This is a genomic window from Brucella sp. IR068 (assembly GCF_049065885.1).
GTDB classification, from domain to species: domain Bacteria; phylum Pseudomonadota; class Alphaproteobacteria; order Rhizobiales; family Rhizobiaceae; genus Brucella; species Brucella intermedia.
Genome location: NZ_JBAKHE010000012.1, coordinates 1 through 54671, shown reverse-complemented (window position 1 = coordinate 54671; position 54671 = coordinate 1). Strand labels below are relative to the sequence as shown.

Here is a 54671-nt window from a genome sequence, read left to right as displayed (position 1 = left end):
GCCGGTGTGGGCGGAGCTTGCGTCGCATTATGATTGTGCGCTCTGTTTTTTCGATGCCGCGCGACTGGAGCAGGAAACACCGCGTCTCAAAAACCCGTCGGACGCTGTTTTCCGGGCAGTCGGTTGTCATGGCGTTGCCGAAGCGGCAGCGCTTGCTGCTGCCGGTCCGCACGGTATTCTCGCGGTCGAGAAAACCGCGTCCGTCCGGACAACTGCCGCCTTGGCGATTGCTGGTTCCGACGCCGCTCCGCAGTTCAGGAAGGTAAAATTGTGACTGTTCATTTCATTGGCGCCGGTCCTGGCGCGGCGGATCTTATCACCGTTCGTGGCCTGCGCCTGATCGAGCGATGCCCCGTCTGCATCTATGCGGGATCACTGGTGCCGATTGAACTTGTTGCCGGAGCACCAAAGGATGCACGTCTGGTCGACAGTTCATCCCTAACTTTGGATGAGATCATCGCCGAAATGGAAGTCGCCCACGCTAACGGCCTCGATGTCGCGCGGGTGCATTCCGGTGATCCATCGATCTACGGCGCGATGGCCGAACAGATGCGCCGGCTGGACAGTCTCGGCATTCCCTATGATGTGACGCCGGGCGTGCCAGCCTTTGCGGCCGCTGCCGCCGCCATGAAGCAGGAATTGACCATTCCAGAGGTCAACCAGACCATCATTCTGACCCGCACCTCGATGAAATCGTCCGCCATGCCCGAAGGCGAAGACCTCGCCACGCTTGGCCGGTCAGGCGCGACGCTGGTGATTCACCTCTCCATTCGCAACCTCACGAAGATCAAGGCCGAGCTGATGCCCCTTTATGGCGCTGATTGCCCTGTTGTCGTTGCCTATCGCATAGGATGGCCGGACGAGCAGATATTGCGCGGTACTTTGGCGGATATAGCGGAGAAGGTGGCGGCATCCGGGTTGATACGCACGGCGATGATTTTTGTCGGGCGCGGGCTGGACCCAAAGAGCTTTCGCGATTCAGCGCTCTATCATGAGGCGCATAACCACGCGGCACGTTCAAAAGCCTAAGCTTGTGCGGGCAAATGCGATTGCATCTTCCGGCGAGGTGACGATGTTCCTGGCCGCAACCGGCGGGCGGGAAATTATCATGACCGGAAGCCTGAGCGCGCGAGCGGCTTCGATCTTGGCATAGGAAATGGTGCCACCCGAATTGCGGCTGACGATCAGTCCGATCTTGTGTTTCTCCAGAAATTGCTTTTCCGCAGCGAAATCGCCGGGCCTTGCGAGGATAAGCTCGCAATCCGGCGGCAGCGCCGCGTCCGGCGGGTCGATCATGCGCATGACGAAATGAACATCAGCGCGCTTGGCAAAAGGGGCGATGTGCTGGCGACCGAGCGCCAGAAAGACGCGCGCGTGGGGAGGAATGGCGTTCGCAGCTTCGGCTTCGCCGGAAATATCGATCCAGTTGTCATCTGGCTGCTTTTCCCAGGCGGTGCGCTCCAGCCGAACGAGTGGGGTTTTCGTCGCCTCTGTGGCGATGACGGCATTTTGCGATATACGCGCCGCGTAAGGATGGGTGGCGTCGATCACGAGGTGGATTTTTTCGGCCCTGATATAGTCTGCAAGGCCCTCCGGTCCACCGAAGCCACCGATGCGAACCGTTCCAGTGAGTCTGGCTGGATTGCTGGTGCGTCCGGCAAGCGAGGTGATGGCTTTGACAGGGAGTTCCGCAAAAGCCGTTGCGAGCGCTGCCGCCTCGGCGGTTCCGCCCAGAATGAGTATCTTCGGCTCAGACCCGCGCAAGGATATTTCCACTGCGGTCAGTCACGATAATCTCAACCTCCACAGGTGCGCCGCGAAGGGTTTCCAGCGCAGTTTCCTTCGCTTTGAGCGCAATCGGTGTGGCCATGTCGATGCCGATTGATTGAGTCAGTTCAAGTACTTCCAGCGCAGTGTTCGCAAAGAGAATCTGATCCTTCATACTTGTCGGGGCGCCCGCCTTATCGGCAATGGCCCAGAGGAAGCCCTTGTCCACTTGCGAGCGCGACGAATGAAGATCGAGCGCGCCTTGCGCAAGCTTGGTCAGCTTGGCGAAGCCACCTGCGATCGTCAACTTGTCGATGGGATGGTCTCGCAGATATTTAAGCACGCCGCCTGCGAAATCGCCCATGTCGAGAATGGCAAAATCCGGCAGATCATAGAGCGCCTGCGCTGCGTCTTCGGACGTGGAACCGGTTGCGCCGAGCACATGTTTTTGCCCGGCAGCACGCGCAACGTCGATGCCGCGATGGATCGAGTGAATCCAGGCCGAGCAGGAAAACGGGTGAACCACACCAGTGGTGCCGAGAATGGAAATGCCGCCGATAATGCCGAGGCGCGGGTTCCATGTTTTCGTGGCAATCTCTTCCCCGCCTGGCACTGATATCGTGATCACGAGGTCGGCGGGCAGGCCATATTCGGCGCAAATCTGCTCGCAGATTTCCGTCATCATGCGGCGTGGAACCGGGTTGATCGCTGCTTCGCCGGGTGGAATTTGCAAGCCGGGACGCGTGACCGTGCCAACCCCTTCACCGGCGCGAAAGACGACGCCGGTCCCCGGCGGGGCCGGGTATACCGTCGAGATGATGGTTGCGCCGTGGGTTACGTCGGGATCGTCGCCCGCATCCTTGACGATGCCCGCCATCGCATAGCCGTCGCCCAGTCCTTCATAGGCAAGCTGGAAGTACGGCACTTCGCCCTTGGGTAGAATTATGCCGACAGGATCGGGAAATTCCCCGGTGATGAGCGCCGTCAAAGCCGCTTTGGTGGCAGCCGTCGCGCAGGCGCCAGTGGTCCAGCCGCGGCGAAGCTCGACCTTTTCCTGACTTTTATTCGTTGGAGCAGTTTCGTCATTCATGGACGCCTTATAATGTATCTGCTAGCTGTGTCGCCAGATAGAATAATGGTTGACGAGAATGAACAAGGCTGAAGAAACAGCGGCATGTGTCATTGCTAAAAGCAAAATGACGTTGCCCGTCATGGAGCCCGGCCACGTCTGGCTCGTGGGGGCTGGGCCGGGGGATCCCGGCCTTTTGACGCTTCATGCCGTCAACGCCCTGCAACAGGCGGATGTTATCGTTTATGACGCACTGGTGGATGATGCCTGCCTCTCTCTGAAACATGCAGATGCTGTTCTGGAATATGCAGGCAAGCGCGGCGGCAAGCCTTCGCCGAAACAGCGCGATATTTCTCTGCGGCTTGTCGAACTTGCGAAACAAGGCAATAAGGTGCTGCGGTTGAAAGGTGGCGATCCGTTTGTTTTCGGACGCGGAGCAGAAGAGGCGCTGACGCTAGTGGAACACGGGGTTCCGTTTCGCGTCGTTCCCGGAGTGACTGCCGGAATTGGCGGCCTCGCCTATGCAGGCATCGCCGCTACGCATCGCGACATCAATCAGTCCGTGACGTTTCTGACTGGCCACGACGCCAGCGGTCTGGTGCCCGACGGAGTAGACTGGACCGGTATCGCCAGAACCTCTCCGGTGATCGTCATGTATATGGCGATGAAACATATTGATCTTATTGCCAGGCGGCTGATCGATGCCGGACGCTCGCCCGACGAGCCTGTCGCCTTTGTGTGCAATGCGAGCCTGCCTAGCCAGACCGTGCTCGAAACGACATTGGCGCAGGCTGCAAAAGACGTGGAAGCGGCGGGGCTGAACCCGCCTGCGATCGTGGTTGTGGGGCAAGTGGTTCGCCTGCGGGATGGATTGGACTGGATGGGCGCTTTGAGCGGCAAGATCCTGTTCAGCGACCCGCTTGGCAGAAAGAACCAAAATGAGGGAGCGCAAACCGCATGAAGGGTTTCATGATCGCTGCACCGGCTTCCGGGTCGGGCAAGACAACGGTAACGCTGGGTTTGTTGAGGGTTTTGAAACGCAGGGGCGTAGCGCTTGCACCGGCGAAAGCCGGGCCGGATTATATCGACCCTGCCTATCACAAGGCTGCGAGCGGCGCGGATTGCTTCAATCTCGACCCTTGGGCGATGCGTCCTGAACTTATCAGCGCGCTTTCCTCGCGCATGACCGAAAGCAGCGCCAAGCTGCTGGTCGCCGAGGGCATGATGGGGCTCTTTGACGGAGCGATGGACGGGAAGGGTTCTTCCGCCGATCTGGCCCGGGTTCTCGAGCTGCCGGTGGTGCTGGTGGTGGATTGTGCACGGCAATCACACTCGGTCGCGGCGCTTGTGTGGGGCTTCAGCCAGTTTCGCAAGGATGTGCTGATTGCCGGAATTATCCTCAACCGGGTTGGCAGCCCGCGGCACGAAGCGATGCTGCGTGGCGCGTTGGAGCCACTCGGCATTCCGGTTCTCGGCGCCTTGCCTCGCGATACCGATCTTTCGCTGCCAGAAAGGCATCTGGGACTGGTGCAGGCGGGCGAGCATTCCGACCTCGAAACTTTTCTGGATCATGCCGCTGATGTGATTGAAGCGCATATCGATCTGGATACGTTGCAGTCGATCTGGTCGCGGCCGAAGCGTTACGATGCGATGGCCAATGTTCCACGCCTGAAACCGCTTGGGAACCACATTGCGGTTGCCCGCGACGATGCATTCGCCTTTGCCTATGCGCATCTGTTTGAAGGCTGGCGCAGGCGAGGTGTGGAGATTTCGTTCTTCTCGCCGCTTGCAGATGAGGCTCCGAGACAGGATGCAGACGCAATCTATCTGCCCGGCGGTTATCCGGAACTTTACGCAGGCCGTCTGGCACAAGCCGCACGTTTTCAAACGGCAATACGCGATGCCGCAACGCGTGGTGCGACTGTTTATGGCGAATGCGGCGGCTACATGGTTCTTGGCGAGAGCTTGCAGGATGCGGAGGGTGTTGCGCATCCGATGCTGGGTCTTCTGCCGCTTGAAACGAGCTTCGCGAAAAGAAAGCTGCATCTTGGCTATCGCCTGCTGGAACCGCTTGAGGGCTCACCCTGGAAGGAGCCATTGAAGGCGCACGAGTTTCATTATGCAAGCATCCTGCGCGAAGGAGAGGCGGATCGGCTTTTCCGTGTGCGGGATGCCGCACGAGACGAGCTTGGCGAGGCAGGTCTCAGGGTCGGGTCCGTTTCAGGCTCTTTCATGCATGTGATCGATTTTTGCGGAGACAAAGCTTGAGTGCAGAAATCGAGCATGGCGGCGCGCTGGACAAGGCCGTCGCGCGCTTTGGCGGAAAGCCGGGAGGCTGGCTTGATCTTTCAACGGGCATCAACCCGGAGCCTTTTTCACTTCCCGAACTGACACCGGAAATCTGGAACCGCTTGCCGGATGAACGGCTGATGCTGGAAACGCTGCGGCTGGCCCGCAGCTATTATGGGCTGCGTGAGAATGCGTCCATTGTCGCAGCTCCCGGCACACAGGCTTTGATCCAGCTCGTCCCGACATTAGTTGCTCCGTCGACGGTTGCGGTTCTCGGGCCGACCTATCAGGAACATGTCGCTTCGTTCGTTGCCTGCGGCTGGAAGGTCGTGTCGTGTGCGGCAATCGGTGAAATTCCGGACGAGGCGACGGCGGCAGTTATCGTCAATCCCAATAATCCCGATGGTCGTGTGGTTTCAAAAGACGATCTTCAGCATCTGGCGCGAAAACTTGGTGCGCTGGGCGGCTTTCTGATCGTGGACGAGGCTTTTGCGGACGCGCATGAGGATGTCAGCGTTGCAGCGGATGCGGAAGACATGCCGATGATCGTGCTGAAATCTTTCGGCAAGTTTTTCGGGCTGGCTGGCGTTCGTCTGGGCTTTGCCGTTGCCGGTCAGCCGTTTGTCGAGGCATTGCAGCAGCGGCTTGGGCCATGGGCGGTATCCGGCCCGGCGCTTGCCATTGCCAGCCATGCCTTCCGCGGTGCCGAGGCGCTTTCCAACTATCGCGCGCGTATTGATCTGAGGCGCCTGGAACTCTCTGCTGTTCTCGAGAAATCCGGTCTGAAGGAAATCGGCGGCACGGCGCTGTTTTCTCTTGTTGAACACCCGGATGCGCACGAACTCTATGTCAGACTGTGCCAGAGACATATTCTGGTCCGGAAATTCAATTACGCCTCGCGCTGGTTGCGCATTGGTCTGCCGTTGGATGACGTGGCGCTTGCGCGCTTGGAAAAGGCGTTGAAACTTTGATTCAGTTTTTCTGGTCAAGCTCATGGAAATAAAGCTGATTATTCTTTCGCTTGCGCTGCTTCTCGATCGCTTTGTCGGCGATCCGCCGCAGCTATGGCAAAGGATGCCGCATCCCGTCGTCCTGTTCGGGAAAGCAATTTCATGGGGTGAAAAGCGCTGGAACAACCGAAATCTCGCTGCTGCGGTGCTTCGCCGAAATGGCATGTGGCTGACGGTTGGGCTGGTGGCTGTCTCTGTCGTTCTGGGGCTTGTCCTTGAGTTCCTACTGCCCTTTGCCGGAACAGCAGGCGCTGTTGCCGAAATTCTGATCGTGACGGTGCTGCTTGCGCAGAAAAGCCTTGCCGATCATGTGCAGGCGGTTGCGCTGGCGCTGCGGGAGGACGGCCTCGAGGGCGGACGGCGGGCCGTGTCGATGATTGTTGGACGCAATCCCGAGCATCTTGATGAGGGCGGCATCAGCAGGGCAGCGATAGAAAGTCTGGCCGAAAACGCATCCGACGGCATTGTCGCGCCTGCATTCTGGTTTCTGGTGGGCGGATTGCCGGGGCTGTTTGCCTACAAAATGATCAATACCGCCGACTCGATGATTGGTCATCTCAATGATCGCTATCGCGATTTCGGCCGTTTCGCGGCGAAGCTGGACGATGTTGCAAACTACATTCCTGCCCGGTTGACGGGGCTGCTGGCTTCACTGGCCACCGCGATCACGAAAGACAGGCTTTCAGGAAGGGAAGCTTTCTCGGTCATGCGCCGTGACGCGCGCCTGCATCGCTCGCCCAACGCAGGCTGGCCGGAATCGGCATTTGCAGGCGGGCTGGGGCTGGCATTGGCCGGTCCGCGCCAATATGGGACGGAAAAAGTTGAAGGTCCCATGCTCAATGCATCCGGCAAACGCGATGCCAATGCCGATGATATAGATGCCGCGCTTCACCTTTTCTGGTCAACCATGAGCCTGATGACCGGGCTGGTGATCGCCGCCAGTCTCATTGGGCTACTTGTCGGCTAGCACGAACCGTTTGCCGTCGAACCGCTGGAGGCGGTTGGGGTTGTCCGTTCGGATGCCGTTGTCGTCGAACTTGATCGTGCCAAGCACGGTTTCGAAGGAACCAGTGCGAAGCGTATCAAGCACCGGCTGCTTCTTCTCGTCGGCGCGCAGGATCGCATCCGCAGCAATCTCCGCGCTGGCATAGCCGATGATGGCATAAGCATCGGCCAGTTTTCCGGCCTGATGCAGTGCGTCGATTGCGGGTTTTGCTGTTGAAAGGTCCTGCGGCCGGACCGGAGCGATCATCAAAGTGCCCTCGCTTAAGGGCTGTGCGCCGGGCGCGGCATCAAGCAGGCTCCCGCCTGCAATCGTCAACGGATGATTGAGGACGGCAGCGCTTGTACCGATGGCGGCGATATCGTCACGTTCGCCGCCGACATAGACATGGGTTGCGCCTGCGCGCCGCAGGCGGGCGACTAGCGCATTCTGATTGTCGAGGCCGGGCCGATAGGTATCGGTAAAAACCGGTTGCAGCTGCTGCTCCTTGAGGCTGGCCAGAACACGTGCGGCACGTTCGCGTCCCTCAATCGTCCCGTCATCGATGACGGCAAAAGCCTGGGCACGCCAGAGACTGCCGAGAAAACTGCCTGTTGCTTCCGTTTCCTTGTCGAGTCCGGTTGCGAGTCGGAATACTGCCATCGGTGCGGGTGCGCGCCTTTCGGTCAGCGTGGGTTCACTGACGCCCGAGGCCACGATAACTATGTTGCCAGCTGCGAGAACCGGGAGCGCCGCCTCAAGGGCGTCGGGACACAGAAAGCCGGTTACGATCCGGACGTTTTCCCTCACGAAACGTTCCGCCGCTTCCCTGCCGCCTTCGGCATCGCAGCGGTCATCGGAAATGACGAGTTCAGCGCCTTTCGTCGCGGCCGCGATGCGCGCCCCTTCGGCCAGCTGATTACCCAACGGAGCGAAGGTTCCCGACAGGGGCGCTGCAAGTCCGATGCGCATATCTGCTGCCTGTGCCAGTACGGAACTGGCCAGCAGTGAGAGGATGATGCTTGTCAGCGCTGCGGCAGGACGTTTCCCTAGCTCGATCACGTGATCCGTCTTCAATAAACAATTCGTGGCATTTTCAACGAAAAGTGGGTAGCTGTTTCCTCGCCTTTGTGCAATGCCCGTTTCTGGGGGCCGATATCGCGGGCTTCTGAACATGGTAGCTGGCTTCAGGTAACATACCCATAGGGCGAGATGGATTCTGTTGGACGTGCAAACGATTAAGAACATCATTTCAAGTGCAGCTTCGGTGGAATCCAAGTCCTACCGCGATGCCATGAGCCATTATGCCGGCGCAGTGCAGATCGTCACGACCGCGGGCAGTGCGGGACGGCGCGGTCTAACCCTGACGGCGGCCTGCTCAGTGTCCGATAATCCGCCGACCATCCTCATCTGCCTGCAGAAGATCCACGAGGAAAACCGGCTGTTCATCGACAATGGGGTTTTTGCCGTCAACACGCTTGCCGGCTCGCATCAGCAGCTGGCGGACGCATTTTCCGGCCGCATTGGTCTGACGCAGGACGAGCGGTTCGAACTGGCGCGGTGGGAAGTTCAGGTTACCGGAGCGCCCATATTGGAGGGAGCGCTTGCCTCTTTCGATTGCCGAGTGGTGAGCGTTCAGGATCATTCCACCCATCACGTGCTTTTCGGCGAAGTGGTAGGCCTGCGGTCGAGGGCCGAAGAGGAAGCGCTGGTTTATCTCAACAGGCGCTACCATACGCTGGAGCTGTGATGTCGAGACGTGCAACACGCAGCCTCCTCGGAGTGTTGTTTCTGCTTTCGGCGGCGACGGCATCCGGGGCTTCGTCGCTGCCGCCTTACAAGGACGACTATTTCGCCTATCCCGGCGTCATCAGCAGCGCCGACAATGGCGATTACAAGGTCGTCGGTTACAATGAAATGCGCGATATAAACGGGCGCGATGCGGTGCCCGAAAAGCGGGTGAAAGACGCCTATGTCTCGCTAAAGGCGCGCGCCTACCAGAAGGACGTCACGTTTCAGACCAAAGCTGGGCCAGTCAAGGCCATGACGGCGGGCAAGCGCGAAGGTGCATCCTTCATCGTCATCTATCTGCATGGCCGGGGCGGCAATCGCCTGCAAGGCATGAATGATTTTACCTTCGGCGGTAATTTCAACCGGGTGAAGAATCTCGCTGCATTGAACGGCGGCTTGTATGTCACACCGGACTTCAAGGATTTCGCCGATGCGGGCGAGGCGCAGATTGCCGGGCTGATTGAAGCTGTCAAAGCTTCGTCGCCAAGCGCTCCCTTGATCCTGTCCTGCGGCTCGCAGGGCGGAACGCTGTGCTGGCGCATAGCGGGCAACGAAAACGCCGGTAGTCAGCTTTCAGGTCTCATCCTGCTCGGCTCGCTTTGGGATGAGGGATTTTTCAAGTCTCCCGCATTCAGGAAGCGCGTGCCCGTTTTCTTCGGTCATGGAAGCCACGACCCGGTTTTCGCCATCGACAAGCAGGAATCCTTCTATCGCGAGATACGCAAGCGCGCGCCGGGTTATCCGGTTCAGTTTCGCCGTTTCGAGAGCGGCAATCACGGCACGCCCATCCGCATGTCGGATTGGCGGGAAATGCTGAACTGGATTTTGGCAAAGCAGTGACGTCAGCCTGTGGATGCGAATCGAAATTCTGGCAATGTGACCTTCCTGCCACTCGACAATCGAGCAAAACCGAATAGTTATCGAACTTAAATTTTACCTACTCAGCAGATCCTATGAGGTTGATCATGTACGGACGCGCCCGCACCGGAGCCCGTTTCCTAGCCATTGCCATGTTGGCCCCGCTTGCCGCTGCCTGCACGACGACTGTACCGACCACGACGGCGACGCCGGGCAAAACCGAGGCCCCGGTTAGCGCGCCGACGATTTCGATGCCGCGCTTCACTCCGACTGCTTATGTCGACCCTGCGCTGGCGCAGCCGTGCATCACCGCTGCTGCCAACAAATACTTCCTGCCGGAACGCGTTATCTCCGCCGTCAATTCCCGTCCGGGTGCAGCAGGCGGAACGGATGTCGATCTCAAGGTGGACCTGCGCACGGCTGTTTGCCAGCTCACTGCAAAGGGCGGTGTGCGTGCCGTCATCGACACGTCGCCGAAAAGCGCGGATCAGATTGCAGCCGAAGCAGCTGCCGCCAAGGCGGACGCCGCCGCCGCTGCCCAGCCGAAGAAGGCCAAGGCGAAGAAGAACTGATTCAACTGTCACGGCTAACATGCGAAAAAGGCAGGGTTTTCCCTGCCTTTTTGTTTGTCACTTCTCAGGCTTTTCGCCGTACCAACGCGGTGTATAAACCCATTCGCGGCCATCGGACTTCGCAAACCGTTGTGTATGCGAGGAGCCGATGATGACCACGGTGCGCATGTCGACATCCTCTGGCGTCAATGCACCCAGCGTAGTTGTCCGTGTCGTCTCGGCAGGTCTGCCTATGTCTCGTCCAAGGACGACGGGCGTTCCAGGCGATCGATATTGGCGCAGGATTTCCAGCGCGCGGCCAAGCTGATGCGGGCGCGCCCTGGAGATCGGATTGTAGAACGCCATGGCGAGATCGGCTTCGGCGGCAAGCGCCAGGCGCTTTTCGATGACCTCCCAGGGCTTCAGGTTGTCCGATAGCGAAATGATGCAGAAGTCATGTCCCAGCGGCGCACCAATGCGCGATGCGGCAGCCATTGCCGCTGAAATTCCAGGCTGGATGACAAGCTCCACGCCGTGCCACGCGGGATTGTCCGTTTCGTGCAGCGCCTCGACAACCGCCGCAGCCATCGCAAAGACACCGGGATCTCCCGACGAAACCATGACGACATGCCGCCCGGAAGCCGCGAGTTCGAATGCATGACGGGCGCGCTGCATTTCCTCACGATTGTCGGTCATGTGAATGGTTTGGTCCGGGCGGAAAGGGCGAAGATTCTCCTCAGCCATTCGCACATAGGTCTCATAGCCGAGAATGTCTTCAGCCTGTTCCAGTTCATGCTGGACGGCAGGCGTCATCAGGCTGCGCGATCCGGGCCCAAGTCCGATAACGACCAGCTTGCCGCGCTTTCGACCGACAAACAGCACATCTGCCGGGGTTGACGCAACGGCGATGGCGAGTCCGTCGTCTTCTATCAGCTCAATCGGCTGCTCGACCGAACGAAGGACGAGTTCGCGGACATGGGGTGCATCCGCCACAAAACGGAGTGGAATACCAAGCATCTGTGCCGCTCCGTGAAGTTCCGACGCAGCGCAGTCTTTTTCATCGGCGAGGAGCAAGGCCAGTGACTGCCGGGCTTTCCCCGCCCGGGCAAGCGCATGCTCAACATTGGCCTGAAGGTTTTCGCGGACCATATCAACGGCAATCGCCACGCTGCGCGGATGATAAATCAACTCGTCGGGACGCGGCACGCGATTGTGGGGCGTTATGCTGATCGTCAACGCGCCGTCGTCGGCGAAAGGCAGTTTCGATTGCGCAAGCCAGCGCGATCGTCCTTCAATCCGCAGCTTCTGTCCCGCGAGCAGGTTCGACATGAAACTTTTCGCGCTGTCTGGATTGGCAAGCGTGAGTTCGGCAGGCGGATGCAGCAGATTGATTCCGAAGCGCAGTTCGCCGGACGTGGTTATTGCAGGCGCGACCTCAAGCGCCGCTGCAATCTGCCGCGCCATGTCGTTGACACCCGAGAGCCCACCCAACAGTGGCACGACCGCACTTCCATCCTCAGCCACGGCGAGAACTGGCGGTTCGATACGCTTGTTCTCAAGTAGCGGGGCGAGCGCCCGGATGACGATACCGGCGGCGCAAAGCGCGATGATCGGACGGCCTTCCTCATAGAGCGACCTTATTGCATCGCCGAAATGCATGAAGGTGTTGTCAACCGATGCAACGCGGCTCTGAAGGCCGCGTATTTCGGCGCGCTCCAACGCCATTGCGATCCGTTGCGCGGTGGGAACAGCTGCTTCTCCAAGCACCAGAATCGCAGGGGTCATGCGCCGTTCCATTTTTGCCCCGGAACGAGAATGATCGAGAAATAAGGGCAGTCGTCACCATCGACTTCGGCAAGGGGCACGATGCGCTGGTTGGACATGGTGGCGCGCTCGACATAGAGCGCACGGTCCATGAGACCGAGATCACCCAGCACTGCGCGGACCTTGTCGAGGTTCTTGCCGAGCTTCATGATCGCCGCAGCTCCCGTATCCGCGAGCCGCTGCTTCAGTTCCTCCGCGCCCATGACGCCGGAAAGAACGGAGAGCGTCTGGTTGCGATAGACAAGCGGCGCACCGAGGACGGCAGAGGCACCGAGAACGGAACAGACACCGGGCACGACTTGCGTTTCATACCGCCCTGCGAGCCGGTCGTGGATATACATGAACGAGCCGTAGAAGAAGGGATCGCCTTCCGCGATCACGGCCACATCCTGTCCCCGATCAAGATGGCTCGCGATCGTGTCCGTTATCTCACCATAGAAATCGCTGACGATCTGCTCGTAATCCATATGCGCCGGGAGCTTTTCCGTCGTCACCGGATAGATCAGCGGCACGAGAACCTGTTCGGGCGAAAGATATTCCTCGACGATGGTAAGGGCGTTGCCCTTCTTTCCCTTGGCGGCGTGATAGGCAACGACCGGCGCGCTCTTGAGAAGGCGGAGGGCTTTCAGCGTGATCAGTTCAGGATCGCCGGGGCCGACACCGAGGCCAAACAATCTGCCTTTTGCTGCCATTATTCGCGCTCCGACGCGAGCGCGTTGACCGCCGCTGCCGTCATGGCGCTGCCGCCGCGTCTTCCGCGAACGATCACGTAAGGCACGCCACGGCTGTTGGCGGCGAGTTCGTCCTTGGATTCCGCCGCACCCACGAAGCCAACCGGCATTCCGATGATGAGCGCCGGTTTCGGCGCACCGGCATCCAGCAATTCGAAGAGGCGGAAGAGGGCGGTTGGTGCATTGCCGATTGCAACCACGCTGTTGGCGAGATGGGGAAGCCAGAGGTCGAGTGCTGCGGCCGAGCGGGTGTTGCCGACCTTCGCGGCTAGCTCGGGAACCGACGGATCGCCAAGCGTGCAGATGACTTCATTATTTGCAGGCAGACGGGAACGGGTAATGCCTTCGGCCACCATGCGCGCATCACAAAGAATGGGCGCACCGGCGAGCAGGGCGTCGCGCCCGGCTTTACCTGCGCCTTCCGAGAAGGCGAGGTCATTGACTACATCCACCATGCCGCAGGCGTGAATGACCCGGACTGCAAGCTTTTCCAGATCGGCGGGTATGCGGCTCAGATCGGCCTCGGCACGAATGATGGCGAAAGACCGGTCGTAAATGGCCTGTCCGTCGCGGATGTAGTCTGTCATGGTGGACCACTCTAATCAGTGTCGGGCGTTCAGAAGGTGCGCCGCTTGGTCAATGGTAATATCAGTCGCCAATAACCGTCCGAAGCGCGATGGTCCAGCCCCGTCTTGCGGAAACGGCTCCTGCGTATAGAGATCGTAGCGGCCTGCCGAGCGCGCCAGCAGGGTATGCGGCAATGGCGCAAGCGCGGCGCATGATTTGGCGCATCCTGTAATGTGCACGGATGACGTTCCGGGACTTAAACGTGTCGCCAGCTTCCCGCCGTCGGTTTGAGTGTCGGCGAGCGCAGAGGCACATCCACTCGAGCCCGAACAGGCACGAAGCCGCGCGTGCGGGACTTCGGCTGTCGTTTCGAGACCAAGCGAACGGAGTTTTTGGGTGAGGTCGATCACCCGGGTTTCGTTTACATAAGGCAGGATGACACCTTGCCAGGGCGTAAGGCGCAGCTCGCTTTTTCCGCTCTCGGAGAGGTCCGCCAGCGCGCTGAGTTGGCGCGGCGTCAGCCGTCCCATCAGCGGTGTCGCGCCGATATAAATCGACCCATCGCGCTGCCGGTTCGGTCCGAGATGCGAAAACGCCATCGGTACCTTGCGTTTCCAGCCATTTGCCGAATGGATGGGAAAAGGGAGTTCCCTTTCCAAATTGGCCAGAAACTGCGATGGCGAAATGATCTCGAAGAGATGCTTCATCCGCGCAAAGCTGCCCTGCTGTAAAAAGCAATGCAGCAACGCTTCGATGAACAGCAGGGCGTGTCCCGCATCTATGGTTCCCAGCGCGGGTTTTTCGGGAGACGAGGCGAGGCCAAAAGCGTAGGTTTTCCGGTCCATGGATGAAAGCCAGATATCGCCCGGATGCGAAACCATTGCGCAATCCTCACCGCCGTCAATCTGCAAGGAGAATTTCGGCGATAGCGCATAGAAAGTCTCATTCGCCTGCAGCGTATCGAGCGCGGATGAGGCCAGTTCCGTGACATCGGCTATCTGGCTCCGATCAATGCCGGCCGTGGGGCTGACCATCACGTTGCGAATATCATCAGCACCGGGGTTTTCTGCTCCAAGGCCGGCGTCGTGCAGCGCAGCGACAACATTATCCCAATGTTCGGGCGCAATACCGCGCAACTGGATATTGGAGCGAATCGACAGCTCTATTGCGCCTGCATCGAAACGTTCAGCTATTGCTGCAATTGAACGTGCCTGATCGGCTGACAAGCGGCCCAGCTTCAGTTTTATGCGGGCAATCGCACCGTCTTTCGCCATCACCATGCGCGAGAGGCCGGGGCAGGCGTTGCGCCTGTCAGGATAGGTATGCAGCGAATTGGTGATCGGATTGCTCGGCATTTCAGTCTTATACGCCTTGCCGCATGCACTTGCTACTGTCCGCGACAGAGCGAAATGCCTCACATTCGTTCGCGCTTCCGCTCTATCCGTTTGTTTTGCCGCATTTATGCGAAGTCAGGTGATTTCACCTGACTGCAAAATGCTCTACGAACTCGGGAAAAGGAGCATCGCGCATGGCACGCTGGCTGACAGTGATCGGGATCGGTGAAGACGGGTTTGATGGGCTTGGAAAAACCGCGCTTGCGGCTATCGCCTCGGCCAAGGCCATTTTCGGCGGCAGACGCCATCTGGATTTTCTGAACGATGGCATCAAAGCCGAACGCGTGGCCTGGCCGTCTCCATTCGACGAAGCTATCGGGATGATCGAGGCCTATCGCGGCCAGCCGGTCATCGCGCTGGCAAGTGGCGATCCGATGTTTTTTGGCGTGGGTGCAACTTTGGCCCGGCATTTTTCGCCGGAAGAATTGCTGGTTCTACCGCATCCGTCTTCGCTTTCACTGGCCGCGGCGCGGATGGGCTGGCCGCTCCAGGATGTCCGCACAGTCAGCGTGCACGGTCGTCCGTTTGAATTGCTGCAGCCGCATATCCTGCCCGGCGAGAAGCTCCTGGTGCTCAGCAATGACGGTACGACGCCAGCAAAAGCGGCGGCACTGCTCAAGGGCAAGGGGTTTGGCCAAAGCCGCATGACTGTTCTTGAGCATATTGGTGGCTCCAAGGAGCAACGTGTACAGGATATCGCCGAAAACTGGTCGCACGGGCGATGCGCCGATCTGAATGTTCTGGCAATCGAATGCATCGTCGCACCGGAAGCGAACGTGTTTTCGCCTGTCGTAGGTCTTCCCGATGAAGCGTTCGAGAATGATGGCCAATTGACCAAGCGCGACATTCGTGCCGTCACGCTGTCACGATTGCAGCCATTGCCGCGTCAACTGCTATGGGATGTGGGTGCCGGTTGTGGTTCGATTGGCATCGAATGGATGCGTGTTCATCCCTCGTGTCGTGCGATTGCCATTGAGGCCAGCGAACAGCGACAGGCAATGATCGAGCGAAATCGCGCCGCACTGGGCGTTCCCGGATTGCAGCTTGTCAGGGGGGAGGCGCCCCTGGCGTTGGCGGGCTTGGAAGCGCCAGACGCGATCTTCATCGGCGGCGGGGTGACGGATGATGGTGTGCTGGAAGCTTGCTGGAACGCCTTGAATCCGGGGGGTAGGCTGGTTGCCAACGCCGTGACCCTGCAAAGCGAAATGCTGCTTTTCAACTGGCGTGAAAAGTACGGCGGAGAACTGACGCGATTGTCGGTTGCGCAGGCTGGGGCGCTCGGTTCTTTCGATGTCTGGCGGCAGGCACTACCCGTCACGATTTATTGCGGGTTCAAGCCAAAATGATGACTTGAATAGTCATGTTATATTCGGGTAAGGCTGGGGAAATTGTTTCCCAAAGGAGGACGGGGCATGTCCGAACTCAACGCCAATACCCGCTTTGCGCTTACCAATGCCGGTCATGTGGTCAATCAGCTTCTCGATCATTTCGTCGAGCATGCCGACGTGCACCGTCAGGGCAGCACGGCAAAGCTGGTGCTGAGCTTCGGTCAGGCGGATGTGCAGTGGGACGATGAAACGGTCAGCGTCGATGTCTCCAGCGAGGACGAAACTGGCCTTGCCTATATGAAATATTCCATTGCCGAACATGTGCTGGAGTTTCTCGACAAGGGCAGCGCCAAACCGAAAATCATCTGGGAAGGCGATGGGGCTGCCGGACTGCCGCTGCCCTATTTCCGCGAGATGCAGGTCGTCTCGGTGTCGAATGTAACACCGCACATGCGGCGCGTTCGCCTGAAAGGCGAAAACCTGTTCCGCTTCTCGCAGCTGGGGCTCCATATCCGCCTTCTGTTTCCGCCCGAAGGCCTGGCAAAGCCGCAATGGCCCACAACCGGTGAAGATGGCCGTCCGGTCTGGCCCGAAGGCGCAGCCAAGCTTGCGACACGTGTCTATACGATCCGCAACATCGATACCGTCGCCGGATGGGTGGATATCGATATGGTCGTTCACGGCGATGATTGCGACGCACCGGGTTCCGGTTGGGCCCTCAGCGCCAAGCCGGGCGATATTGTCGGCATGACAGGTCCTGGCGGCGGCGATGCAGGTGAGGCGAAGTGGTATCTGCTCGCCGGAGACGAAACCGCTCTGCCTGCCATCGGACGCATTCTGGAACGGTTGCCGGAAGGAACCAAGGCGGTCGTACGGGTCGAGATCGGCAGCGCAGAGGAAGAGCAGGAACTTTTTTCGCGCGCCGATATCGATCTGCAGTGGCTGAACCGCAATGGCGCGGAAGCCGGAACGACGACCTTGTTGCAGGATGCCGTGCGGGCGGTCGAATTGCCGGAAGGCCAAGACGATATTTACGTCTGGGTCGGTTGTGAGTTCAACGCGTTCCGGTCGATCCGCACCTATATGCGCAAGGAACGCAATATTCCGAAGGATCGGCAGTTGATCGTCGCCTATTGGCGGCGCGGGCAGGATGGCGACACGCCGCGTAAGTCCGACGATTGATGCAATGAAAAAGGGGGCCCCGAGGTCCCCTTTGTTTTTAGTGTATCCTGAAACGGACCGCTTCTGCTTTACCTGCGGAAGCCTTCGCTCGCCCGCATCAGGTTCTTCGTATAGTCGGCATGGATATTGCCGCTGACAAGATCGTTTGCCTGCAGCTGTTCCACGACCTCACCATTGCGCATGACGGCAAGCCGGTCGCACATATGGGTGACGACGCCAAGGTCGTGGCTGACCATGACGAAGGTCAGGTTGCGGTCGCGCCGAACCTGTTCGAGCAGGTTCAGCACTTCCGCCTGAACCGAAGCATCGAGCGCGGAGGTCGGCTCGTCGAGCAGCAATATGCTGGGCTCGACGATCAGGGCGCGAGCAATGGCGATGCGCTGGCGCTGGCCGCCTGAAAGCTGGTGCGGATAGCGAAAGCGGAAGCCGGAACCGAGGCCGACTTCATCGAGCGCCTTCACGATGCGCTGTTCCGTATCGCCGACCCCATGGATGGCGAGCGGTTCCAGCAACAGCCGGTCCACCGTCTGGCGCGGATGCAGCGAGCCGTAAGGGTCCTGAAACACCATCTGAACGTTGCGATAGAACGCCTTGTCACGCGGTGTTTTCAGCAATTGCCCGTCGATACGGATTTCGCCGTCCTCGACAGGCGCCAGTCCCGCAACAGCGCGCAGCAGGGTGGATTTGCCCGACCCGGATTCACCCACGAGGCCGTAGGATTCGCCTCGAGCCACTTCGATGCTGACCGATTTCAGTGCATGGAAGTGGTCGAAATAGACGTCGATATTGTCGACGCTCAGTGCAGATGCCGTGCTCATAGCTTCCATGCCTCCTCACGCTGCAAGGTTGGCAGGGGATGGCGATCGGCTCCGATTTTCGGCATGCAATTCAGCAATCCTTGCGTATAGGGGTGTTTCGCATTGGCGAGGTCCTTGGCCGCAATTTCCTCGACGATCTTGCCCGCATACATCACGATGACGCGGTCGCAGAAGGAGGAAACGAGGCGCAGGTCGTGGCTGACGAAGATCAGACCCATGCCGCGTTCGGCAACCAGCTTGTCGAGGATGCCGAGCACTTCAAGCTGGACCGTAACGTCGAGCGCCGAAGTCGGCTCATCGGCGATCAGCATTTCCGGTTCGGCAACCAGCATCATGGCAATCATGACGCGCTGGCCCATGCCGCCCGAAACTTCGTGCGGATAGAGGCTCATGACGCGTTCAGCATCGCGGATCTGCACGGCTTCCAGCATGGCGATGGAGCGCCTGCGGATTTCTTCACTGCTGAACTTGCCGTGGGCCTTCAGCGTTTCGGCAATCTGCTTGCCGATGGTCATCACAGGGTTGAGCGAGTATTTCGGGTCCTGCAAAACCATGGCGATGCGTCCGCCACGCAAAGCGCGGCGTTCGCGTGCCGGTGCGTTCAGAAGATCGATGCCGTCAAATTCGAGTTTTTTGGCGGTGATCTTCGCATGCGGCGGGGTCAAACCCATGATGGCGCGGCCGGTCTGCGACTTGCCGGAACCGGATTCGCCTACGATGCCGAGGCGTTCACGACCCAGTTCGAAGCTGACGCCGCGCACGGCCTCGATTGCACCGGTGCGGGTCGGGAAAGTGACGCGTAGGTCTTCGACAGTCAGAAGAGGCTTCATTGGTTGTTACCCCGCGGATCGAGCGCATCGCGCAGGCCATCGCCCAGAAGATTGAAGCCGAGGCTGACGATGAGGATCGCGATACCCGGCATGGCGGCCACCCACCACTGGTCGAGAATGAAGCGGCGACCGGAAGCGATCATCGCACCCCATTCAGGCAGAGGCGGCTGTGCGCCGAGGCCGAGGAAGCCGAGACCGGCGGCGGTGAGGATGATGCCTGCCATGTCGAGCGTTACACGCACGATCAGTGACGATGTGCAGAGCGGCATGATGTGGCGCACGACGATGCGGATAGGCGAAGCGCCCATCAAACGGACGGCGGAGATATAATCCGAATTGCGCACGGTCAACGTTTCCGCACGCGCAATGCGCGCATATGGCGGCCACGAAGTGATGGCGATGGCGATGATGGCATTTTCGATGCCCGGTCCGAGAGCGGCAACGAATGCCAGTGCCAGGATGAGCTTCGGGAAGGCGAGGAAGATGTCGGTGATGCGCATCAGCACGGCATCCACCCAACCACCTGCATAGCCTGCAACGGTGCCGACCAGAAGGCCGATGGGAGCTGCGATGATGGCGACCAGCAGCACCACATAAAGGGTAAGGCGGGAGCCATAGATCAGACGCGAAAGAATATCGCGACCCTGATCGTCAGTGCCGAGCAGGTAACCCGGTGATCCCGGCGGCAACAGACGTGCATTGGCCAGATCGCCGGCGACCGGCGAATGCGGCGCCAGCACATCGGCCAGGGCTGCAACGACAAGAAGACCGATGATGATGAGGAGGCCAAGGACGGCCAGCTTGTTGGCGGTGAAGCGTCGCCAGACCATATAGGCACGGCCGAGGCGGGCTTGTGTGCGTGACTGTGGCCGCTCCGTAAGCAGCCATTCACGCCATGAGAGGTTGGAAGTATCTGTCATTTGGCTCATCGTGCGCGCGTCCTTGGATCGAGAAGCCGATAGAGAAGATCGGACACGAGGTTGAGCGCGATAAAGACCGACCCGATGACGATGGTGCCACCCAGAACGGCATTCATATCAGCGTTTTGCAGTGAATTGGTGATGTAGAGTCCAAGGCCGGGCCAGGAGAAGATGGTTTCGGTCAGCACCGAACCTTCCAGAAGTCCGGCATAGGAAAGCGCGATCACGGTCACCAGCGGTACGGCGGCGTTGCGCAGTGCGTGGCCCCAGATGATGCGAGTTTCCGAAATGCCCTTGGCGCGCGCTGCAATGATATACTCCTGTTCCAGCTCGTTGAGCATGAAGGAACGGGTCATGCGGCTGATATAGGCAAGCGAGAAATAGCCGAGCAGCACGGATGGCAGGATAAGGTGGGAGACAATATCCTTGAGGGCTGGCCAATCGCGCTGGAGGATCGCGTCGATCAGGTAGAAACCGGTGATCGGGGTGAAGGTATATTCGAATGTGATGTCGATGCGTCCGGGACCAGAGGTCCAGCCTAGCCGTGCATAGAAGATCAGAAGCGCAAGCATGCCGAGCCAGAAGATCGGCACCGAATAGCCGACAAGGCCGATCACGCGCACGATCTGGTCGACAATGCTGCCGCGCTTGACCGCAGCGAGAACGCCGAGCGGAATGCCGAACAGGGCGCCGATGATCGTGCCGACGGTGGCGAGTTCCATCGTAGCCGGGAAAACGCGGCGAATATCGGTCATGACGGGGTTGGTGGTCAGTACCGAGGTGCCGAAATCGCCCTGCAGCACGCCCTTCACGTAGAGAAAGAACTGCTGGTAATAGGGCAGGTTGAAGCCCATTTCTTCCCGCACGCGGGCGACGACATGCGCTGGAGCGCGGTCGCCAACGATGGCAAGCACGGGATCAATCGGCACAACGCGGCCGATGAAAAAAGTTACGGCCAGAAGGCCCAGATAGGTCGTGACGACGATACCCAGAAAACTGGCTATCGATGCGGCAAGGGCCGTTGAGCGCCGCGGCGCTCGCCTTACCTTTTTGGTAGTGACAGTGTTACTCAATGTTTTGACCGCTTCCGACAGTGAGAGCCTGTTCCAAAAGTCGCGCCTTGAGTGGCTGCAAATGGCAATTTTTTGCGTTCCGGTGCACATGTACTTTCAAGTACACTCCGTCGCGGAACTCAAAAATCATCATTCTCGCACACTCATGCCGCCTTTTGTTTCAGGCTCAGAGAGCGTTTCAGGACATCTGTCGCTCCGGAAAGCCGGATCGGCAGCGCTGAAAATTTCGTGGAGCGGCTTTCCTTATTGATTCAGAAAACCGCTCCATCCCGTTGATTTAAAGCCGTTTCAGCACGTGGTTGTTTCCACACGCCGAAGCATGGCCGACTATTCCTTGCTGACGTTCGCCAGGAAGTTGGAGTCGAATGTCGGGCCGAGCTTGTAGCCCTTCACATTGCCGCCAATGCCGGCGACTTCAACCTGCTGGAACAGCATGACGAACGGGCTCTGGTCGAGCGCTTCCTGCTGCAGCTTCTTGTACTGTTCGGCGCGCTTGTCGTTGTCCCGTTCCAGAAGAGCAGCCTGCGTCTGCTTGGTCAGCTCCGGAATGTCCCAGGCGTTGCGCCATGCAAGCGTCTTGGTCGAGGCGTCGTCGCTGTTGTCCGGGTTGCTGGTGAAAGCTTCAGCGTTGGAATTGGGGTCCCAATAGTCCATGCCCCACTGGCCGATATACATATCGTGGTTGCGGGCGCGATACTTGGTCAGCGTCTGCTTGCCGTCGCCGGGGATGATTTCGATCTTCACGCCGGCCTGTGCAGCGGTCTGCTGGAAGGATTCGGCAATGCCGGTGACCGGCTGACCGTTACGCACGTCGAACGTAACCGAAAGACCGTCCTTCAGACCGGCCTTGGCAAGCAGTTCCTTCGCCTTGGCGACGTCGAGCTTGTACGGCGCAGCATCGAGAGCGCCAAGAACGCCCTTGGCCTGATAAGTCTGGCGGATTTCGCCGATGCCCTTGATGAGCGTCGAACCGATTGCATCGTAATCGACCAGATATTTGAAAGCTTCGCGAACTTCAGGCTTGGCCAGGTTCGGGTTCTTTTGGTTGAGGCTGATGTAATAGACTGTGCCCTTGGCGGCGCTGGTCGTGGAAAGCTTGTCGTTCTTCAGGACAGCTTCGTAGTCGCCCGGTTCCAGATTGCGCGCCACATCGACATCGCCGGATTCGAGCATCAGGCGCTGCGTCGCGCTTTCCTTGACGTGACGATAGAAGACGCGCTTAAGGTTGGCCTTTTCGCCATAGAAATTGTCGTTGCGTTCCAGAATGACGACTTCATTGGCGCGCCATTCGCGGATCACGAACGGGCCGGAGCCTGCCGATTTGGTTTTCAGCCATGCATTGGCGTAATCGGTTTCGTACTTGTACTCGTCGGTCGGCGTCACCTTCTCGGCATGTTCTTCGAGAAGCTTCTTGTCGACGACTGCGGCGACGGTCGCGGTCAGGCAGTTCAGCACGAAGCTTGGTGCATAAGGCTTGTCGACGGTGAAAACGAAGGTGCTGTCGTCAACGGCTTTCGCCTTTTCGTTGACGTTATCCTTCGTCAGGCCGAACTGGGTCAGGATGAAGGCCGGGCTCTTGTCGAGACGCACGGCACGCTCAAAGGAGTAGGCAACGTCGGCAGAAGTGATCGGGTTGCCGGAAGCGAACTTGATGTCCTTCTTCAGCTTGAACGTATAGGTGAGGCCGTCGTCGGAAACGGTCCAGCTTTCGGCGACGCCCGGAACGACCTTCGACGTGTCGTTGATGTCGAGACGGACGAGCATGTCATAGGCGTTACCGATGAATTCAGCCGGGCTCAGTTCGAAAGACTCGGCCGGGTCCAGCGTGATCGTGTCGTCGATGGCCCATGCCTGGACCAGCGTATCGGCCGGCGTGGCGGACCAGGCCGGATTTGCAGCCAGCACGGCCGCAAGTGCCGCACCGGCAGCCAGAATACGAAAACGTCCGAAATGCATCATGTTAGAGTTCCCTTCCTGTGATTTTGTTTGGGATTTTGTCTTTGTTCCTGCGCGTCCTGTTCCGATAACCGTTCACAGGATGCGCTCCAGATCACGCTGCTTCGTGCCAGGCCTGTTTCAAAACGCGTATCCAATTGCCCCGGCAAATTTTTGCCAGCTCTTCTTCACCATATCCCGCTTTCCGCAAAGCTGCGACAAGGTTTTGCGTGCCGGCCGCATCGCCGATTTCCGCTGGAATTGTTGCACCGTCATAGTCCGAACCAAGCGCCACACAGTCGATGCCCATCCGTTCGACCATGTAATCCACGTGGCGCACCACATCGGAAAGCGGCGTGTTGGAGTCTTCCTTGGCATCGGCGCGCAGCATCGTCGTGGCGTAGTTCAGTCCGGCAAGGCCTTTGCTCTCGCGAATGGCATCAAGCTGACGGTCGGTCAGGTTGCGTGCGACGGGAGTAAGGGCGTGTGCATTGGAATGGCTGGCAACCAGCGGCTGATCGCTCAGTTTCGCCACGTCCCAGAAGCCTTTTTCGGTGATATGCGCCAGATCGATCAGAATGCCCTTGGCATTGCATGCCTTGACGAGGCGCTTGCCCGTATCCGTCAGGCCAGGGCCGGTGTCGGGGCTCATCGGGTAGGCGAACGGAACGCCGTGAGCGAAGATATTGTTGCGGCTCCAGACAGGTCCGAGCGAACGCAGGCCCGCGGCGTAAAAGACTTCAAGCGCGGCCAGATCTTCATCGATGGCTTCGCAGCCTTCCATGTGCAGCACGGCGGTGAATGTGTCGCTGTCCAGCGTCTCGTCGAGATCGCGGCCATTGCGGCAGAGCTTCCAGCCGCCAGCGGCTTCCAGCTTGAGAGCAATGGCAGCGATATCGAGAGCGATATCGAGGGAGGGGCTGCGTTCCAGCGGTGGCGAAAGGGGCGTTTCATAATGGCCATTCGCGTCCGGCTTGCCCAGTTCGATATGCTCGCCCGAGGGAACATAAATGGCGCATATGCCGCCAGCGAGACCGCCTTTAAGAGAGCGGGGGAGATCGATATGGCCGCTATCCGTTCCGTCGATAAATTCCCTGATCGGGTCTTCGCCCTTGCGGGCATTTTCCCAAAGCCGCAGAAGGACATCATTATGTCCGTCAAAAACGCGCTGCATTCTTTCATTCCTGACTGCATGGCCTGCGGAAGCAGAACCACATATCCAAGTGTTCAGGCGCGGGAGAATTAAACGGCAAGGTAAGACAACCTCCCGATATGATGGTTGAACTTTTCGCTCTTATTGTTCCCCGCAATCCACTCGCAATTTATAAGCGGTGAGTGCCTGTCGGAGTCAAGCCATCCGATGACGTAGTCAGACTGCGAAATGAAGATAAATTTATGCAAAACGAAAGGGCTGCGCCGTGAAACGCAGCCCTTTGTGCAAAAGGCGAATTGCTTGATGCGAAAACAGAATGAAGTTTCGCATCGATCAAGAGGTCTAGAACTTGTAGTTCAGGCCAGCCTTGATCGAATGGTTCTTCAGATTGTTGCGCTGCTCCACGCCGTTGACGCGGGACTTCACATCGCTGAAGCGCTGGAAGTCATACTCGGCCTTGACGGAAAGCGGGCCGGTCAGTGCCTGCTCGACACCGGCGCCGATCAGTGCGCCGCCTTCCCAGCCGGGGGCCGAGGTGGTGTTGTCCTTGGCCTTGAAGCGGGTCACACCGTAGCCGGCGGTGCCATAAACCAGCGTCTTGTCGAAAGCATAGCCGACCTTGCCCTTGGCATTGCCGTTCCACGATTGCTGGAGGCTGCCGCCATGGCCGATGCGATGCTCCGCTTCGGCGAAGTTGCCTTCGAGTTCCGCACCGAACACGACATTGCCGCTCTGCATGTTCTTGCCGACAACAACGCCGCCCAAAGCGCCGGTGCGGTTGGTGAAGGGGCCGGGAACCTTGGACGAGGAAGCGCCGATCTGTGCGCCGATATAATTGCCGGACCAGTCATGCGGACCGCTGGCAACCGGATCGTTATAGGAATAGTCCGTTGCTCCCATCATGTCGGCAGCGAAAGCCGACCCTGCAAAAGCAACGATTGCGGCGCCAAGCGCCACTGCTGTGATAGAACGCTTCAACATTTTTTACTCCGATTTTCCCGTCGAAGAACGCTGGCGGGAAACATGCCTGAATTCATTATTGCCATCGAAAGGCCTTGCCTTCGCTCTGGCTTCCGTCTCACCTCTGATTGTGTCCAAATTTAAGAAAATTCGAGCGATTTCCATGCATTGCGCAGCCATTCCTTGCGCTATGCTTAACAATTGGTAACGGCTTGAGGTGGATGCGCTGTCAGATCAATCCCAACCCGCGAAAGCTGGCATGACCGTGCTTTCCGACGATGACGTGGTCGTGCACCGTGATGTTGAGCGCCTTGGCGGCATTGACGAGTTGCCTGGTCATGTCGATATCGGCGCGCGATGGGGTCGGGTCGCCGGACGGGTGGTTGTGGACCAGGATGATGGCGGTCGCGGATAGTTCCAGCGCCCGTTTGACGACCTCGCGCGGATAGACGGGCGTATGATCGACCGTGCCGGTCTGCTGCACTTCATCGGCAATCATCTTGTTCTTCTTGTCGAGGAACAGGATGCGGAACTGCTCACGGGTCTCGTAGGCCATGGCGGTGGTGCAATATTCGATCACCTGATTCCATGAGCCCAGAACCTCGCGCTCCATGACCGTGCTGCGGGCGCTTCGCTTGGCGACGGCTTCCACAAGCTTGAGTTCATGCGCGACGGTGGGCCCGGCACCGGGAACTTCGGCGATCAGTTTTTCGGGGGCGGCCAGCACTTCGGCAATCGAGCCGAACCGGGTCAAAAGCGCCTTGGCGAGCGGCTTGGTGTCCGCGCGCCGAATGGCGCGAAACAGCAGCATTTCGAGCAATTCATAATCCGCGAGCGCGTCGGGAGTTTCCCTGAAACGCTGTTTGAGACGATCGCGATGCCCGGCGTAATGCGGCTTTTCGATTTTTGGCGTCAGTTGCAGCGTATCGCTGAAGCCGGGCATCTGCGCATTACCCGTCTCGGTCTTGCTCTTTGCCATACTGTTTAAACCCCCGCAAAAACAGACCAGACAATTATCGAGATGATATCACTTCGACGTCATCTCATGGAAGGCGGTCCGAAGACGTTGGCTGGGGAGAGAGTGAATATCTCGCAGCCGTCTTTCGTGACGCCGACCGTATGTTCATATTGCGCCGTCAGCGACCGGTCCCGTGTAACGGCCGTCCAGCCATCGGCTAGAACCTTCACATGCGATTTGCCGAGATTGATCATCGGCTCGATGGTGAAGATCATGCCTTCCTTGATTTCCACCCCTTCATTAGGCGTGCCGTAGTGAAGGATATTTGGTGCGTCATGGAACAGTTGTCCGACGCCGTGGCCGCAGAAATCGCGCACGACAGAACAGCGCTCGCCTTCGGCATAGGTTTGGATCGCCGCACCGATTGCACCGGTCTTGGCGCCCGGCTTGACGGCTGCGATCCCGCGCAAAAGGCTTTCATAGGTGACTTCCAGCAGCCGCTCGGCGGCGCGCTTGATTTCGCCTACCGCATACATGCGGCTGGAATCGCCGTGCCAGCCATCAAGGAGATAGGTGACGTCGATATTGACGATATCGCCCTCGCGCAGCGGCTTGTCGTTCGGAATACCGTGGCAGACGACGTGATTGATCGACGTGCAGGTCGATTTCGTATAGCCGCGATAGTTCAACGTTGCCGGAAACGCGCCGTGATCCATGCCGAACTCGAACACGAAGCGGTCGATCTCGTTGGTGGTCACACCTGGCTTGACGATATCGTTGAGGGCATCGAGACAGCGTGCCGTCAGATTGCAGACCGTGCGCATACCCTCGAAAGCCTCGGGGCCATAGAGCCTGATCTGGCCCGTATATTTCATGGGTGCACTTGTCGCTTCGATATAGGTTACCATCACTCGATCCGTCTTAGACCTTAATCATTCAATTGGCACCAGTTCAGTGGCGTCAATGCTGTTATCCGTTATGTGGCACCGAACGGCCCAGGCCTCAACCCCGTTTGCACGCGCATGTTCAAAAGCGCGTGCGTAAGTGGGATCGAGATCGCCGGAAATGCTGAATCTGCTGCAATCGTTTCGCTGGATAATAAACAGCATCACGCCCCGATGACTAGCGGCAACCACGTCGATCAGTTCCTCAAGGTGCTTCGCTCCGCGCGCCGTCACCGTGTCGGGGAACTCCGCCAGTCCGAGCGTGCGAATGAAATGTACATTTTTGACCTCGACATAGGCCCGCTGGCGGGGGCCGTCATCCAGCAGAAGATCAATGCGCGAATTCCGGCCATATTTCTGCTCGCGCTTGAGGCTGGCATATCCTGAAAGGTGCGGAATGAGACCTTTCACGATCGCTTCTTCGGCGATTCTGTTGGGCAAGCCGGTGTTCACGCCAACCAGCGTATTATCCGCTTCGACAATCTGCAGCGTATGGGCATATTTGCGGTGAGGGGCATCCGAAACACTCAGCCAGACGCGGGAACCTGGAGCGCTCAGTCCGAGCATCGAACCGGTGTTGGGCACGGACGCTGTGATGAACCGCCCGTCATCCAGCGTGACGTCGGCGAGAAATCTTTTGTAGCGGCGTTCCAGCCTGCCGGTGACCAGAGGCGTTTGAAAAATCATGCGCCGATGTAGAGCAGTTCGGCGCGTATGCGAAAGGCTTTTCTGACAGCTTCGCGGAAATAGCCAATATAGGCGGTGGCGGTCAGAAAAGGGCCTTGATGACGTCGGCCCAGCTCATATCCGCACCGAGAGCCATTGCCGCAGCAACCAGGCCGGCGCCGAGAAAGGTGAGAGTGGTTCTTGTTTCGCTTGTCATTATTCTTCCCCATTAAATCAGTCATTTGAAACTGGGAGGAATTTCGCGGGAAAATTTGCCCGGATTGTGATGCGATAATGGCTATTCCGGGCAATTTGCGGGCATTTTACGGATAGGGTAAACGCTGCCGCCTTTGCTATTGCCTTATCCACTCGAAGACGAGTTCCTCGCGAAAAGCGAAGCGGACAACATGGCTCGCCACGACTTCTTCGAGGCGGGCAAGGTTTTCTTCCGATGTTTCGACAGTCGTGGTCAGTTTTTCAGCATCGGCATCGAGAATCACGAGACGATTCTCGCCAAGATCGATCGTGCCATGTTCAGGAGAGAATTCGACCGCGAATTTGTGCGCCCAATGCTTGCAGAGCTGCTGCAGGTAACGGCTGGCATGGGTGGTGGGAACGATTGCTGTTGCTTTCGGCATCATGCTGTCCTTTCAAAAAGGTTGCAGTCCGGCGCGTAGCAACATCCTGGCAGTTCAGCCAGTAATATTTGCGTCAATTTCGAGGGAAAAGAAAAACCAGCAATGGTACGCCCAAGGGGAATCGAACCCCTGTTTCCGCCGTGAAAGGGCGGCGTCCTAACCGCTAGACGATGGGCGCCCGTTGCTGGTGTGGGGCGCTTATAGTCAGGAAATTTCCGACATGCAAGCCCCTTTTTCACTTGTCTGTGAATAAGTTTTGACAGCGCAAAACAGAGCACATCGAGTGCTAACAGATTGAATTGTAAGGGGAAAAGAAAAAACCAGCAATGGTACGCCCAAGGGGAATCGAACCCCTGTTTCCGCCGTGAAAGGGCGGCGTCCTAACCGCTAGACGATGGGCGCCCGTTGCTGGTGTGAGTGGGCTTATATTGAGGAAGGTTCTGACTCGCAAGCCCAAAAAACACTTTTCTGAAAAAAATCGAATGTACTGCAAAAATGGGGAAAATCCCTGCGGCCGATTTTGTTACTCGGTTGAAAAATAAAGACAAAAGAAAAAGCCGGATCGGGTGATCCGGCTTTAAGTGTTCAGTGAGGGCGCTTCGTCAACCCTTGCAGCGCCAGTTCCAGTCGCGCTCCGGCCCGACATCGACGTGAACCGAAGTCGTGTGGCAGTAGGTGCCGACGCCGCCACGTCCCGGCATGGAGCGGGCGAAGCGCGCGATTTCCCACTTGGACACGCCATCGATCTGGATGTCGGCGGCGGCGCAGATCATATGGAGCGATTTCCGTGCGCCGTTGACCTTGCGGTTATAGGAAGGGCTGCGGTAACCCGAAGTCACCATCACCGGGCGGCGGAAATGACGCTCCATGGTTTTCAGCATGGAAACGAGCTGGGGCTTGAGGCAGGCGACATCCACGGTCTGTCGTTGCACTTTCAGCCCGTTGGGCGCAAGGCGCGCAAGGCCGGGAGCCGAAGCAAGCGTCAGATTTGCCGATTCATCGTCTTCGTTCGCATCAATATCGCTATCGTCATAGAGACTGTTGCGATGTTTGATTTCGATGCCGCCATTCGGGCGCACGCCCGGTAGCGAATAATTGTAATCATGCTTCGCGGAAGGCGAAACAGGCTTCACCACGGCAACCTTCCTGCTTTCGGTTCGGTCGGATCGCGTGCCGGTCGATTCGTCGGAGAAAAGCCGGGCAATGCTTCCTTGCGAGGCCGTTGGGCGCTGTGGCGAGGCGTAAGCGCTTTTCGTGGAGCCAAAGAGCGAAGCGACCTGAACAGGCTTTTCAGCCTCGGCAGGCTTTGCCGCTGCGGTCTGTTCCGGCGCTGCTGCTTCGGCGGGCTTTTCTTCCTTTGCCGGTTCCTGCGGCTTCTTCGCGGTTTCGGCAGGAGCCGCTTCCGCTGGCTGCTCTACGACCGGAGCCGCTTCAGGTGCAGCGGGCTTGCTGCCGCCGAACATGCCAAAAAGCGATGTGCTCTTCGGCTGCTGGGGGGCGAGGGCTGCTACCTGGGTCTGCTGCTGCTCGGCGGGTGCGGCAGTTGGGGCTGGCTTCGCCTGCTCCTTGTTATTGGTGTTTGCCGCCTCTGCCACGACGGCGGGCTTTGTTTCACCGGGGTTGGCTTCCGCCTTTTTCTCCTCCGCAGGCGACGCCTTCGCCGCCTCGGCTACGGCTGTCTGATCGGCTGCGCTTTGCAATGTATCCGCAATCACGGAGCCATCGGAGGCGGAGGTCATCTGTAGCGGCTTGCCGTCAAGGCCTGTGCCGGTCGACGTGCAGGACGTGACAAGAAGCGCAAGCAAAGCCACGCTGCCTGATAGAAACCTGCCCGAGGTCCGGTGTGTAGAATGTGCAAATTTCAACAGTCTGCTCCAGCTCGATTTCCCTGACCAGTTTGGCGACCCGGATTCGCCGGGCCTACCTGGTTTCGGGAGATCGGCTCTCCCGTGCGAGGCTGACGTCACGTCCAGTGGCTGATCGTCCCCACAGCTCCCGACTGTTCGTGCCGGGAAAGAAATTCAGAAATATCAGCGAGTTATGATAGTCACCTCAGAGCAATGACGGTCATTCCGCTGTAATGGACAAATCACCTGTTCGGCAATTCGTTACCAATTTTTAAGTTTTTTAATCGCCGAGTGCAACTATTGATGCGCATCTGGCGTTAAATGACTTCGCGCCTATGGCGGAATATTCGCTTATAACGAAATATTACTTTGTGTAACCTTTGGTTACATTTTCCTTTTCTGCTGGGGTCTCGGATGGTTTGGAGCAGCCTCCGGCCTTCAACGCAAGCCGAATTTCCGATTTGCATCACTCACTTGTTGACAGGATGCCTCGACTTGGTGCTATCCCTTGCCAATTGCTTTATCTTTGTGTGGCGCTGTGACCAACGGCGCCTTATGCGGCATCAACCGGGAACAGAAACATGACCAAGCGCACGCGGCAGATCGCCAACCTATTGCTGGCAGCAACAGCGGCGGCGATGCTCACGGCATGCGCGGGCGGAAAAGAGTTTCAGGGTACGCCGCAGGAAGGCGCTTCCCGCACCGGTGTTTTCCCGACATTCGGCCATATGCCGAAGGCTGCGACCACGCAGATCACCGCAGAAGAAAAGCAGCAGCTTACTACCAAGCTTGATGCCGACCGCACGCGTCTGGCGGCATCCAGAACCGGCGGTGCGGGGTTCACGCCCGCCGAGGCTGCTGCCCTGCGCAAGCAGGCGCAGCAGGATACGGACGCTACCCTGAAACAGATCGAAAGCGGGGAAGAGTAACTTCTTCCTTGGTTTTTGGCGCGCATCTTATCCGAAACCGTTAAACTTTTCGGGATGTGCTCTAGAGACGAAATCCGCATCCTTTGACGCGGCAACACGTCTCGACCCGATTCGAGAACAGGTGTATAGCTCCTTTGCGGCGCATGCGCGCCATTACGTCAACCCTCCACTGGAACAGGATCATGTCGGAAGAATTCCATAAAGTCCGTCGTCTGCCCCCTTATGTCTTTGAACAGGTCAACCGTCTGAAGGCATCGGCGCGAGCGGCGGGCGCCGACATTATCGATCTTGGTATGGGTAACCCCGATCTTCCGACCCCGCAGAACATCGTCGACAAGCTCTGCGAGGCCGTTCAGGACCCGCGCGCACATCGTTATTCGGCTTCCAAGGGCATTCCCGGCCTGCGTCGTGCGCAGGCGCAATATTATGCGCGGCGCTTTGGGGTGAAGCTCAATCCGGATACGCAGGTCGTGGCCACGCTCGGCTCCAAGGAAGGCTTCGCCAATATGGCGCAGGCCATCACCGCGCCGGGCGATGTGGTTCTGTGCCCGGACCCTACCTATCCGATCCACTCCTTCGGCTTCATCATGTCCGGCGGCGTGATCCGCTCGGTCCAGGCAAAGCCGGACGAGAACTTCATCCCGACGCTGGAGCGCGGCGTGAAGCACTCGATCCCGAAGCCGATCGCGCTGATCCTGAATTTCCCGTCCAACCCGACGGCCTATGTGGCGACGCTCGATTTCTACAAGGACGTCGTCGCGTTCGCCCGCAAGCATGACATCGTCATCCTGTCGGATCTTGCCTATTCGGAAATCTATTTCGACGACAATCCGCCGCCATCGGTGCTGGAAGTGCCGGGCGCCATGGATGTGACTGTAGAGTTCACCTCCATGTCGAAGACATTCTCCATGCCAGGCTGGCGCATGGGCTTTGCGGTCGGTAATGAACGCCTGATCGCAGCGCTCACCCGCGTGAAGTCCTATCTCGATTATGGTGCTTTCACGCCTATTCAGGTTGCGGCGACAGCGGCGCTGAATGGAGACGGATCGGACATCGCCTATGTGCGCAATGTCTACAAGCAGCGCCGGGATGTGCTGGTCGAGAGCTTTGGCCGTGCGGGCTGGGATGTTCCGCCGCCTGCTGCGACCATGTTCGCCTGGGTTCCGATTCCGGAACGCTTCCGTTCGCTGGGTTCGCTCGAATTCTCCAAGCTTCTGGTCGAACAGGCCGATGTGGCCGTCGCGCCCGGTATCGGCTTTGGCGAGCACGGCGACGATTACGTGCGTATTGCGCTGGTCGAGAACGAGCACCGCATCCGTCAGGCCGCGCGTAACATCAAGCGTTTTCTCTCCGCCAAGCATGAGAACCTGCAAAATGTAATTCCGCTCGACGGTCGTCGCGGATAGTCTTTAGAAATCGCCACGGACGGCAACTCGCCGCCCGTGGCATCCCACCTGATAGCCACTCCATACAGAAGGTCGAAATAATGAGTGATGCATTACGGATCGGCGTTGCCGGCCTCGGCACCGTTGGTGCTTCGGTGTTGCGTATCCTGCGTGACAAGTCCGAAATGCTCACGCGCCAGTGCGGCAAGCCTGTTACGGTCACGGCGGTCAGCGCCCGCGACCGCAACCGGGATCGCGGCATTGATCTTTCTGGTATCAATTGGTTCGACGATCCGGTCGAGCTGGCCAAATCTGCCGATATCGATGTTTTCGTAGAACTCATCGGCGGCGAGGATGGACCGGCCCGGGCTTCTGTCGAAGCGGCTTTGCGCGCCGGTCGCCATGTGGTCACGGCCAACAAGGCGCTGCTGGCGCGGCACGGCGTTGCGCTTGCCAAGATCGCCGAGGATAAGGGCGTCCTTCTCAACTTCGAAGCGGCGGTGGCCGGGGGGATTCCGGTCATCAAGGCAATGCGTGAATCGCTGACCGGCAATACGGTTTCCCGCGTCTATGGCATCATGAACGGCACCTGCAACTACATCCTGACCCGGATGTGGGAAGAGGGCATTTCGTTCGAAGCCTGTCTCAAGGATGCCCAGCGCCTCGGTTATGCAGAGGCCGATCCGACTTTCGACATTGAAGGCAATGACACGGCGCACAAGCTGGCGCTGCTGACCAGTCTTGCCTTCGGCACGCAGATCGCTGCCGATGACATTTATCTCGAAGGCATCAGCAATATTTCGCTCGCCGATATTCGCGCCGCCGATGAACTCGGCTATCGCATCAAGCTTCTGGGTGTCGCGCAGAAGACCGATACAGGCATCGAACAGCGCGTGCATCCCACCATGGTGCCGACCTCGTCGGTTATTGCGCAGGTGCATGGCGTGACCAACGCCGTGGCAATCGAAACCGATCTTCTGGGCGAGCTTCTGCTTTCCGGCCCCGGCGCGGGTGGCAATGCGACGGCATCCGCCGTGATCGGTGATGTTGCCGATATCGCCAAGAGCCGTCCGGGCTTCCAGCATGGGCCGGTGTTCGGCACGCCTGCCAAGGCGTTGCAGCCTTACAAGCGCGCCAAGATGCGCAAGCATGCGGGCGGCTACTTCATCCGCCTGACCGTGCTTGATCGTATCGGCGCTTTCGCGGCCATCGCCAAGCGCATGGCTGAAAACGACATCTCGCTGGAATCGATCGTGCAGCGCCCGCCGATGGATGATGCAGCAAGGGAAGGTGTCAAGACGGTCATTCTCGTCACGCATGAGACGACCGAATCGGCTGTCAAAAAGGCGCTGGAAGCGATCCTCAAGGACGATCATCTGGTCGACAAGCCACAGATGATCCGCATCGAACGCGCCGGATAAAGCGTGCCTCCCCAAAGCGGGTACCGGTTTGGGAACAAAGACATGCGTTAGACAAAATCCAGAACGCGCTGCACTTTTAGCGCGTTTTCTGGAAGTCCTGCCACTCTTGCAGGTTCAATTCACCTTTGTTATAAAAGCCGGGTCGGAATCGATCCGGCTTGATTCATTTGAAGAGACAAGAACAGGAAAAGGAGGGCTGTATGATGTATGTGACGCGTCATGATCATCACCGTCAGCACGGCCCCGGTTTTGCCCTGCATAAGTAACTTGTGCAGGGCGGAAAAAGACGAGTACACTGTCTTATTCTGCCTTTTCCTGAAGGCGCGGTCATTGATCGCTGCCGGACATTCGCCAGCACATTGATGCATATCGCGGTTTGGAAACCGGGCATTGGTGCGTGGCAGAATTGAGCAGATTGCCATGTCTCTTGTTTCTATCCAGAATCTTTCGCTTACTCTTCATGAGCCACTTTTTGCCAATCTCGATCTCGTCATAGGCGAGGGCGAACGTATTGGTCTCGTTGCTGCCAACGGGCGCGGCAAGACCAGTCTCCTGCGTCTTCTTGTCGGGGAGGGCGAGCCGACGCTCGGCACGATCACGCGGTCGCGTGGATTGAAGATCGGGTATGTCAGCCAGTATGTGCCGGAACAGCTGTTTGACCGGACATTCTATGATCTCGTGCTGGATGGTCTCGACGAAGAAGCCCGCGATTATGAAAGCTGGCGCGCCGATATCGTTCTGGACGACCTGCGTGTTGCCGAGGAATTGCGACTGCTCCCCGTGCGCCAACTCAGCGGCGGCTGGCAGCGGCTCGCGCTTCTGGCCCGCGCATGGGTGTCGGAGCCCGACGTTCTCCTGCTCGACGAGCCGACCAACCATCTGGATCTCGAAAAAGTGCGGCTGCTGGAAGACTGGCTGAATGCGCTGCCGCGTTCAGTCGCGGTCGTGGTCAGCAGTCACGACCGCGCCTTTCTGGATGCGGTGACGAAGCGGACGCTGTTCCTGCGGGCGGAAAAATCACCGATCTTCACCTTGCCATACAGTCAGGCGCGGGTTGCTCTGGATGAAATCGACGCGGCGGATGCCAGGCAGTTCGAAAAGGACATGAAGACAGTCCAGCAACTGCGCAGGCAGGCCGCGAAGCTCAACAATATCGGCATCAATTCCGGCAGCGATCTGCTGGTGATCAAGACCAAGCAGTTGAAAGCGCGCGCCGACAAGATCGAGGAAAGCGCCAAGGCAGCGCATGTGGAACGCTCTGCCGGCAAGATCATACTGAACAGCCGCGGCAGCCACGCCAAGGCGCTGGTTGTTCTCGATCGGGCTGAAATTACAACCCCCGACAGCAGGCTGCTCTTTAAGACGGGGCAGCTCTGGATCAATCCGGGCGACCGTATCGTCCTGCTGGGCGCCAATGGCATGGGCAAGACCCGTTTGCTGACGCTGGTGCGGGAGGCCATCCTTGCGCCGGACCGCGCACAGGCCGGTATCAAGGCGACACCGTCGCTGGTGCTCGGATATAGCGATCAGGCCTTGTCGGAACTTCGTCCGGAATGGACCCCATTCGAGACGATTGCGAAACGTTTCGATATTGGCGACCAGCGGACGCGGTCCCTTCTGGCTGGTGCCGGCATGACGCTCGAGATGCAGGCAAAGCCGCTTGAACGCCTGTCCGGCGGGCAGAAGGCACGGCTGGCCATGCTGGTTCTGCGGCTGACCAATCCAAACTTCTATATCCTCGATGAACCGACGAACCATCTTGATATCGAAGGTCAGGAAGCGCTGGAGGTGGAACTGCTGCGCAATGAGGCAGCAAGCCTGATCGTCTCGCACGACCGCAGTTTTGTTCGCAATGTCGGCAACCGGTTCTGGATGATCGAAAGAAAAAAGCTGGTCGAGCTGGAAAGTCCGGAGTTTTTCTTTGATGCTATCGGAAGCTGAATAGTTCAACATCTTTCGGTTGTTTAATAACTTCTGGCCGGGTGTGAGTGTTCACATCCGGCCGGGAGGTGAAACGAACCGTGTATTGCTTAAATCGATTAAGAGTTTGAGCGTACAATGTTTTTAGCTTTCCCGCCCTTGCAGGGGGCGGGGGACTTTGACAAAAGGTTTGCACAGTGTCGCTATAAGAGGCGGCAGTAGCGGGCGTGATGCGCCCCATCCACGCAATTCGAATTCAGGACTTTGTTCAAATGGCCAAGACCGCAGAGCAGCAACCCCACGGACTCGATCGCATTCTCACACTCGAACTGGTCCGCGTGGCCGAGCGTGCAGCAGTGGCGGCGGCGAGGCTGCGTGGCCGCGGCGACGAAATGGCTGCCGATCAGGCGGCCGTCGATGCCATGCGCCAGGAACTGAACCGCCTTCCGATTGCCGGAACGGTGGTTATCGGTGAGGGCGAGCGCGACGAAGCGCCGATGCTCTACATCGGCGAAGAAGTTGGCACCAAGCAGGGGCCGGACGTCGATATCGCGCTCGATCCGCTGGAAGGCACGACGATCTGCGCCAAGAACCTGCCGAACTCGCTTGCCGTGATCGCGATTGCCGAGAAGGGCAACCTGCTTTACGCGCCTGACGTCTACATGGAAAAGATCGCCGTCGGTCCGGGTTACTCGAAGGGCGTCGTCGACCTCGATGCCAGCCCGACGGACAACATCATGTCGGTCGCCAAGGCGAAGGGCGTGAAGCCGAATGAAATCACCGCCTGCATCATGGATCGCCCTCGCCATGCGCGTCTGATTGAGGAAGTGCGCGCGACGGGTGCCGCAATCCGCCTTATCGGCGACGGTGACGTGGCCGGTGTGATGCACACAACCAATCCCGACGAGACGGGCATCGACATCTATATCGGCATTGGCGGCGCGCCGGAAGGCGTTCTGGCAGCGGCAGCCCTGCGCTGCATCGGCGGCCAGATGCAGGGCCGTCTCCAGCTCAATACCGACGAAAAGATCGCCCGCGCCGCCAAGATGGGCATCGCAGACCCAAAGAAGGTCTATACGATGGAAGAAATGGCCAAGGGCGACGTGCTCTTCGCCGCGACCGGCGTGACGGACGGCAACATGCTCTCGGGCGTCAAGTTTGCCCGCGATTATATCCAGACGCATACTATCGTAATGCGTTCTTCGTCGCAGACTGTCCGTGAGATCAAGGCGCGCCATCAGGATCTGTCGAAGTTCTAGGACCTGTCGGTCCTTCGTTTAGTTCAGCTGGATCAGCGTAAGTTTCTCAAAGGCGGCATTGCAGAATGCCGCCTTTGTCTGTTCTGGTTCAGGTTTTTGGCTGAGGCTGCAACGCCTTCAATACAAGTCGTGTGACATCAGCATGAATGTCGGCACGCGGACGAGTGGCACCATCACTGCAAATGGGGTCTATTTCTCCGGCGGCTTTCAGATGTTCTGCGGCGCCTTCCTTGCATTCGGGCAGAAAACTGAAATGGGTGGCGCCAGCGACAACCGCATAAGTTCCTTTGGGCGTGATCGATGCCAGCTTGTCGGCCACCACTCCCGGAGGAACGGTCTGGGTTTCGCCGAGATTGATGAAGGTCATCGGAATTGAAATCGATGCAAGGCTCTGTTCATCGTAGGCTTGCGCAAGACCGGGATCAACGATGACAGCTGATGTAATGCGGCGGTCGAGATTGGATTGCTCGAAGCGGTTCCTGTCGATTGAGCGCAAATCAACCTTGTCGACCTTGATCTGCCCGCCATTTCGATAGCCAACGCCACCGGCGTACCATGCGCAATCCCATTTGCTGTAAGCATCGCAATAGCGGGCATAAGCTTCGAGATTGGCTCTTGCGCCTGCAATTTCCATGGCGGCAGCACCGCCGAGCGAGAAGCCGAGAACGCTGATCCTGTCCTTGTCGATTATTGCGCGCCACGTCGGGTCCGTTGTCATCGTATCGATCACCGCCGACAGGTCCCCGGTGCGCTCCCAGATTTTCGGCGTGTCCTGCGGTGTGGAATCGCCACTGGTTGTACCGGGGTGGTTGGGGGCTGCGACGATAAATCCGGCTTTGGCCAATTCAGTTGCCAGCCAGGTCATGCTCTCAGAACGACCGCCGGAACCGTGAGACATGACAAGCAACGGGAAGTTGTCTTTTTCCGGTGTGGCATTGATCACAGCCGGAGCACCTTTGAAAATAATATTGTCGCCGATCAAAGTAGCTTTGCCACCGGCCGCGGCTGGATACCATATACCGACTTCAAGCGTGCGGCCTGTTTCCGCATTGGTGAAGTTGATCTCCCGCTGGCCGACCTCATGAGCCTGACTGGGGGCGGCGACGAAAAGGGCAAGAAGGAATATGACGGTATGATAGGGGAACATGACGGTCTCCGCTGATTGATGGAACAGGGAGACCGTCACCTGTTTTCACACGAACGGCGTCCTTGATCATGATTCAGGTCGTTTCGGATCACGATTTGGGCCATGATCGGCTGTCTGCGTTTCACTCGTGTGTGTTTTATGATTTTCATTCCCTTGCCTTTCGTTTCCTCCCTTTTGATGCTTCTGCTGATGGCCGTTCTTCTGCATCGGTTCGGCTGGCGCGGAGCGAACCGGCCCTTCCTGCTCGTGTTGGGATTGTGCGCGTTGCAGTCGCTCATTGTCGGTTTGCGCTGGGGCTACGGGATTACAGAACTGCGCTTTGTTCTGCCTGTTGTAGCCAGTTGCCTGCCGGGACTGACGCTGATGAGTTTCAGAAGCCTCATCCATCAGTCGAAAGCAGACGATACCGTTCTGGTCTGGTTTCACGCGTTGCCGCCATTCGTCATTGCCGCAATGGTCTACTTCGCGCCGGGTTTGATCGATGCGGCGCTGATTGGGCTTTACGTTGGCTATGCGCTTGCCCTGCTGTTGCTAGGGCGCTCCGGTCCCGATGCCTTGGATGCGGCGCGCCTCGATAGTGCGGTGGCAGCTCATCGGGCTCTTGTCATTGCCGCTGCATCCTTGTGTTTTTCCGCCCTGTTCGATCTGATGGTGGTGCTGGATTTCGAATGGCGGAAAGGCGATTACACGGCTGCGATCATCGGCAATGCCAATCTGCTCGGCCTGTTCCTTATCGGCTTGACCGCGCTGACGGCAGCTCGCGCCAAAGCTGCGCCAGAAGCGGATTTTGAAACGACGCCATCGGCGCCGGATGCCGAAATAGATCGCAATGTTCTGGATAAGGTCGAAGCGCTTTTGACTGAGCAAAAGCTCTTTCTCGATGAAAATCTGACGCTGTCGCGGCTGGCTCGACGAGCCTCCATTCCGGCGCGCCAGATATCGGGCGCCGTCAACCGGCTGACAGGCCAGAATGTTTCCCGTTTTATCAATGATTATCGAATTGCCGAAGCTTGCCGTCGGCTTGAGAAGGACGACATTTCGATAACAACCGTCATGTTTGAATCCGGGTTTCAGACCAAATCGAACTTCAATCGCGAGTTCCGGCGGGTGACGTCGCTCAGTCCTGCCGACTGGCGCGATAAAAATCGTCCGGCTTGACCGTCTGCCGCCTTTTGTGTCTTTAGAATCTCATGACGACAGAGCGCTTTTTCCTCGGAATAAAACAATCCGCAACCGGGCAGAAATGGGTGGACCGGCTTGGCCTGCGTGAGGCCAACACGGCCCTTGCCATTGCGCAGCATCACGGCATTACCGATCTCGTCGCGCGCGTGCTGGCCGGGCGGGGTGTGTCGGTGGAAGGCGCGCCTGAGTTTGTCGACCCGACGTTGCGCAATCTCATGCCCGATCCGGCGACGCTCACCGATATGGACAAGGCGGCAGGGCGCATTGCCGATGCCATTCTGCGCCGCGAGACCGTGGCCATTTTCGGCGACTACGATGTGGATGGGGCCTGTTCCTCCGCCCTGATGTCGCGTTTTCTCAAACATTACGGCATTCAGCATTCCATCTATATTCCCGACCGGATTTTCGAAGGTTACGGCCCAAATCCCGATGCCATGCGCGATCTGGTCGCCAAGGGCGCAACTCTGATCGTCACAGTCGATTGCGGCACCAACAGCGCGCCATCCATTACAGCCGCGAAGCAGGCAGGCGCCGATGTCGTCGTGCTCGATCACCATCAGTTGGGTGGTGATCTGCCGGAAGATGCCGTGGCTATCGTCAACCCGAACCGAGAAGACGATATTTCGCTGCAAGGGCATCTCTGCGCTGCAGGCGTGGTCTTTCTGACGCTGGTGCAGGTGACCAAGATATTGCGGGAGCGTGGCAAGGGGGCGGGCCCGGACCTGCTTTCCCTGCTCGATCTCGTGGCGCTCGCCACGGTCTGCGACGTGGTGCCGCTGACTGGCGTCAATCGCGCTTTCGTCGTGAAGGGACTGCTCGTTGCGCGATCACAGAGCAATGTCGGCCTTGCGGCGCTTGCCCGCGTCTCGCGGATTGGAGAGCCTCTCAATGTCTTCCATCTGGGTTACCTGATCGGGCCGCGCATCAATGCGGGCGGGCGCATCGGCGACGCCGGGCTTGGCGCGCGACTGCTGACGCTGGATGATCCCGCAACGGCAGATCGCATCGCTGTGGAGCTTGACCGGCTCAACCAGGAGCGGCAGGCCATGGAAGCGGAAATGCTCATGGAGGCGGAAGCGGAAGCCTCGCTGGAAATCTCCGGTGGTGCGGGCGCCTCGGTGATCGTGACGGCAAGCGACCGCTGGCATCCCGGCATTGTGGGGCTGCTCGCCTCGCGGCTGAAGGAAAAGGCGCGGCGGCCGGCCTTTGCCATCGCCTTCAACGCCAATGGCGTTGGGTCGGGCTCCGGTCGCTCCATCATGGGGCTTGATCTTGGCAAACTGGTTCGCGGGGCGATGGATCGTGGGCTGCTCGTCAAGGGCGGCGGCCACGCCATGGCCGCCGGTATCACCATCGAGCGCGGCAATCTTGGCGCGTTGCGTGCCTATCTTGAAGAAGAGTCGGCGCATATCGTCTCGCGTCTGCGAGAAAATCAGAGCCTTTCCATCGATGGCGCGCTGGCCGCATCGGGCGCCACCGTATCGCTTTATGAAGCCTTGCAGAAGGCGGGGCCCTATGGTTCGGCGCATCCGCAGCCCATATTGGCGCTGCCGCATCACATACTGGCCGATGTGCGGGGCGTCGGGCGCGATCATGTGCGCGTTACACTGCGCGGCGCGGATGGAAAGCGCGTCAACGCCATAGCCTTCCGGGCGGCGGAAGGCGATCTCGGACGCTTCCTGTTCAACAATATCGGCCAGAGTGTCCATGTCGCAGGCAATCTGTCGCTAAACCATTGGAATGGCTCGGTCACTCCCCAGATCCAGATTCTGGACGCGGCTTTGCCAATCTAGAGCGTTTCCGGGCCATTTGAAATTCTTCAGTTTTTTGTCTTCACGCTCTTGTGAGGGGCGGGGGCGAATTCCCATATGAGCACTTAAACATTCAGACATGACTCTAAGTGGGAGAAACCGATGCCGGGTTCCGGAAACCGCCTGACCAAACTGACAGCTGCAATGGTGCTGGGGCTGATTGCCTCCTTTGCTGCGGTCGATTTCGCCGAGGCTCGCCGCGCGGGCGGTGGCGGTTTCGGCAGCCGTGGTGCGCGCACCTATTCGGCACCCGCGCCAACCCGCACCGCGCCTAACAACGCAGCTCCCATCGAACGTTCCATGACGCCCAATACCGGCGCTACACAAACCAGCCGCCCGGCGGCGGGCGCAACGCAGAATGCTGCTCAGGCGCAGCGTTCCGGCGGCATGTTCGGCAATTTCGGTCGTTCCATGCTCGGCGGTCTTCTCGTCGGCGGCCTTATCGGCATGCTGCTCGGCAACGGCCTTGGCGGTCTTGCCGGCATGTTCGGCCTGATCCTGCAGGTTGCCGTGATCGCGCTCATTGCCATGTTCGTCATGCGCATGTTCGCGAACCGCCGCCAGCCGGCAGCGGCAGGTGCCGGTAATGCAGGCGCCCAGCCCTTTGGCGCGGCAAAATCCGCCGCTGCCCAGGCCGGGCCGTTGGCGGGTTTTGGTGGTCGCACCCCATCGGTAAACCCGTTTGAGACAAAGCAGGACGCTGCTCCGGCTGCTCCGGCCGTTGAAGACGAGCCGATGGATGTCGGTCAGGAAGATTTGGACCGGTTCGAGCAGATGCTTTCTGAAGTCCAGACAGCCTATGGCCTTGAGGACTACGCGGCGTTGCGCAAGCTCGCGACCCCGGAAGCCATGTCCTATCTGGCTGAAGAACTGGGCGAGATCGCTTCCAGCGGCATGCGCAACGAAGTGAAGGATGTCAAGCTTTTGCAGGGCGATGTTTCCGAAGCCTGGCGCGAAGGCAACGCCGAATACGCAACCGTCGCGATCCGCTATTCAGCAATCGACGTCATGCTGGATCGCAATACCGGCGCCGTCGTCGAAGGGAATCCGAATGAGCCGGTGGAAAGCGTCGAGCTTTGGACATTCACCCGCCAGGATGGCGGCGAATGGCAGCTTGCTGCCATTCAGGGAACGGAATAGCCGTTCAGGATCGAAAAAAGCCCGGTCTCGCGACCGGGCTTTTTGTTTTATGCATGTCTTTGTTACCAGCTGCCGATATTTTCGGCGGAAGCCCAAGGCTCCTGTGGCGCCAGACGTTCGCCCTTCTGGATCAGTTCGATGGAAATGCCGTCGGGTGACTTGATGAAGGCCATATGACCGTCACGCGGCGGACGGTTGATGGTGACACCTGCATCCTGCAGCTTCTGGCAGGTGGCGTAGATGTCGTCGACCATATAGGCCAGATGGCCGAAATTGCGGCCTCCCATATAGGTTTCCGGGTCCCAGTTGTAGGTCAGTTCCAGTTCCGGCGCGCGTTCCGCCTTTGCCCGGTCCGTATCGGAAGGCGCGGCGAGAAAGATCAGCGTGAAGCGGCCCTTCTCATTTTCAGTGCGGCGGATTTCTTCAAGGCCGAGTTTGTTTACATAAAAATCGAGAGATTCATCGATGTCGCGAATTCGGACCATCGTGTGCAGATAGCGCATAGTCTTTTCCTCGGCTGTTGTAATTCATGGGCTGACGCTCGTGAAACGCATGGAACGCCGATTGGTTCGGCGGGGATATCGAATCCGATGTCGGAGACCGAACGTCAAGCTATCACCCACAGAACAGGGTTCAAGAATTTTGAGCCGCAGATGTGACCGGAAATGTCCCCGGACCCTCATTGCCAAATCGGCGACCGGCCATATTTGAAGTGGTTGGCGGGTTGCGAGGGCTGCCGCGCGGGAAAAGTAACCATGAAGTTGTGAAGTGTGTGGTCTTCATGGGGACTGACACAAGTTTGGACTTGCCGCCTCCGGTTAAGGAAGTGTTATTCTTTGGACAAGAATCAGGTCGGAATCGCAATGGAAGAACAGAGGAGGGGCGAACGCATGGCGGACAAGTCTGTGTCAAATGACCAGTTTCGCAGCCAGCACGCCTCGGAAGAGCTGGGCGATATCATCGAAATTTCGGGCCATATCAAATGGTTCGACGTAGCCAAGGGCTACGGCTTCATTGTTCCGGACCAGCCGGGCCTTAATGACATTCTTCTTCATGTGACTTCACTGCGTCGCGATGGTTTCCAGACCGCTCTGGAAGGTGCTCGCATCGTCTGTGAGGTCCGGCAGGGCGAGCGCGGCCTGCAATGTTTCCGCGTGCTGTCGATGGATACCTCGACCGCCGTTCATCCCGCGCAGATGCCGCCGCAGCGCACCCATGTCACCGTCACGCCGTCGAGCGGACTTGAGCGCGTGATTGTGAAGTGGTTCAACCGCACCAAGGGGTTCGGTTTCCTGACGCGCGGCGAAGGCACGGAAGATATTTTCATCCATATGGAAACGCTGCGTCGTTTCGGCATGATGGAACTGCGTCCCGGTCAGGTGGTGCTGATCCGCTTCGGTGAGGGCGACAAGGGCCTGATGGCTGCTGAGATCCATCCGGATATCGGAACGGCAATTCCTGTTTCTCACTAGAGCATAATCCGGCCAGAGTGAAACGAAGGCGTTCAAGTTTATGCTTGATATAGAAGAAGGCGGAGCGTCCATCTGATCCCGTCAGATCGAAGCGCGTTCTGGAGTGCGGCTGTTCATAGTGCGCCGGCTTTACCCGATCGCTGTAACAAGCAGGTGAGGGCGCGGCGTGGCTGTTCGCGCGGTCTTGTGGTCATCACCTCCCGTTGATAGGTTCCGGCTTGGTTTCTTTCTTTGAATAGGCAGGTCATGGGCCGCATTTTTCTTGCTTTTGCATTTGTTTTTCTCGCATTCACCGCTCAGGCTGATGAAGCACAACCGATGAGGCTGCCGGTCGACAAGGAGCCGCTGACATTCGTCGCCGCCAACGGCAACAAGGTGAATTTTGCGCTTGAAGTGGCGGATACTGACGACGCTCGCGTTCGAGGCCTGATGTGGCGCACGGACTTTCCCCGGGACCGGGCGATGATCTTCGTGTTTGGCGAGATGCGCCGCGTCATGATGTGGATGCAGAATACACCGTCGCCGCTCGATATGGTCTTCCTTGACGACAAGGGACGCGTATCGGCCATTCACGAAAATGCAGTGCCATTCTCCGAAAATATCATTTCATCCGAGGTTCCGGCGGCGTATGTCGTGGAACTTCTGGCCGGCACGGTCAAGCAAACCGGCATAAAGCTTGGCGACAGGGCCACCCACCGCGTGATTTGCGGTGTTTGTCGGTCCTGATCGCAGTCAGGTGTTCCAGCTAAAGCGGAACCGCTCTGTCTATCTGTTTTACGCATTTTCCTGATGCAAAGGCTTCGCACCTTGGCTCGGAAATGTCCCAAGAGGAATAAGGAATTGAGTGCCCTCGATATCGAATATTTCGAACATGACGGCCTGCGCCTGGCCTATCGTCAGGACGGTGAAGGCGATCCGATCCTGCTCATTCACGGCTTTGCTTCGTCAAGTCTGGTCAACTGGGTTTCGCCCGGCTGGTTCCGAACGCTGACCGAAGCCGGATATCGCGTGATTGCCATCGATAATCGCGGGCACGGGCTTTCAGCGAAGCCCCATGATGCGGACGAATACACGCCGACGAAAATGGCGGCGGATGCGGCAGCGCTTCTCGATCATCTCGGCATCGAAAATGCGCATGTCATGGGCTATTCCATGGGCGCGCGTATCTCGGCATTTCTGGCGCTGGAACATCCCGAGCGCGTTCACAGTGCCGTTTTCGGTGGCCTTGGCATCGGCATGGTAACGGGCGCGGGCGACTGGGAGCCGATTGGAGAGGCGCTGCTTGCCGAAGACCCGACGACGATCACGCATCCGCGTGGCCAGATGTTCCGCAAATTCGCCGACCAGACCAGGAGCGACCGTATCGCCCTTGCAGCCTGCGTGATCACCTCCAAGGAACTTGTTCCGGCTGCCGCGATAGCGCGCATCATGCAGCCTGTTCTCGTTGCAGTCGGCACGACCGACGATATTGCCGGCAGCGCACAGGAACTCGCCGATCTTCTGCCGAATGGACAGGCGGTCGACATTCCGGGCCGCGACCATATGCTGGCCGTGGGCGACAAGGTCTACAAGCAGGCAGTGCTTGGGTTTTTGAAAGAAAACCCGCTTTGACGGGAGTTTGATCCTCAGCAAAGCACGCACCTTGGATGCTGCGCCAAACTCGGCGGTGGCAGGCAAGGCATTTTAAGCCAATCCCCCGGACAACCGAGGATTGCTATTTGCAGGTGCGCATTTCCGAACGCAAAACCGTTTCACACTTTTGCTGGAAATGCTGTATGCTGCGCGCCGAACTCGTATTGCGGTGCGGGGACAGAGCGAAAGCACGGCTGTCTCTTCCCTCGCGCGGTGCAAAACTGGAGTATGCATATGTCCGTTCGCACATCAGCGAAAGCGACCCCCGGTCTGGGTCAGGTTGATCCTATCTGGCATTCCATCCGTGCCGAAGCGGAGGAAGCGGCCAAGAATGATCCCGTTCTGGGCACGTTCCTCTATGCCACGATCCTCAACCAGCCTAGTCTGGAAGACGCGGTCATGCATCGCATTTCCGAGCGTCTCGGCCATGCCGACCTGAGCGCCGATATTCTACGCCAGACCTTTGATGCCATGCTGGATGCCAATCCAGATTGGTCGCAGATTGTCCGCGTCGATATTCAGGCGGTTTATGATCGCGATCCGGCCTATAGCCGCTTCATGGACCCGATCCTTTATCTGAAGGGTTTCCATGCGATACAGACCCACCGCCTAGCGCACTGGCTTTACCATGAAGGCCGCAAGGATTTCGCCTATTACCTGCAAAGCCGTTCCTCATCGATCTTCCAGACCGATATTCATCCGGCGGCGCGGCTCGGCAGCGGACTCTTCCTCGATCATGCGACCGGTCTTGTCGTGGGCGAGACGGCCCTGATTGAAGACAATGTGTCGATCCTCCACGGGGTTACGCTGGGCGGTACGGGCAAATCGAGCGGGGACCGTCATCCGAAAATCCGCCATGGCGTGCTGATCGGCGCGGGGGCGAAAATTCTCGGCAATATCGAAGTCGGCCATTGCTCCAAGATCGCAGCCGGTTCGGTGGTTCTGAAACCCGTTCCCAACAATGTCACCGTCGCTGGTGTGCCCGCCCGGATCATGGGCGACACGGGCTGCGCGGAACCTTCCCGTGTCATGGACCAGATGCTGGGTGACGGAATCTAGATCCATTTTCCATCACTGAGGCCAACCGATGTCAGGAAATCGGGCCGCTTGCTGGTTTTCTCCCGCAGGCGGCCTATATTGTGATGCAAGCGGCGATTAGCTGGCCACGCCCCTTGGGATAGTCGATGTCAGGGGTTTACATAAGAAAATGCCGGGTGCAATAAACCGGCTCAATTCAATATCAGGAGAAGCCGGTTGAAACCCGAAGAACTCAAAAAACTGGACGCCTATTTCAAACGGACCTTCAACAATCCCGGCCTGCAGGTCAAGGCACGCCCGCGCAAGAACGACTCCGCCGAGCTTTATCTCGAGGACGAATTCCTGGGTCTGATCTACAAGGATGAGGACGAAGGCGAACTCTCCTACAATTTCTCGATGGCAATTCTCGACGTCGATCTTTGATCGGCAGCGGCGAGTGCGTCGTAGGCGACGCCCATGCCCATGCAGGAATGCTCTTGACGCCCTTTCCCATGGAGAGGGCGTTTTGTTGTTGAAACACGCTTGCGAGGATGCATGAAGATCATTGCTGCCGCTCTGACCTTGTCCGGCATGCTGAACTGAGCAGTTATGAAATCTGCGACTGATTTCGGTGCGACTTCATGAAATTCCGCTTTTCACTCACCGTCCTCCTGATCGGCCTGTCGTTTCCGGCGCGGGCAGAAGTTCTAGGCACCATCTAAACCGAGCAGGACGACGGCTCCCTGTCGGTGATCGAGATTCTGGATGAACCTCCAAGTGTCGCTAAATGCGATGGCGCTCACGCCGTCGCAGTCTATGTCAAGGAAAGCAACTTTTCCCTGCCCGTTGGAAAAGGATGCTGGAAGCTGCTCGGATCGGCAGAAATGCTGAAGCTGGAAATCGTTCTAAGCTCCACTGAGGAGCATGTCATGAGCGGGGTTCCGTTGAACAAGATCAAGTTCGACGGAGAGGGACAACGAGCATTTCAGGAATGATGCGTGAACGGGAACGATCGGGACAGCCGATACCGCTCCAATCCATCGATTGACACCAGCAAGCCAGGATCGAACAGGCCCTCCGGGCCTTCGGTACCCGGCACTCAATCACGCTCGTCCGGAATCAGTTGGCGCGTTTGCCATCAAGAAGATGAGTATTGGCGAAATCGACGACCGCCTTGTCCAGTGACTTCCAGTCGCCCAACATGGATCGGGGGAATCGATAGAGTATCTGCAAGTCGCGCCCGAACTGGACGTCGCGTTCGCACGAATTGAAGCTTTCTGCCGCGCTGTCGGCAAGGCATCGTGCGACAAATTCCGGCTTGCCGCTGCTGGTGTCGGAGAGCACCAGTTCCTCGCCCTTGTAGCCGCTGTTTTCCAGAAACCGGTGTACCGTCAGGTTTCCGGGAGCGGTTTCTCCGCCGGGTTCTATCAGCTCGGCGTAGATCGGCAGGTAACGCCCGCTCATGTCGCGGGACATGGTGCGTTGCTCTATGGACATGAAAATGAGGTGCCGTTTCGGGGTAAGAAGGTTGAAGATGGCGCGGTCGCGTTCCGTATAGCCGGTAAGCCCCGGCCAGCGGGCGTAAAGATCGAGGCGGCCCGTCACTCCGTCGCGCCGCTGATTCGAAAAGCGGATCATATTGGCGGGAATCGAGAGGACGTTGTTGCCGATGATGATCTCATAAGCCTGCGTGCTGTCGGAATGGCCGCCCCGGGCAATCAGCGGACCGAGCAGACGCCCCCCGATATTCACGGCGATCGAAAGGAGGACCAGCGCGACAACGGCCAACAGCAGCCAGCCGAAGAGGCGGTTGCCCATTTTCGAGGCGGTGTAATCGGGTGCTGTTTCCATTTGGCTCGAATATCTGTCTTCTATGGTTAACAGAGCGTGAAACCGTGCTTGTCTGGCGACCTGAAACAGCTTAGCGATTCAATATCGAGTTTGCTGATGGAGGAAAGCACATGCCGATCTATGCTTATAACGGGCACAAGCCGCAATTCGTGGATCGCAGCAGCAACTGGATCGCGCCCGATTCGACCCTGATCGGCAAGATCGTCGTGGGTGAAAATGCCGGTTTCTGGTTCGGCGCCGTTTTGCGGGGCGATAATGAGCCTATCACCATCGGCGACGATACCAATGTTCAGGAACACACCATCATGCATACCGATATCGGCTTTCCGCTGACGGTCGGGGCGGGGTGCACCATCGGGCATCGAGCCATACTCCATGGCTGCACGGTGGGTGAAAACACACTGATCGGCATGGGCGCCATCGTTCTCAATGGTGCGAGAATCGGAAAGAACTGCCTGATCGGGGCAGGGGCACTAGTCACCGAGGGCAAGGTAATACCGGATAACTCGCTGGTCGTCGGTTCTCCTGCAAGGGTTCTTCGGGAACTGGACGAGGCGGCGGTTGAAAAGCTGAAGGCTTCGGCAGCGCATTATGTCGAGAAGGCACGGTCCTTCATGCGCGGCTTGGAACTTGCGTGAAATGAATAAGGACGGGGCCAGAGGGAGACTGGCGCCCGTCCTTCTTCAGTTTTTCTTTTTGATCAGTTCTTGATGCTGCCGACGAGCAGTTCTCGGTCGCCCTTGATCGAGACCCAGCTGCCGGTGTTCGTGGTCGACTGGCGCTTCAGGTAAGTGTAGTCGGTCTTGTTCCAGGCGAGAACGCGGGTATCGAGATTGTCGAGAATGAAGTCGCCGCGGTCGGTGCGGACGGTCAGAACCGCGTGGCCTTCGCCATTCGGCTGTCGAACCACCGTGAAAAGCAGGGTGTTCGCCGGAATGCCGAGCGTCATCAGTTCGCGGCGCTTCGAAAGCATATAGTCGTCGCAGTCGCCCACCGTTGTCGGATATTCCCAATACTCTTCGCGGCCCCAGGCTTCCATGTCGGTCATCGGCGCGATCTTTTCGTTGACGCTCGCATTGACCGTGATGATCTGCTTCCAGATTTCCGGGGTCAGCTTCAGCATGTTGCTGTTGCGGCTGGTGATATTGCATTCGGACTTGTACCGGTCGCAGAATTCATAATGGCCGATCGGCTGTGACGTGCGCTCGCCCGTCGTCATCCACGGGGAATTGGCGGCGGGGCTTGCAGCCTCGGCCAGTCCGATTCCGAGCAGCATCAGGATGGCTGCAATGATGGTCTGCTTCGTCATTCTTTTGTCTCCCTGTTGGAGACCAAGATGACTTAGACAATTTGAAGGCACGCAAATTTAAGCGCGAAAATGCGAGTTAAATTCGATTAAAAGTGCAAATAACGCCGAAACTTTTTGTCAACGGACGGACAAATTCAGGGCAAATCGGGCTATTTTTATGGCTTTTTTGTGATTTCGGTCGTTTCGCGGTTTGCCATTCCGTAACCTTGACGCGCGTTTATCTTTTGGGCCGATGCTTTCAGCCGAAAAGATTGTCCAGTGTCGCGCTGGTCTGGATGGTGGCGAATTCGATTGCGAAACCATCCTGGAAATGACGTACGACAGTTCCCCGGATCGGCCCGAGCATGACACTGCTTTTGATCGCGGGCTTGAACTCGCTTTCGATTGCCGCACCTGAAAGCGAAAGGTCGGCGATACGACACAGCCTTTGTGTGCCGTCGGCAAAAGTGATGTTCTGCCGGTTCTTGTGCGGCACGACGCGTTCGTGACGGCGGTCTTCGGGCAGGGCAAGCTCGTGCTTGTTGGCAAGCCAGGTCAGCTGTGCCGAAAGCTTGTCCTTCTTCTGCTCGGACGTCGCCAGAAGAATATGGAAGCCCTCGGATGTAACCTCATGGGCAATTCCTTCGATCCGCCCCACATGGTCGATATAGGCGATGATCCGTTCGCCGTTGCGCGGTGTCGCTATGCCGCTCATCAGGGCCGTGCCGGGCGACATGCGCTTGATAACGCACGGAAATTCGCTGCGATTTTCCAGCATGTAGCGACCGTTGAGATCGACATTCACGGCGTTGAAGTTTTCCTGCCGCACATTGCTGGCAGTGGGGGCCGCAGCAAATCTGTTCATCAAAGCCGATCCATTTCGAATTTTGTCCGCTCCACGTCAGCACATTACAGCACGGACTGATAAAGAGAAATCGCGATTGCGACCTGTTTCAGGCTTTGCCGCCCTTGATGACGCGCAATTTCGGCGCTGCATGCGGTTCCGTCAGGCGAATATTCGTCCACTGTCGGCCTGTCCGGGGTGCGTTTACGGTTACGGCTGCCGATTGCCGCACGTCGTCCGCGAGAATCAGATCGGGCGCCACCGGCTCGATGGAATTCAAATGGCCGAGCACGATTGGGTCGGCGCCTACCCACGTGACGGAATCAAGCACTGCAATGCTGCCGAGTATGCTGATCTGGCCGTCCGCCGCTTCGAGCGGGGCGAGGAACATTTCCAGCCCCAGGCTGCGTCCCGACATGCTGATTCCAACATGCGAGACGAGGGCAGGGATCTCGAGCCCACTGACGTTTTGCGAGGTTTCCCGAAGTGCGGCGCGGTCGCGTTCGGACCAGAGCGAGAGGAACCGCGTGTTCTTCAGTTCGCGTCCAAAAAGGGTGCAGATGCGCGTTCCAGCCAGACGGAACGACAGGTCCCCATGCTCTCCAGCCTCGAGGAAGAAGAGGTCGGACAGATGACGCCCCAGCTTGCGCGGCTCGATCCGCTCGCGCATCGGCGCGCGAAAGGTGCCGCGTTCCGTGCGGGCCAGTCGCTGCCATTCGCTGAAAATCGCGATCGTACTGCGGTGTTTCATCATGCGCCGTTGGTTTTTCCGTTGCACGCGGAGACAGGCTCCGCTGGTGGACGCATTAAAATAGTATTAACGGGGAGGATGCCAGTTTAACCCTTTGTTCATCCACCGGGCTCGTCCGTTAAGGTTAACAATAAGTAATGGTTGCACTGCTTTAAAAGACGCGCTTTGATAAGGCATCAGACGAAGCCTTTGACTTGGTTGGCGTTTTTCTGAGCTCCAGATTTAATTTCGCGAAATATTCTGTTCGCGGACAGGCCGACCGGGTATCTCCGTCGGCCTTTATTTTTAACAGATTTTGCCCTATCTAGATGCTTCCACCCGATGTAAGGGGCCGACCTGGCCCGGTTGTCGGCGTGCAAGGATGAGAAAGCAGCAGTTCATGAGCGTTCCCCAGCCGGAAACGGACGGCAGTAACCGCCGGTCAGGCGGTAGCGAGCCGATCTTCAATATACCCGGCGTCGTTCTTGCGCTTATCGGCCTGTGCGCGGCGGTGTATGTCTATCAGAACTATCTCATCAGCGAGCAGCAGAACTACAGCTTCATGCTGAACTTCGCGCTCATTCCGGCGCGATTCTCACTTGCGGGCGGCTTTACTGATCCGACCGCGCTTTTCACGCTCATCAGCTATTCCTTCATGCATGGCGGAATTGCGCACCTGGTCGTCAACATGATTTGGCTCGCCGCCTTTGGTTCTCCGCTTGCGGGCCGCATCGGCACCGGGCGGATGATAGTTTTCTGGGTCTTCACGTCGGTTATCGCCGGTCTGACCCATTATGCGATCTATCCGGACAGTATTTCACCGCTGGTGGGTGCTTCGGGAGCGATTTCGGGCATGATGGGTGCTGCGGCGCGCTACGGCTTCCGGCGCATCGGCCACGGACGCAAATCAGAATTTGCAGGGCCAGTACTTCCGGTGGGGCTCACCCTGACGCTGAAGCCTGTTCTGACCTTTGTCGGGGTCTGGTTCCTGATCAACATCATTACCGGTCTCTACTCGACTGGCGGTGCAGACCTTTCCAGCATCGCCTGGGAAGCGCATATAGGCGGCTTCATCGCCGGTTTTTTCGGCATTTCACTGATGGACCGCCCGCGCAGTTACGATGCGGTTCTGAGGCGCTAGGAATCTGGCTCAGAAAGGCCTTCTTCCCCATTTGATGCCACTTGCTAATCCGACGTTCAGAGCGCACCATCATGGAACGTGGTGGGAGGAGCTGCGTTCTGCTTCATATGGCGCTGAAACGCCCGAAGCAGCGAGTGCTAGAGCTGTTCCCTCATTAGAGAACAGTCGAACCGCTCTAGCTCTTTGTTTTAAGCATTATCCGACGCAAAACCGCTTCACGCGTTTGCCGGAAATGCTTTAATCTTGGAGGGACTTTGGCATGACCGTAAGATCGATTCTCGAGACAAAGGGCAGGGATGTGGTGGTTATCGCGCCTGCCGATACGCTGTCCCACGCTGTCGCCATGCTGAACAAACACAAGATCGGCGCGTTGGTGGTGTGCGACGAGGCCGGTCGAATCAAGGGAATCCTGTCTGAACGCGATGTCGTCCGCGCCGTTGCTGCGCAGGAGACCAAGGCCATGAGCATGCCCGTCGCCGAAGTAATGACGGCAAAGGTGCAGGTCTGCCGCGAACATCATACGATCAATCAGGTGATGGAAATCATGACGAGGAGCCGATTCCGCCATATGCCGGTGGAAGAAGGCGGCAAGCTCGTGGGAATCGTTTCAATCGGTGACGTGGTGAAACGGCGCATCGAAGATGTCGAACGCGAGGCGGAAGATATCCGCACCTATATCGCTACGGCCTGAGCGACTCGACTTTTGGCCATTCTCCCGGATGGAAAGGCCAGCCGGGAGAATTTTTACAGGCGAATCAACTCAACGTGCGCGGAGATATCTCTCGGCAGCGTAAAGCGAGATTGCAGCCGCATTCGATACGTTGAGCGACTTTATTTCGCCCGGCATGTCGAGGCGGGCAAGCGCGGTGACCGTTTCGCGTGTCTTTTGACGCAGGCCTTTGCCTTCCGCACCAAGCACGAGAGCGATTCGTCCGCCGGACAAGGTGGCTTCCATTTCCAGCGGCCCCTCCGAATCAAGCCCGATGGTCTGGAATCCGAGGCTATGAAGTTCCTCAATCGCTTCGGCCAGATTGCGCACTTCGATATGAGAGATCAGTTCGAGGGCTCCGGAGGCTGCTTTGGCGAGGACGCCAGTTTCCTGCGGGCTGTGGCGGCTTGTCGTAATCAGCGCACCGGCACCGAAGGCTACCGCTGAACGCATGATGGCGCCGACATTATGCGGATCGGTCACCTGATCGAGCACGAGCAGCAGCGGACTGTCCTTCAGTTCGGACAGCTTTCTGGCGCGCAGCGGCTCGGCCTCGATCATGACGCCCTGATGGACGGCTTCCGAACCGGTTTCCTTGTCTATATCGCGCGGATCGACGATTTCGACAGGGAAGGGGAGAGATTCGGCCTCTCCGATTTCCAGACGTGCGAATCCGTTTCGTGTCGCCAGCATGCGCAGTATCCTGCGTTCCGGGTTTTCCACGGCGGCGCGGACCGTATGCAATCCATAAAGGCGTACCGTTCCTTCGGTCACGGCACTTGCCGATATGGAAGGACGCTGCGGCTTGCGCGGTGATTTGCCTTCCGTTCCGGCCTTCTGGTCGCGATGCTGGCGGCGCAGGCGCGCATAATGAGAATCTTTTGGTGTGCGGGGTGAATTTTGATCGGTCATGGCGTGCTTATAGCTCTTTAGCAGTGCGGAAGATAGCGGCCAGCCCTGCAAATGCTATCAGGCTGTTCTGATTGCAGAATAATTTGCAAAGCCCGCCAAACCGGGCCTTTCTTCCCGCATGAACGGGCCGGAGAAGGCAATGTTTCCACGCCGTTGTGAACAGACATGCATTCTTTTCGCTTTTACCCTGTTGACAGGGGATAAGCTTATCGTCATAAGGCCCCTCGCGGATCGACGGCTGGCCCAACAGTCAGCCAGAAGCCCCGCGGAAATGCCTAGTCGCTCGACTCTGCTGATAGTGATATCTGGAGGGATGCCCGAGTGGTTAAAGGGGACGGACTGTAAATCCGTTGGCTATGCCTACGTTGGTTCAAATCCAACTCCCTCCACCACTGTCGGATCAGAGTTAAGAGTGCGCGGGTATAGCTCAATGGTAGAGCAGCAGCCTTCCAAGCTGAATACGCGGGTTCGATTCCCGCTACCCGCTCCAAATTTTTCCGAGCGGTTTGGCGTGTAAGGAATCATCGACGGGCGGTTCGCCGTTCCGTTTTGGCATAAATGCTGGCCCGGAAGCCAATAGGCTTTTGTGCTGGCGCTTGAGCGGTTCTAGAACAAAGAGAACAACGGCGATGGCAAAGAGCAAATTCGAACGTACGAAGCCCCACGTTAACATCGGCACGATTGGTCACGTTGACCATGGCAAGACGTCGCTGACTGCAGCGATCACCAAGTTCTTTGGTGAGTTCAAGGCGTATGACCAGATCGACGCCGCTCCTGAAGAGCGCGCCCGCGGCAT

56 protein-coding genes and 4 tRNA genes (1 of these 60 running past the window's edge) are annotated in these 54671 nt (G+C 58.2%); 31 read left to right on the top strand and 29 right to left on the bottom strand.

What is annotated here, in order from left to right; translation table 11 throughout:
- Positions 1-274, top strand: partial view of a cobalamin biosynthesis protein gene (locus tag ACOWVS_RS18330; RefSeq protein WP_021585994.1) — the 3' portion only. 119 nt of this gene lie to the left of the window's left edge; the window shows 274 of its 393 coding nt (coding positions 120-393); its start codon lies off the left edge, out of view; it ends in the stop codon at positions 272-274.
- Positions 271-1029: a precorrin-4 C(11)-methyltransferase gene (gene cobM, locus ACOWVS_RS18325; RefSeq protein WP_021585993.1), complete on the top strand. Its 759-nt coding sequence runs from the start codon at positions 271-273 to the stop codon at positions 1027-1029. The genes ACOWVS_RS18330 and cobM overlap by 4 nt, the downstream gene beginning before the upstream one ends.
- On the opposite strand, the gene ACOWVS_RS18320 is transcribed toward cobM, so the two are convergent.
- Entirely contained in the window at positions 1018-1764 is a 747-nt protein-coding gene (locus ACOWVS_RS18320) for a cobalt-precorrin-6A reductase (protein ID WP_021585992.1), read from the bottom strand. The genes cobM and ACOWVS_RS18320 overlap by 12 nt on opposite strands.
- Positions 1751-2857, bottom strand: coding sequence for a cobalt-precorrin-5B (C(1))-methyltransferase (locus tag ACOWVS_RS18315; RefSeq protein ID WP_021585991.1), 1107 nt, complete (start codon positions 2855-2857; stop codon positions 1751-1753). The genes ACOWVS_RS18320 and ACOWVS_RS18315 overlap by 14 nt, the downstream gene beginning before the upstream one ends.
- A 58-nt stretch (positions 2858-2915) precedes the next feature.
- On the opposite strand from ACOWVS_RS18315, the gene cobA reads away from it, so the two are divergent.
- The 4 genes from cobA to cbiB are packed head-to-tail and all read left to right on the top strand — an operon-like array spanning position 2916 to position 7102.
- Positions 2916-3797 carry a uroporphyrinogen-III C-methyltransferase gene (cobA, locus tag ACOWVS_RS18310; protein WP_031346345.1) on the top strand — a complete coding sequence of 294 codons (882 nt, stop codon included), beginning with the start codon at positions 2916-2918 and terminating at the stop codon, positions 3795-3797.
- Complete coding sequence (locus ACOWVS_RS18305) at positions 3794-5104, top strand: cobyrinate a,c-diamide synthase (protein ID WP_021585989.1); 1311 nt, start codon at positions 3794-3796, stop codon at positions 5102-5104. The genes cobA and ACOWVS_RS18305 overlap by 4 nt, the downstream gene beginning before the upstream one ends.
- The gene (cobD, locus tag ACOWVS_RS18300; RefSeq protein WP_021585988.1) at positions 5101-6096 is read left to right on the top strand and encodes a threonine-phosphate decarboxylase CobD; all 996 of its coding nucleotides are present in this window, start codon (positions 5101-5103) and stop codon (positions 6094-6096) included. The genes ACOWVS_RS18305 and cobD overlap by 4 nt, the downstream gene beginning before the upstream one ends.
- A gap of 22 nt (positions 6097-6118) precedes the next feature.
- A complete protein-coding gene (gene cbiB, locus ACOWVS_RS18295) occupies positions 6119-7102 on the top strand; it encodes an adenosylcobinamide-phosphate synthase CbiB (protein ID WP_021585987.1) in 984 nt (327 codons plus the stop codon).
- Here cbiB and ACOWVS_RS18290 read toward each other — a convergent pair.
- A complete protein-coding gene (locus ACOWVS_RS18290; protein WP_031346344.1) occupies positions 7088-8179 on the bottom strand; it encodes a branched-chain amino acid ABC transporter substrate-binding protein in 1092 nt (363 codons plus the stop codon). The genes cbiB and ACOWVS_RS18290 overlap by 15 nt on opposite strands.
- 166 nt (positions 8180-8345) lie before the next feature.
- Here ACOWVS_RS18290 and ACOWVS_RS18285 point away from each other — a divergent pair, with 166 nt between their 5' ends.
- The 3 genes from ACOWVS_RS18285 (at position 8346) to ACOWVS_RS18275 (ending at position 10338) form a co-directional block, all read left to right on the top strand.
- On the top strand, positions 8346-8867 hold the full coding sequence (locus ACOWVS_RS18285; RefSeq protein ID WP_031346343.1) for a flavin reductase: 522 nt from the start codon (positions 8346-8348) through the stop codon (positions 8865-8867).
- The gene (locus ACOWVS_RS18280; RefSeq protein WP_075041964.1) at positions 8867-9748 is read left to right on the top strand and encodes a phospholipase; all 882 of its coding nucleotides are present in this window, start codon (positions 8867-8869) and stop codon (positions 9746-9748) included. The genes ACOWVS_RS18285 and ACOWVS_RS18280 overlap by 1 nt, the downstream gene beginning before the upstream one ends.
- Before the next feature lie 125 nt (positions 9749-9873).
- Positions 9874-10338, top strand: coding sequence for a hypothetical protein (locus tag ACOWVS_RS18275; RefSeq protein ID WP_021585983.1), 465 nt, complete (start codon positions 9874-9876; stop codon positions 10336-10338).
- 57 nt (positions 10339-10395) lie between these two features.
- Here the strand turns inward: ACOWVS_RS18275 and cobJ are convergent, their stop codons facing one another.
- Genes cobJ through cobG form a run of 4 tightly spaced genes read right to left on the bottom strand, consistent with a single transcriptional unit; the run spans position 10396 to position 14794 of the window.
- Complete coding sequence (gene cobJ / locus ACOWVS_RS18270) at positions 10396-12102, bottom strand: precorrin-3B C(17)-methyltransferase (protein WP_170873265.1); 1707 nt, start codon at positions 12100-12102, stop codon at positions 10396-10398.
- Positions 12099-12833 carry a precorrin-2 C(20)-methyltransferase gene (locus ACOWVS_RS18265; protein WP_021585981.1) on the bottom strand — a complete coding sequence of 245 codons (735 nt, stop codon included), beginning with the start codon at positions 12831-12833 and terminating at the stop codon, positions 12099-12101. Before ACOWVS_RS18265 ends, cobJ begins: the two co-directional genes overlap by 4 nt.
- On the bottom strand, positions 12833-13459 hold the full coding sequence (locus ACOWVS_RS18260; protein WP_021585980.1) for a precorrin-8X methylmutase: 627 nt from the start codon (positions 13457-13459) through the stop codon (positions 12833-12835). The genes ACOWVS_RS18265 and ACOWVS_RS18260 overlap by 1 nt, the downstream gene beginning before the upstream one ends.
- A 15-nt stretch (positions 13460-13474) precedes the next feature.
- Positions 13475-14794 carry a precorrin-3B synthase gene (gene cobG, locus ACOWVS_RS18255; RefSeq protein ID WP_021585979.1) on the bottom strand — a complete coding sequence of 440 codons (1320 nt, stop codon included), beginning with the start codon at positions 14792-14794 and terminating at the stop codon, positions 13475-13477.
- Positions 14795-14967: 173 nt separating this feature from the next.
- On the opposite strand from cobG, the gene ACOWVS_RS18250 reads away from it, so the two are divergent.
- Positions 14968-16179: a bifunctional cobalt-precorrin-7 (C(5))-methyltransferase/cobalt-precorrin-6B (C(15))-methyltransferase gene (locus ACOWVS_RS18250; protein WP_021585978.1), complete on the top strand. Its 1212-nt coding sequence runs from the start codon at positions 14968-14970 to the stop codon at positions 16177-16179.
- 66 nt (positions 16180-16245) lie between these two features.
- On the top strand, positions 16246-17343 hold the full coding sequence (locus tag ACOWVS_RS18245) for a siderophore-interacting protein (protein ID WP_021585977.1): 1098 nt from the start codon (positions 16246-16248) through the stop codon (positions 17341-17343).
- Positions 17344-17411: 68 nt separating this feature from the next.
- Here the strand turns inward: ACOWVS_RS18245 and ACOWVS_RS18240 are convergent, their stop codons facing one another.
- From ACOWVS_RS18240 to ACOWVS_RS18175, 14 genes are all read right to left on the bottom strand, one after another.
- Complete coding sequence (locus ACOWVS_RS18240; protein ID WP_025090430.1) at positions 17412-18161, bottom strand: ABC transporter ATP-binding protein; 750 nt, start codon at positions 18159-18161, stop codon at positions 17412-17414.
- The gene (locus tag ACOWVS_RS18235; RefSeq protein WP_006467081.1) at positions 18158-18991 is read right to left on the bottom strand and encodes an ABC transporter ATP-binding protein; all 834 of its coding nucleotides are present in this window, start codon (positions 18989-18991) and stop codon (positions 18158-18160) included. The genes ACOWVS_RS18240 and ACOWVS_RS18235 overlap by 4 nt, the downstream gene beginning before the upstream one ends.
- Positions 18988-19920, bottom strand: a complete 933-nt coding sequence (gene nikC, locus ACOWVS_RS18230) for a nickel transporter permease (protein ID WP_025090428.1) — start codon at positions 19918-19920, stop codon at positions 18988-18990. The genes ACOWVS_RS18235 and nikC overlap by 4 nt, the downstream gene beginning before the upstream one ends.
- A complete protein-coding gene (locus ACOWVS_RS18225; protein ID WP_025090427.1) occupies positions 19917-20984 on the bottom strand; it encodes an ABC transporter permease in 1068 nt (355 codons plus the stop codon). The genes nikC and ACOWVS_RS18225 overlap by 4 nt, the downstream gene beginning before the upstream one ends.
- 327 nt (positions 20985-21311) lie before the next feature.
- Complete coding sequence (locus ACOWVS_RS18220; protein ID WP_006467078.1) at positions 21312-22943, bottom strand: ABC transporter substrate-binding protein; 1632 nt, start codon at positions 22941-22943, stop codon at positions 21312-21314.
- A 91-nt stretch (positions 22944-23034) separates the two neighbouring features.
- Entirely contained in the window at positions 23035-24093 is a 1059-nt protein-coding gene (locus ACOWVS_RS18215) for a dipeptidase (protein WP_021585973.1), read from the bottom strand.
- A 321-nt stretch (positions 24094-24414) separates the two neighbouring features.
- Positions 24415-25053 carry an outer membrane protein gene (locus ACOWVS_RS18210; protein ID WP_006467076.1) on the bottom strand — a complete coding sequence of 213 codons (639 nt, stop codon included), beginning with the start codon at positions 25051-25053 and terminating at the stop codon, positions 24415-24417.
- Positions 25054-25261: 208 nt separating this feature from the next.
- Complete coding sequence (gene radC, locus ACOWVS_RS18205; RefSeq protein ID WP_021585972.1) at positions 25262-26011, bottom strand: RadC family protein; 750 nt, start codon at positions 26009-26011, stop codon at positions 25262-25264.
- A 59-nt stretch (positions 26012-26070) separates the two neighbouring features.
- Positions 26071-26898 (bottom strand): type I methionyl aminopeptidase, encoded by an 828-nt coding sequence (map, locus tag ACOWVS_RS18200; protein ID WP_021585971.1) that lies wholly within the window; start codon positions 26896-26898, stop codon positions 26071-26073.
- Positions 26899-26922: 24 nt separating this feature from the next.
- Positions 26923-27621: a DNA/RNA nuclease SfsA gene (gene sfsA, locus ACOWVS_RS18195; RefSeq protein WP_021585970.1), complete on the bottom strand. Its 699-nt coding sequence runs from the start codon at positions 27619-27621 to the stop codon at positions 26923-26925.
- 332 nt (positions 27622-27953) lie between these two features.
- Positions 27954-28238 carry a DUF2218 domain-containing protein gene (locus tag ACOWVS_RS18190; protein ID WP_031346339.1) on the bottom strand — a complete coding sequence of 95 codons (285 nt, stop codon included), beginning with the start codon at positions 28236-28238 and terminating at the stop codon, positions 27954-27956.
- Positions 28239-28341: 103 nt separating this feature from the next.
- Positions 28342-28416 (bottom strand) — tRNA-Glu (locus ACOWVS_RS18185).
- A gap of 149 nt (positions 28417-28565) precedes the next feature.
- Positions 28566-28640 (bottom strand) — tRNA-Glu (locus ACOWVS_RS18180).
- Between the two features lie 200 nt (positions 28641-28840).
- Positions 28841-30103, bottom strand: coding sequence for a YcbK family protein (locus ACOWVS_RS18175; protein WP_031346338.1), 1263 nt, complete (start codon positions 30101-30103; stop codon positions 28841-28843).
- 563 nt (positions 30104-30666) lie between these two features.
- Between ACOWVS_RS18175 and ACOWVS_RS18170 the strand changes: the two genes are divergently transcribed.
- The 3 genes from ACOWVS_RS18170 to ACOWVS_RS18160 all read left to right on the top strand — a co-directional run bounded on the left by ACOWVS_RS18170 (position 30667) and on the right by ACOWVS_RS18160 (position 33820).
- A complete protein-coding gene (locus tag ACOWVS_RS18170; protein WP_006467069.1) occupies positions 30667-31014 on the top strand; it encodes a hypothetical protein in 348 nt (115 codons plus the stop codon).
- A gap of 182 nt (positions 31015-31196) precedes the next feature.
- Complete coding sequence (locus ACOWVS_RS18165; RefSeq protein WP_021585967.1) at positions 31197-32420, top strand: LL-diaminopimelate aminotransferase; 1224 nt, start codon at positions 31197-31199, stop codon at positions 32418-32420.
- Between the two features lie 80 nt (positions 32421-32500).
- On the top strand, positions 32501-33820 hold the full coding sequence (locus ACOWVS_RS18160; RefSeq protein WP_021585966.1) for a homoserine dehydrogenase: 1320 nt from the start codon (positions 32501-32503) through the stop codon (positions 33818-33820).
- 128 nt (positions 33821-33948) lie between these two features.
- Here ACOWVS_RS18160 and ACOWVS_RS18155 read toward each other — a convergent pair whose 3' ends face one another.
- Positions 33949-34242, bottom strand: coding sequence for a hypothetical protein (locus ACOWVS_RS18155; protein ID WP_021585965.1), 294 nt, complete (start codon positions 34240-34242; stop codon positions 33949-33951).
- On the opposite strand from ACOWVS_RS18155, the gene ACOWVS_RS18150 reads away from it, so the two are divergent.
- Together ACOWVS_RS18150 and glpX are read left to right on the top strand one after the other, a co-directional pair.
- Complete coding sequence (locus ACOWVS_RS18150; RefSeq protein WP_021585964.1) at positions 34241-35761, top strand: ABC-F family ATP-binding cassette domain-containing protein; 1521 nt, start codon at positions 34241-34243, stop codon at positions 35759-35761. The two genes, ACOWVS_RS18155 and ACOWVS_RS18150, sit on opposite strands and share 2 nt — an antisense overlap.
- 251 nt (positions 35762-36012) lie before the next feature.
- Positions 36013-36999 carry a class II fructose-bisphosphatase gene (glpX, locus tag ACOWVS_RS18145; RefSeq protein WP_006470299.1) on the top strand — a complete coding sequence of 329 codons (987 nt, stop codon included), beginning with the start codon at positions 36013-36015 and terminating at the stop codon, positions 36997-36999.
- Positions 37000-37087: 88 nt separating this feature from the next.
- On the opposite strand, the gene ACOWVS_RS18140 is transcribed toward glpX, so the two are convergent.
- Entirely contained in the window at positions 37088-38146 is a 1059-nt protein-coding gene (locus ACOWVS_RS18140; RefSeq protein ID WP_075041962.1) for an alpha/beta hydrolase family protein, read from the bottom strand.
- Positions 38147-38335: 189 nt separating this feature from the next.
- On the opposite strand from ACOWVS_RS18140, the gene ACOWVS_RS18135 reads away from it, so the two are divergent.
- The 3 genes from ACOWVS_RS18135 (at position 38336) to ACOWVS_RS18125 (ending at position 42279) form a co-directional block, all read left to right on the top strand.
- Complete coding sequence (locus ACOWVS_RS18135) at positions 38336-39304, top strand: AraC family transcriptional regulator (protein WP_313664874.1); 969 nt, start codon at positions 38336-38338, stop codon at positions 39302-39304.
- Positions 39305-39336: 32 nt separating this feature from the next.
- Complete coding sequence (recJ, locus tag ACOWVS_RS18130; RefSeq protein ID WP_025090419.1) at positions 39337-41121, top strand: single-stranded-DNA-specific exonuclease RecJ; 1785 nt, start codon at positions 39337-39339, stop codon at positions 41119-41121.
- 120 nt (positions 41122-41241) lie between these two features.
- Positions 41242-42279 carry a Tim44 domain-containing protein gene (locus tag ACOWVS_RS18125; protein ID WP_075041961.1) on the top strand — a complete coding sequence of 346 codons (1038 nt, stop codon included), beginning with the start codon at positions 41242-41244 and terminating at the stop codon, positions 42277-42279.
- 62 nt (positions 42280-42341) lie between these two features.
- On the opposite strand, the gene gloA is transcribed toward ACOWVS_RS18125, so the two are convergent.
- The gene (gloA, locus tag ACOWVS_RS18120) at positions 42342-42782 is read right to left on the bottom strand and encodes a lactoylglutathione lyase (protein WP_021585959.1); all 441 of its coding nucleotides are present in this window, start codon (positions 42780-42782) and stop codon (positions 42342-42344) included.
- Between the two features lie 387 nt (positions 42783-43169).
- Here gloA and ACOWVS_RS18115 point away from each other — a divergent pair, with 387 nt between their 5' ends.
- From ACOWVS_RS18115 to ACOWVS_RS18090, 6 genes are all read left to right on the top strand, one after another.
- Positions 43170-43751 carry a cold-shock protein gene (locus tag ACOWVS_RS18115; RefSeq protein ID WP_006470303.1) on the top strand — a complete coding sequence of 194 codons (582 nt, stop codon included), beginning with the start codon at positions 43170-43172 and terminating at the stop codon, positions 43749-43751.
- A 246-nt stretch (positions 43752-43997) separates the two neighbouring features.
- Complete coding sequence (locus ACOWVS_RS18110) at positions 43998-44477, top strand: DUF192 domain-containing protein (RefSeq protein WP_021585957.1); 480 nt, start codon at positions 43998-44000, stop codon at positions 44475-44477.
- Between the two features lie 114 nt (positions 44478-44591).
- Positions 44592-45362, top strand: coding sequence for an alpha/beta fold hydrolase (locus tag ACOWVS_RS18105; RefSeq protein ID WP_021585956.1), 771 nt, complete (start codon positions 44592-44594; stop codon positions 45360-45362).
- A gap of 255 nt (positions 45363-45617) precedes the next feature.
- Positions 45618-46442 carry a serine O-acetyltransferase gene (cysE, locus tag ACOWVS_RS18100; protein ID WP_006470306.1) on the top strand — a complete coding sequence of 275 codons (825 nt, stop codon included), beginning with the start codon at positions 45618-45620 and terminating at the stop codon, positions 46440-46442.
- Between the two features lie 195 nt (positions 46443-46637).
- Complete coding sequence (locus tag ACOWVS_RS18095) at positions 46638-46844, top strand: DUF3126 family protein (RefSeq protein WP_006467055.1); 207 nt, start codon at positions 46638-46640, stop codon at positions 46842-46844.
- Between the two features lie 305 nt (positions 46845-47149).
- Positions 47150-47395 (top strand): hypothetical protein, encoded by a 246-nt coding sequence (locus tag ACOWVS_RS18090; RefSeq protein WP_247644431.1) that lies wholly within the window; start codon positions 47150-47152, stop codon positions 47393-47395.
- Between the two features lie 124 nt (positions 47396-47519).
- Here ACOWVS_RS18090 and ACOWVS_RS18085 read toward each other — a convergent pair whose 3' ends face one another.
- Complete coding sequence (locus ACOWVS_RS18085) at positions 47520-48251, bottom strand: hypothetical protein (RefSeq protein ID WP_031346337.1); 732 nt, start codon at positions 48249-48251, stop codon at positions 47520-47522.
- Between the two features lie 110 nt (positions 48252-48361).
- Between ACOWVS_RS18085 and ACOWVS_RS18080 the strand changes: the two genes are divergently transcribed.
- Positions 48362-48889 (top strand): gamma carbonic anhydrase family protein, encoded by a 528-nt coding sequence (locus ACOWVS_RS18080; protein ID WP_021585953.1) that lies wholly within the window; start codon positions 48362-48364, stop codon positions 48887-48889.
- A 62-nt stretch (positions 48890-48951) separates the two neighbouring features.
- On the opposite strand, the gene ACOWVS_RS18075 is transcribed toward ACOWVS_RS18080, so the two are convergent.
- The 3 genes from ACOWVS_RS18075 to ACOWVS_RS18065 all read right to left on the bottom strand — a co-directional run bounded on the left by ACOWVS_RS18075 (position 48952) and on the right by ACOWVS_RS18065 (position 51134).
- Complete coding sequence (locus ACOWVS_RS18075) at positions 48952-49560, bottom strand: transglutaminase-like cysteine peptidase (protein ID WP_021585952.1); 609 nt, start codon at positions 49558-49560, stop codon at positions 48952-48954.
- Between the two features lie 238 nt (positions 49561-49798).
- Entirely contained in the window at positions 49799-50404 is a 606-nt protein-coding gene (locus ACOWVS_RS18070) for a PilZ domain-containing protein (protein ID WP_006470308.1), read from the bottom strand.
- Positions 50405-50492: 88 nt separating this feature from the next.
- Complete coding sequence (locus tag ACOWVS_RS18065) at positions 50493-51134, bottom strand: PAS domain-containing protein (protein WP_025090596.1); 642 nt, start codon at positions 51132-51134, stop codon at positions 50493-50495.
- Between the two features lie 379 nt (positions 51135-51513).
- On the opposite strand from ACOWVS_RS18065, the gene ACOWVS_RS18060 reads away from it, so the two are divergent.
- Together ACOWVS_RS18060 and ACOWVS_RS18055 are read left to right on the top strand one after the other, a co-directional pair.
- Positions 51514-52254: a rhomboid family intramembrane serine protease gene (locus ACOWVS_RS18060; RefSeq protein WP_021585949.1), complete on the top strand. Its 741-nt coding sequence runs from the start codon at positions 51514-51516 to the stop codon at positions 52252-52254.
- 259 nt (positions 52255-52513) lie between these two features.
- A complete protein-coding gene (locus ACOWVS_RS18055; RefSeq protein WP_006467047.1) occupies positions 52514-52945 on the top strand; it encodes a CBS domain-containing protein in 432 nt (143 codons plus the stop codon).
- 69 nt (positions 52946-53014) lie between these two features.
- Here the strand turns inward: ACOWVS_RS18055 and rlmB are convergent, their stop codons facing one another.
- Complete coding sequence (gene rlmB, locus ACOWVS_RS18050; protein WP_025090595.1) at positions 53015-53875, bottom strand: 23S rRNA (guanosine(2251)-2'-O)-methyltransferase RlmB; 861 nt, start codon at positions 53873-53875, stop codon at positions 53015-53017.
- Between the two features lie 307 nt (positions 53876-54182).
- Here rlmB and ACOWVS_RS18045 point away from each other — a divergent pair.
- The 3 genes from ACOWVS_RS18045 to ACOWVS_RS18035 form a co-directional block, all read left to right on the top strand.
- Positions 54183-54267 (top strand) — tRNA-Tyr (locus ACOWVS_RS18045).
- A gap of 24 nt (positions 54268-54291) precedes the next feature.
- Positions 54292-54365 (top strand) — tRNA-Gly (locus ACOWVS_RS18040).
- A gap of 106 nt (positions 54366-54471) precedes the next feature.
- Positions 54472-54671, top strand: a 200-nt coding sequence (locus ACOWVS_RS18035; RefSeq protein ID WP_420984178.1) for a GTP-binding protein, incomplete at its 3' end; no start/stop codon positions are given.

What these genes read in the sequence shown, in the direction of transcription:
- ACOWVS_RS18140 (WP_075041962.1), bottom strand. Translation starts at nt 38,146, where the DNA reads ATGTTCCCCTATCATACCGTCATATTCCTTCTTGCCCTTTTCGTCGCC.
- ACOWVS_RS18210 (WP_006467076.1), bottom strand. Translation starts at nt 25,053, where the DNA reads ATGTTGAAGCGTTCTATCACAGCAGTGGCGCTTGGCGCCGCAATCGTT.
- cobJ (WP_170873265.1), bottom strand. Translation starts at nt 12,102, where the DNA reads ATGACCCCTGCGATTCTGGTGCTTGGAGAAGCAGCTGTTCCCACCGCG.
- ACOWVS_RS18065 (WP_025090596.1), bottom strand. Translation starts at nt 51,134, where the DNA reads ATGAAACACCGCAGTACGATCGCGATTTTCAGCGAATGGCAGCGACTG.
- ACOWVS_RS18135 (WP_313664874.1), top strand. Translation starts at nt 38,336, where the DNA reads ATGGCCGTTCTTCTGCATCGGTTCGGCTGGCGCGGAGCGAACCGGCCC.
- nikC (WP_025090428.1), bottom strand. Translation starts at nt 19,920, where the DNA reads ATGAGCCAAATGACAGATACTTCCAACCTCTCATGGCGTGAATGGCTG.
- recJ (WP_025090419.1), top strand. Translation starts at nt 39,337, where the DNA reads ATGACGACAGAGCGCTTTTTCCTCGGAATAAAACAATCCGCAACCGGG.
- ACOWVS_RS18070 (WP_006470308.1), bottom strand. Translation starts at nt 50,404, where the DNA reads ATGAACAGATTTGCTGCGGCCCCCACTGCCAGCAATGTGCGGCAGGAA.
- ACOWVS_RS18155 (WP_021585965.1), bottom strand. Translation starts at nt 34,242, where the DNA reads ATGGCAATCTGCTCAATTCTGCCACGCACCAATGCCCGGTTTCCAAAC.
- ACOWVS_RS18110 (WP_021585957.1), top strand. Translation starts at nt 43,998, where the DNA reads ATGGGCCGCATTTTTCTTGCTTTTGCATTTGTTTTTCTCGCATTCACC.
- cysE (WP_006470306.1), top strand. Translation starts at nt 45,618, where the DNA reads ATGTCCGTTCGCACATCAGCGAAAGCGACCCCCGGTCTGGGTCAGGTT.
- ACOWVS_RS18160 (WP_021585966.1), top strand. Translation starts at nt 32,501, where the DNA reads ATGAGTGATGCATTACGGATCGGCGTTGCCGGCCTCGGCACCGTTGGT.
- glpX (WP_006470299.1), top strand. Translation starts at nt 36,013, where the DNA reads ATGGCCAAGACCGCAGAGCAGCAACCCCACGGACTCGATCGCATTCTC.
- ACOWVS_RS18265 (WP_021585981.1), bottom strand. Translation starts at nt 12,833, where the DNA reads ATGGCAGCAAAAGGCAGATTGTTTGGCCTCGGTGTCGGCCCCGGCGAT.
- ACOWVS_RS18215 (WP_021585973.1), bottom strand. Translation starts at nt 24,093, where the DNA reads ATGCAGCGCGTTTTTGACGGACATAATGATGTCCTTCTGCGGCTTTGG.
- ACOWVS_RS18305 (WP_021585989.1), top strand. Translation starts at nt 3,794, where the DNA reads ATGAAGGGTTTCATGATCGCTGCACCGGCTTCCGGGTCGGGCAAGACA.
- ACOWVS_RS18275 (WP_021585983.1), top strand. Translation starts at nt 9,874, where the DNA reads ATGTACGGACGCGCCCGCACCGGAGCCCGTTTCCTAGCCATTGCCATG.
- ACOWVS_RS18080 (WP_021585953.1), top strand. Translation starts at nt 48,362, where the DNA reads ATGCCGATCTATGCTTATAACGGGCACAAGCCGCAATTCGTGGATCGC.
- ACOWVS_RS18085 (WP_031346337.1), bottom strand. Translation starts at nt 48,251, where the DNA reads ATGGAAACAGCACCCGATTACACCGCCTCGAAAATGGGCAACCGCCTC.
- ACOWVS_RS18115 (WP_006470303.1), top strand. Translation starts at nt 43,170, where the DNA reads ATGGCGGACAAGTCTGTGTCAAATGACCAGTTTCGCAGCCAGCACGCC.
- ACOWVS_RS18235 (WP_006467081.1), bottom strand. Translation starts at nt 18,991, where the DNA reads ATGAAGCCTCTTCTGACTGTCGAAGACCTACGCGTCACTTTCCCGACC.
- rlmB (WP_025090595.1), bottom strand. Translation starts at nt 53,875, where the DNA reads ATGACCGATCAAAATTCACCCCGCACACCAAAAGATTCTCATTATGCG.
- ACOWVS_RS18075 (WP_021585952.1), bottom strand. Translation starts at nt 49,560, where the DNA reads ATGACGAAGCAGACCATCATTGCAGCCATCCTGATGCTGCTCGGAATC.
- cobA (WP_031346345.1), top strand. Translation starts at nt 2,916, where the DNA reads ATGAACAAGGCTGAAGAAACAGCGGCATGTGTCATTGCTAAAAGCAAA.
- sfsA (WP_021585970.1), bottom strand. Translation starts at nt 27,621, where the DNA reads ATGATTTTTCAAACGCCTCTGGTCACCGGCAGGCTGGAACGCCGCTAC.
- ACOWVS_RS18165 (WP_021585967.1), top strand. Translation starts at nt 31,197, where the DNA reads ATGTCGGAAGAATTCCATAAAGTCCGTCGTCTGCCCCCTTATGTCTTT.
- cobG (WP_021585979.1), bottom strand. Translation starts at nt 14,794, where the DNA reads ATGCCGAGCAATCCGATCACCAATTCGCTGCATACCTATCCTGACAGG.
- map (WP_021585971.1), bottom strand. Translation starts at nt 26,898, where the DNA reads ATGGTAACCTATATCGAAGCGACAAGTGCACCCATGAAATATACGGGC.
- ACOWVS_RS18240 (WP_025090430.1), bottom strand. Translation starts at nt 18,161, where the DNA reads ATGAGCACGGCATCTGCACTGAGCGTCGACAATATCGACGTCTATTTC.
- ACOWVS_RS18220 (WP_006467078.1), bottom strand. Translation starts at nt 22,943, where the DNA reads ATGATGCATTTCGGACGTTTTCGTATTCTGGCTGCCGGTGCGGCACTT.
- ACOWVS_RS18250 (WP_021585978.1), top strand. Translation starts at nt 14,968, where the DNA reads ATGGCACGCTGGCTGACAGTGATCGGGATCGGTGAAGACGGGTTTGAT.
- ACOWVS_RS18315 (WP_021585991.1), bottom strand. Translation starts at nt 2,857, where the DNA reads ATGAATGACGAAACTGCTCCAACGAATAAAAGTCAGGAAAAGGTCGAG.
- ACOWVS_RS18280 (WP_075041964.1), top strand. Translation starts at nt 8,867, where the DNA reads ATGTCGAGACGTGCAACACGCAGCCTCCTCGGAGTGTTGTTTCTGCTT.
- ACOWVS_RS18125 (WP_075041961.1), top strand. Translation starts at nt 41,242, where the DNA reads ATGCCGGGTTCCGGAAACCGCCTGACCAAACTGACAGCTGCAATGGTG.
- ACOWVS_RS18170 (WP_006467069.1), top strand. Translation starts at nt 30,667, where the DNA reads ATGACCAAGCGCACGCGGCAGATCGCCAACCTATTGCTGGCAGCAACA.
- ACOWVS_RS18055 (WP_006467047.1), top strand. Translation starts at nt 52,514, where the DNA reads ATGACCGTAAGATCGATTCTCGAGACAAAGGGCAGGGATGTGGTGGTT.
- cbiB (WP_021585987.1), top strand. Translation starts at nt 6,119, where the DNA reads ATGGAAATAAAGCTGATTATTCTTTCGCTTGCGCTGCTTCTCGATCGC.
- radC (WP_021585972.1), bottom strand. Translation starts at nt 26,011, where the DNA reads ATGGCAAAGAGCAAGACCGAGACGGGTAATGCGCAGATGCCCGGCTTC.
- ACOWVS_RS18245 (WP_021585977.1), top strand. Translation starts at nt 16,246, where the DNA reads ATGTCCGAACTCAACGCCAATACCCGCTTTGCGCTTACCAATGCCGGT.
- ACOWVS_RS18060 (WP_021585949.1), top strand. Translation starts at nt 51,514, where the DNA reads ATGAGCGTTCCCCAGCCGGAAACGGACGGCAGTAACCGCCGGTCAGGC.
- ACOWVS_RS18150 (WP_021585964.1), top strand. Translation starts at nt 34,241, where the DNA reads ATGTCTCTTGTTTCTATCCAGAATCTTTCGCTTACTCTTCATGAGCCA.
- gloA (WP_021585959.1), bottom strand. Translation starts at nt 42,782, where the DNA reads ATGCGCTATCTGCACACGATGGTCCGAATTCGCGACATCGATGAATCT.
- ACOWVS_RS18260 (WP_021585980.1), bottom strand. Translation starts at nt 13,459, where the DNA reads ATGACAGACTACATCCGCGACGGACAGGCCATTTACGACCGGTCTTTC.
- ACOWVS_RS18190 (WP_031346339.1), bottom strand. Translation starts at nt 28,238, where the DNA reads ATGCCGAAAGCAACAGCAATCGTTCCCACCACCCATGCCAGCCGTTAC.